The sequence below is a fragment of the Deinococcus aquaedulcis genome, from assembly GCF_019693445.1.
In the GTDB taxonomy this organism is placed as follows: Bacteria; Deinococcota; Deinococci; order Deinococcales; family Deinococcaceae; genus Deinococcus; species Deinococcus aquaedulcis.
On the sequence record NZ_JAHRBL010000013.1, the window covers coordinates 1 to 57,671 of the forward strand.

Below are 57,671 nucleotides of genomic sequence, written 5' to 3' on the forward strand. Positions count from 1 at the left end.
GTGAGCGCTTTCAGAATGCCCTGCGCTGGCAGACCAGTGAGCTGGTCACGTTCTTCAGACTCCTTACACGACCTTTTTCAGCGCCAGGACAGTCAGAAACCTAAGTTGTCGGCTACTGAAGCACCTGCCATTGAAATTCGGGCTTCCAGAAAATGGCTTCCAGCACGCCGCGCGCCGCCGAGGGGGTCATCACGTCGTAGCTGACGCGCTCAACCTTGTTCTCTGGGCGGGTAAAACAGGCGTACTCACTCCAGACTTTCACTTTCAACACATGGCTCCTCCTTGCAGGACGGGGGTTCAGAACACCAACGCGTCCATTCCGCCGGTATCCAGGCCGAAGCGCAGACTGTAGCCCCGATTGGCGGGCCACTCGTACACCTCGGGCGGCTCCGTGCCAAACCGTTCGCCTTTCTCGACGAGTTCAGACACGATGCGCAGGCCGAAGGTTTGAATGTCGCGCCGCAACACCTGCACGGTGTAGGGCTGAAGGCTGCGCCACGCCCCTCTGGCCTGCCATGGCTCTTTCGCGTGAAGGATGGTGTTCAGGTGCCGGTTGACCTCCTTCGGGGCATACCGCCGCACGATGACGGGCACGGTGGTGTCCTCAATCATCTGGAAGGTGCGCGCCACCGTCTCAAACTCCATGTCTTCTTGTAACTCGGCGATGGTGGCGCTGTGCCCGCTGTCCAGGAGGACTTTCGCGTTCGTTTCTACGTGCAGAAACAGTTCGCGGAAGTAGGGTGTGAAGGTTTCCGGTGCATGTAGGTCAGACTCCTCAGCCAGGTAGGTTCCGGCCAGTTCTGTTCGGGCGCCGTAGTCACCGGGCGGCAGTTTGGCGTCTTCCGGACGAAAGACGGTCACAAGGCCGGGCATGGGCTGCCCACCCATGTCCGTCAACTTGCCTTCCCGGTTGCAGCGTCCTGCGGCCTGCACGATGGCTTCCAGCGGTCCCAGCGCGCGGTACACCCTGGGGAAGTCCAGGTCCACCCCCGCCTCAATGAGTTGCGTGGCGATGACCCGGCAAGGCTTCCCCTGCTTCAGGCGGTGGCGGAGGACCCGGAACACGCGGCGGCGGTGGTGCGGGCACATGTGCGTGGACAGATGAAACACGTCCCAGAGCGGCCGGTTGGGGTCGCGGTCTTCTACCACCGCTTGAAAGAGGGTCTGGGCGTGCTTCTTGGTATTCACAATGCAGAGGGACTGCGCGTTCACGTCCTGCCGCAGCTCCTCGGCCAGGGCCGCCCAATCTTGCCCCTGCGAGACGCGGCTGAGGTCGTACTCGACCCGCCTCAAGGCCTGGAAATACTGTGCCGGCTTGTCAATCAGTTCTGTGGACGGCTGCTGGCTGGGGAAATCGTCCAGCGCGGGTTGCGTGGCGGTGCAGAACACCACGCTGACGTGGTAGTGGGCCACCAGTTCCCGCAAGATTTCGAGGATGGGGTGGAGGCGGTGCGTGGGCAGGCTCTGCGCCTCGTCCAGCACGATGACGCTGCCCGCCACATTGTGCAGCTTGCGCAGCTGGGCCGTGCGGTGACCGAACAGGGTTTCCTGAAACAATTGCACTGTGGTCGTCACGATGACCGGCGCGTCCCAGTTTTCAGTCGCCAGTCGAATGGGGTCGGGTTTCTGCGCAGCCTGTCCCCTGGGTGGCTCCTTAAACTCCAGATTGCTGTGATGTTCAAGCACATTCTCTGCGCCCAGCACCCGGCGAAATTCCTGCGCCGTCTGCTCAATGATGGTGGTGAAGGGAACGCCGTAAATGACACGCCGCATTCCGCCTCGTTCTGCCGTAGCGGCGTGGTGCGCGGCGTGTGCCAGGGCAAACCCCAGTGAGGTTAGGGTCTTGCCACCCCCGGTAGGCATGGTCAGCCGGAAGAACCCAGGGGGGAGGCTGGCTTTGCCCAGCGCCTGGGCATACATCTCGCGCCGCAGCACGTTGATGGGCTTGGGGGCCAGGGCGTCCTGCCGCGCCAGTTCGGCCTGGTGGGCATTCAACCTGTCCAAGAGCCCAGCCATCTGGCCCTGATGACGCCGGGCTTCCGCACGCGCCAGCGTGCGCGAGGGGCTGCCGTGCGCTTCTGTGTCCAGGCGGTCGGCGTCCACAAGAGCGCCCAGCAACATGCGGGTGTACAGGGCACGGGCCGCCCCAGTCAAGCCTGTGGGCTGCGGGGGTGTCTCGCACAGGGCGTCCAGAGCGGGAATCTCCTCGCAGGCGGTGGCGAACAGGTCATCCACCTCGTCGGGGCAGGTTTCGCCCAGGCGCTTGTCCAGGGCACCCACACTCCTGAGCGCCCCGTGATGGTTGGCCACCACGAATGGCAGCTCGCTGCCTGTGGCCCGGTAAGTGCGGAGTAAAGCGGTCAGCGCCTTGGCTCCGGCGTCACTGTGCGCCACCGCTTCCTCGACAAACTCAAACGGCTGTCGCGTGTCTGGGTTCCACTTCAGGCGGTGCTTCTGAAACTTCTCGCGGTACTTGCCCAGGTCGTGCAGATACCCTAGCCACTGCGCGTCCAGGTCAGCGTTGGGCAGATTGAAGAAGCGCGCGCGCTCCCTGAGCAGCTTGGTGACCCCTTCCACATGGTCTTTCAGCGTCTGCCATTCCAGATTTTCCTCGCTGGGGCTGTGGCCCATGTACCTGCTCATGCTCTTTCTCCTCCCTGGCCTGCGGCTTCCCGCAGTTCATTCAGCCAGTATTCACGGATGTGTGGTGGCCCCAGGACCTTCACGCGCGGCCCAAAACTAAAAATCCAGGCCAGGGCTTCGCGCGGCAGACCGCTGCTGTCGGGCGGGGCTTGCAAGGTCGCGTTCAGCGAACCGTCTGGGTTGGGGTCGCGGGCGTGCTTCAGGTGCGGGTAACCGCCCTCCTCGATGCGGTAGCGGGCATCGGCGCGAAACCGCAGGTGAATGGTGTCTTTCCGGCCGCCCTGCGCCCCCACGATCCCCCAGGCCGATTCGAGAAACTCGCGCGGTTGAAAATCGGCGGGAATGCGGTACTGCTCGCCCCTCAGCACCTCTGGCTGCTGCATGCGCGCCAGCTTGAAGGTACGAACGGCGTTGTGAAACGTGGTCTCCCGGCCAATTACGTACAGGTCGAGGTTCTGTGGGTGAGGCTCGATCAGATACGGCTCAATGATGTTGGGGCGAAGTTGACCGCTGCCCCCGGGCTTCTTGTACAGAAACCGCAGCGGATGCCCGCCGGTCCAGGCGTCAGCCGCGTGCCGCAGGTTCAGGTCTTCAGGAGTGCGGCGGCGCTTGCCCATATCGCCCAGGCTGCGGGTGGTCACGTCCCGCAGATGCTCGGGCAACCAACCGATGATGCGCTGCATGGCGCGTTTATGGGCCTCGCCTTCACCTGCCGCTCGGTGGTAGGTGAGGCGCAGAGCCGCATGAAAAATCAGCAGTTCGGTGGGCGTGAGCGCCTGGTGCGCGTGCTCAATATGGTAGCGGGGCGGGCGCGTTTTGCTGGGCACAACCTTCTCGCCCAGGTCAACGAGCGCTTTCACATCACGCTGCACCATGCGTTCAGCGCGTCGCCATTCCTTGCTGTCCAGGCAAAGGTCAGGGGCAAAGTGCAGCACCAGCTGCTTGATAGTCATCGGCCTGGCCCGTAGCAAGGCGGCCAGCAGGAACAGCCGCTGAGCCTGTCCAAGCGTTTCGAGGTCCATGCCCGCAGCATGACAGGGGCTCGTGTCAGGAGTGACGGGGAATACTGAAGGCAAATAAGAGACTCAGAAAAGTGAGTGCTGAACGCTCAGATATCCTGCGCGACATCATGAACCTGGCGCCATTCCTCGACCCAGTTGTCGTAGCGCCCTGCACAAAACAAACTGGCCCGGCCCGGGGGCGGCACCACCAGTGGCAGCCAGGTTGGCTCGTCCGAGAGGGCCAACACATGGCCGTCGGAGCGCACGACACCTGGCCACCCAAAGGCCAGGCGCAACTGCCGCACTGCCTCGCCCAGCAGGCGCCGCTGGCGGTTGGGCGAAGCGTCGCCGTACAGCTCCTCTGTGACCCGCTCACGGTTGAGGGTGCCGCCATGGAGCAGCAGCAAGACGAGCAGGGCCGCCGCGTCGCTGTCGGGCCTCAGGGAGAGGCTCTCGCCGTGCATTCGCACCTCAATGGGGCCAGCGGCCTGCACCTGCACGCGCCACTCGGGTCGCCGGATGGCCCTACCCCACCGCGTAAAGAGCTCGGGGAACAGACAGGCAAGCTCCTCGGCCCAGGCGGCGCGGCCAGGCGGGGGCTCGGCGGGCACCGCCTCTCCCCACTGACGCTGGAGATCGGCGGCCACCACTGCCGCCGCCAGGCGGTCGTCGGGTGTGGTGAGCTGCGCCAGACTCAGGGCCTGCGCCGCACCTGCCAGGTCGCCGTTCAGGGCCATCCCCATCGCCAGGTCCAGACGCAGGCGGTGTGGGGCGCCGGCGTCCACCGCCATGTCCACCAGGGCGGTGGACAGGCTATCCAGGGCGGCGTCCACTTCACTACGCAGCAGGTGGCACAGGGCCACCCCCCGGACCGACAGCGGCAATTCGGCCCGCAGGTCCTTGAGCTGCTGCCCCGCATTCTGAAAAGCCACCAGGGCACGCGCATATTCACCGTGTCGCCGCCAGACGGCCCCCAGCCCGCGCCAGACCAGGGCGCGGTGTTCGGCGGCTTCGGGTCTGCGTGTCAGGCGCAGGGCCTCGGTCAGCGCCCGCTCGGCTGTTCGCAGGTCGTCCAGTCGCACGCAGGTCATGCCCCGGTTCGCCAGGGCAGAGGCGCGGCCCCAGGCGTCGGTTCCGTATTCGGCGGCGGCGGTCGCGTATTCGGTGCGGGCCGCCAGGTCGTCGCCTGAGTTTGCCAGCGAGAGGGCAAATTCGGTGCGAATCAGTGCCCGCTCTCGCCCAGCAAATCGGCCCAACACAGCGCTGTAAGCCGCGCGCCAGTCACCCCCCGCCTCATACACCGCCCGGGGCCAGACGCGCGCCGCAATCGCGTCATCTGGTGGACAGGCCGCGCTCAGGCTCAGGGCCTGCTGGACATGGCCGCCCAGCAGCGCGGCGTAGGCTTCTACGGCCGGAAAGGTGGCGGGCGGCCAGCCCGACAGCACTTCCCTCAGGGCGGGCAGGTTCCCAGTGCGGTATGCCAGACGGCCCAGCAGTTCGGCCCATTCCCGTTGCCGAGCGAGATGCGCGGGAACCCCGCGAAGCGCCTCGGCCAGTGCCAGACCATCGGCGCGGGTGCGCAGGTGGCGCAGCGCCCAGTCGGCGTGTGGCCTGACCCGTTCCCAGTCACCTTGCTCAGCCAGACGGCCGAGTTGCTCTGCCACCTCATCGAAGACCGGCACCTCCACAGTGTAGGGGCGAAGGCGGTGTGCCCTCGCCCCTTGCTCCTGGCGTTTAGCCGCCCACTGGATAGGTGCCCTCATCCAGTGGCATCGGCTGAGTCTCGCCCGGCACCGTGGTGGGCGGAACCTTCACCAGATGAGCACCAGCACCCCAGACCAGGACCAGGACCAGCACAATTGCGTTCATAATTGACTCCTGTCGCGGAAACGGCTGCTGACCGTTGTCCGCGTGTACGAACCCGTCTGGGTTCGTGTGCAGGAGCTTGAAATCCTGGCGCGACACGCCATGTCGAATGACTTTCGCAGGGCCACAGTGGCGCCGCGAACCTGCTGTGACGGCCTAACCCCAGGGGGTTCGCGCGGTTCTAGAAAAGCCGCCTGGGCCGACAAGTTTCAGAACAGGGCAATTAGAAAAGCAGAGGCTTTAGACTGCCTCCGCAGACACTTCGCGCAAACCACCCGAAAAGTTGCCTTCTGGACGTGTGCCAGGCAAACTACTGTCACAGCCCGCCTTCGGGTGGGCTGAGGATTGAAACCTTGACGCAGCTGGTGACCCTTGGGCGTATCGCGCGTCACAGCCCGCCTTCGGGTGGGCTGAGGATTGAAACCCCAGCGGGGCCCGGCGCGGGGGCTGGGGCTGGTCACAGCCCGCCTTCGGGTGGGCTGAGGATTGAAACCGGGCAAGCCCAGCGAGGCCCTGCGCGGCGTGCTGAGTCACAGCCCGCCTTCGGGTGGGCTGAGGATTGAAACTGGCCCAGCCCGAAGCGGTCCCGCAGACCACGCGAGTCACAGCCCGCCTTCGGGTGGGCTGAGGATTGAAACGCACGCTGGACCAGCAGACGGCCGCCAGTGCCAGCGGTCACAGCCCGCCTTCGGGTGGGCTGAGGATTGAAACCCGAGGACATTGGGGTGAGCCTCAGCCGCGCCCTGGTCACAGCCCGCCTTCGGGTGGGCTGAGGATTGAAACACGTCGCCCAGAAACACGACACTGCTGCCTTCCGGGTCACAGCCCGCCTTCGGGTGGGCTGAGGATTGAAACGCTGTTCAAGTCGGAGCAGGAAGGCGAAAACGGCGTCACAGCCCGCCTTCGGGTGGGCTGAGGATTGAAACAGCAGTGTCTGCAGGAAATCGAGAAGCTGAGCGGTCACAGCCCGCCTTCGGGTGGGCTGAGGATTGAAACCCATCGGTGACGAAGGCGGGAATATACGCGTCAAGGTCACAGCCCGCCTTCGGGTGGGCTGAGGATTGAAACCCATCGGTGACGAAGGCGGGAATATACGCGTCAAGGTCACAGCCCGCCTTCGGATGGGCTGAGGATTGAAACGTGTTCAGGCCGCTGCCAGTCGCCACGATGCACTGTCACAGCCCGCCTTCGGGTGGGCTGAGGATTGAAACCGGCGCAGCTCGTACATCAGGCAGTGGAACGTGAGGTCACAGCCCGCCTTCGGGTGGGCTGAGGATTGAAACAGCTTGTGGAGGCGCAGTTCTTCGGCGGTCAGGGGTCACAGCCCGCCTTCGGGTGGGCTGAGGATTGAAACTGCCCGTTGAGCCACAGGTCATCGGCGTTGATGGCGTCACAGCCCGCCTTCGGGTGGGCTGAGGATTGAAACTGCTTCCTCTTCGGCCTCTGCTTCAAATTGTGTGGTCACAGCCCGCCTTCGGGTGGGCTGAGGATTGAAACCGAACGTGAATCACGTGCATCTGGCCGGCGGGCGGTCACAGCCCGCCTTCGGGTGGGCTGAGGATTGAAACACCGATACCCTGACGGTGGTGGTGCCGGGGCAGCGTCACAGCCCGCCTTCGGGTGGGCTGAGGATTGAAACAGGGCGCGGACATAGCCCATGTACCCTGGCACGGTCACAGCCCGCCTTCGGGTGGGCTGAGGATTGAAACTCCATGCTGAGGGCGCCCACGTAGGTGTCCCCGTGTCACAGCCCGCCTTCGGGTGGGCTGAGGATTGAAACACCCGTGTCTGCCCGTGGTGGGCGCGGGCTCGCTGCGTCACAGCCCACCTTCGGGTGGGCTGAGGATTGAAACCCGTTGATTAAGAAAGCCCCCACCCCCAGGCCTGGGTCACAGCCCGCCTTCGGGTGGGCTGAGGATTGAAACACCCGTGTCTGCCCGTGGTGGGCGCGGGCTCGCGTGTCACAGCCCGCCTTCGGGTGGGCTGAGGATTGAAACGCACGTCCACCCTGCGCATCCGCACCGAGGCGTCACAGCCCGCCTTCGGGTGGGCTGAGGATTGAAACCAGGTATCCGTGGCGCTCACGGGCTTCGGCAATGAGTCACAGCCCGCCTTCGGGTGGGCTGAGGATTGAAACAACTCACCCGCGCCGGCCTCGCGCTGCACCGCTGGCGTCACAGCCCGCCTTCGGGTGGGCTGAGGATTGAAACCAGGTGACCAGGGCCCACAGTACCTGCTGATCGGGGGGTCACAGCCCGCCTTCGGGTGGGCTGAGGATTGAAACAGCGCAGCCCGTAATTCCCGCCGCCCTGGTGCAGGTCACAGCCCGCCTTCGGGTGGGCTGAGGATTGAAACCTGGGGAACTGAATCAGGATGCGGCCCCCAACCGTCACAGCCCGCCTTCGGGTGGGCTGAGGATTGAAACCGGTGAGCGGCATCAGGTGCCCGTGTTGCCCATCGTGGTCACAGCCCGCCTTCGGGTGGGCTGAGGATTGAAACCGCATGGTGGTGGGCGTGGCGTACAGGGCCAGCAGTCACAGCCCGCCTTCGGGTGGGCTGAGGATTGAAACCTCGAAAAACGCGGGCGTTTCGGCTGGGCGGGTCTTGTCACAGCCCGCCTTCGGGTGGGCTGAGGATTGAAACACTGCGGCGCGCAACTACGCCGCCGCTGGCAACGAGTCACAGCCCGCCTTCGGGTGGGCTGAGGATTGAAACGCCAGCGTCCCACCCAGCGCCAGCAGGATGCCTCGAAGTCACAGCCCGCCTTCGGGTGGGCTGAGGATTGAAACAGGCCTGACCACCACAGCATGACGTGCGCGACCTCGGTCACAGCCCGCCTTCGGGTGGGCTGAGGATTGAAACCGTGCCTCTGCAGGAGGTGAGGGCCTATGCCCCGGAGGTCACAGCCCGCCTTCGGGTGGGCTGAGGATTGAAACTGACGCGCAGGCAGCGGCGAATGCCAAAGCCGACGTCACAGCCCGCCTTCGGGTGGGCTGAGGATTGAAACTGGTGCATGGCGGACAGGTGTTCTATGAATACGTGAGTCACAGCCCGCCTTCGGGTGGGCTGAGGATTGAAACACGCAGTTGCCAGCCCGGACTGCGCGGATGAATTTGTCACAGCCCGCCTTCGGGTGGGCTGAGGATTGAAACAGTAGCTGTACATGCCCCACTCGGTGAGGTTGCCGTGTCACAGCCCGCCTTCGGGTGGGCTGAGGATTGAAACCGGGCAGATCGGACAGCTGCGTGCCCACCTGCAGGTGTCACAGCCCGCCTTCGGGTGGGCTGAGGATTGAAACAGCAGGGCCAGCCCCAGCAGGGCGCCGGCGATCACCGTCACAGCCCGCCTTCGGGTGGGCTGAGGATTGAAACAGGCGGAAGTACCCGATGGGAGGGATGCGGCCCCCGTTGCAGCCGCCTTAAGGTGGACTGTAATTACAGCTTTCCCACTATCATCACGCCCGCCACCCTGCTTTGTCCGCTCACAAGTCCCCATTTCCGCTTGCCGGATGGTGTCCACAGGCCCCCTCGAAATCCTCCCCCCCTTCCCGAACCAAATCTGCTCGTCATGTGACGAGCAAACGGCCCCCACCGCTCTACGCCTCATCACTCGCAAAGGCCAGGTACAGCCGGGCAAGCAGAGCAGGGTGGTTCAAAGGTTGTCCCAGGACCTCCTCAGCCCTCTTCAAGCGGGCGCGGATCGTGTTGACGTGTACACCTTCCGCCTGCGCCAGCTCTGCCAGGCTGCCAGGATGGTAGAGATAGTGCCGCAAGGTGCGCTCAACGCGTCCGCCATCGTTCAGTGCGGCCAATTGGGTCAGCACTTGCACCCTGAGCGTGGTGAGCGCGCCGCTGTCCAGCAGGTCATGAAGAGGGTCGGTCTGCTGAAACAGGACGGCACCCCCTGTCCTGGGAACAGCTCGAAGGGCCTGCCGGCCTTGCCCGAACGCGTGGGTGACCCCTTCGCTGTTCGGCGGCTGGTGGCTGCGGGCGCTGATCCCCAGGCGCACGCCCCGGTTGGTGGAGGCGGCCAGGGCGCGGTGAAGCTCCTGCGCTTCACGCCCCAGGTCCAGGCTGCGCCACAGCCACACCGCTCGCCTGCCCTGCACCGTGGAATGGCCCAGCAGGCGCCGCTGCTGAAAATAACCCTCGCCCGCACCCGCCAGCACGTCCAGGGCCTGCTCGTCGCTGGGTCCTTCATCACCAAAGGTCCCCACCGCCAGGGCAAAGGGACCATCTAGCCCGGGCAGGTGTGTATCCCGGCCAGCCAGCAAGGCGTCCAGTGCCCGCTCGCCCACCCGGCGCCGCGCCGCCCCTGCCGCTGCTGCTTGCAGCCGGGCCAGCAGCGCATACGCCTGCAGCACCGGCACGAAGGCCGCCCACGCCGGGTCAAAAGCCGTCACCAGCAGGCCGACATGTCGCCCCCCATGCTCCAAGCGCACTGACACCTGGGGCCCAGCAGCCCGCCCCGCACTGGCGATCACGTCGGCCCAGCTGGCACGCAGTTCGGCATAGCCGCCGGTGAGGCGCGCGGCTTCCTGCATCAGAGCCTCTTCAGGATGAGGATCGGCCAGAGCCCTCTGCAAGTCACCCAGCACGGCCGTGAGCTGGGAAAGGTTCGCCGCCAGCAGGACGTGGGGGGCTATTTGCCGGGGACCAGAGTTCATTGTTCTAACCTACACGTCGCAGCGCCCAGGTTGTGGCTTTGCACAACACGCCAAGCTCCTGGCCCATCTATGCTGGCCTGAAATCCATGTTCATCGGCTGCCGCGCGCAGCACCCACAGGAGTTTGCCCGTGAAATACGCCCGTTTCATTGCCGGGGGCCGCAGCCTGAACGGCCACCTCCACCAAGGTCAGCTGGTTGACGCCGCTGGCGTGGCCCACGATCCCGCGCAGGTACAGTTTCGCCTGCCGGTGGACCCGCCCAAGGTCATTGCGCTGGCCCTGAACTACAACGACCACGCCGGGGAACTGGGCCTGACCCAGCCCAAGGAACCCGCCCTGTTCTGGAAGCCGAATACTACACTGCTGCCCCACGGCGGCACGGTCATCTACCCGCGCGGCGCGCAGTTCATGCACTACGAGGTGGAACTGGGCGTGATCATGGGCCGCGACGCCCGCCGCGTGAAGGCCAAGGATGCCATGGATTACGTAGGCGGCTACACCATTGGCAACGACCTCGTGGTGCGTGATTACGTGACGAACACCTTCCGCCCGCCCCTGCGAGGCAAGGGCTGGGACACCTTCGGGCCCCTGGGGCCGTACTACGTCACCGCTGACGAGATTGCCGATCCCCACAACCTCCGCCTGACCGCCCATGTGAACGGCGAACTGCGGCAGGAAGGCAGCACGCGCGACATGATCTTCTCGATTCCCGAACTGATCGAGCACATTTCGCGCTTCATGACCCTGCAAAAAGACGACGTCATCCTGACCGGCACGCCCAAGGGGATTTCGCATGTGCGCCCCGGCGACGTGATGACGCTGGAGGTCGAGGGCCTGGGCGTGCTGCAAAACGACATTCAAGAGGAAGACGACCTTGCTGAGCCCATCACCGGGCAGGAAAGCAAGGAAGGTGAGTGGGACGGGCGCTGAGCGCCTGACCACCCCTGCCTCACACTGCCGGAGGAGACTCGCCGCATGACCCGATTGCTGCTCAGTTTGCTGGCTACCCTCACCGTCACCGCTTCGGCCCAGGGGCGCGATTTTGAGATGCGCTCCTTCGTGAACATAGGCGGCGCCATGCGCCCGGCCTTTGCCTGGTGTGACGCGCCGGGAGCGGTGGTGGCTCTGGGCCCCTGGTCAGGCACTGCGGGCGCCGCAGCGCCCCTGGTTTCCTGGACCAAGACGCGTGCTGGCCTGGGCGCCCCCTTCCGCGTTGACGCCGTGGTGGGTGAGGCGGACGCGGGGGCGGGGCAGGTGCACTATCCCCTGCGCTGGCGCAACGGCAACGCCTGGGTGCCCGGCGACCTGCATCTGAGCAATGTGGAAAATGTGCTGGACCCCGCTTACCGCATGACCCGCGTGAACGCCTTCACCCTGAGCGACGTGGCCCACCCCTGCCGTTACGTGCCTCAGGCGGCTTTCCTGGGGGTCACGGGCAAGCGCACGGTGATTGTGTGGGAAAGCGGCGGTCAGGCCACCTATGCCACCCGCAACTTTGATGGTACGCCGGGCGTGCTGGTGAGGGGCGGGGTTTCCCCAGCTGACCTTCGCTTGCGCAGTCCACAGGGATTCACAGGCCTCTACACCTGGCAGGCGCCCGGCGGCGTCACCTATCACCTGGACCTGCGCCGCAATGAACTCACGGCGCGGCAAGGAGACCGTCTCCTGCTGCGCGAGCACTTCCTGGCTTACTCGATCTCAAATCCGGTGCCCCCACACGTGACCCCCACCAAGGAGCAACCATGACCCAGACCCTGAGTCCCAACCACGCCCTCGCCGCGCAGCTGCGCGAAAGCCGACTGAAAGGCGGCCTGAAACACTGGATCGGCGGCCAGTGGGTGGACGCCCAGAGCGGCCAGACCTTCGAGGCGCACTCGCCCGTCGATAACCGTCTGCTCACCACCGTGGCCAGCGGGGACGCCGCCGACATTGACCGGGCCGCCCACGCCGCGCATGACGCTTTCCAGACCTGGAAGGAGGTGAGCGGGGCTGAGCGGCGGAAAATTCTGCACCGCATTGCTGACCTGATCGAAAAGCGGGCGCAGGAGATTGCTGTGCTGGAAAGCATGGACACCGGGCAGGCCATTCGCTTCATGAAGTCGGCGGCCACGCGCGGCGCCGAGAACTTCCGCTTCTACGCCGACCGCGCCCCGGGTGCGCAGGACGGCCAGAGCCTGCCGGCACCCGGATTTATCAACTACACCCTGCGCCAGCCTATCGGCCCCGTCGGCGTGATTACCCCGTGGAACACGCCCTTCATGCTGTCCACCTGGAAAATCGCCCCGGCGCTGGCCGCTGGCTGCACGGTGGTCCACAAGCCTGCCGAGTGGAGCCCGGTGACCGCCACTCTGCTGGCCGAAATTATGGATGAGGCGGGGCTGCCCAGGGGCGTGCACAACCTCGTGCACGGTTACGGCGAGAGCGCTGGCAGGGCCCTGACCGAGCACCCCCTGATTCACGCCATTGCCTTCGTGGGCGAAACCACCACTGGCAGCCACATCATGCGGCAGGGCGCCGAGACTCTTAAGCGCGTGCACTTCGAGCTGGGCGGCAAGAACCCGGTCGTGGTGTTCGACGACGCCGACCTCGACAAGGCCCTGGACGCCGTGGTGTTCATGATCTACAGCCTGAACGGCGAGCGCTGCACCAGTTCCAGCCGCGTGCTCATTCAGGAGGGCATTTACGACGCATTCACCGCCCGCATTGCCGAGCGTGCGCGCAACATTCGCGTGGGCGACCCCCTGGACCCAGAGACCGAGGTGGGCCCGCTGGTGCACCCCCGCCACTTTGACAAGGTGATGTCGTACTTCGGCACGGCGCGCGACGAGGGCGCGACCATTGCGGCGGGCGGCGAGCGCGTGGGCCAGGAAGGCAATTACGTGACGCCCACCCTCTTCACAGGGGCGCGCAACGACATGCGCATTGCCCAGGAGGAAATCTTTGGCCCGGTGCTGACGGCCATTCCCTTCAAAGATGAAGCCGAGGCCCTGAGCCTCGCCAACGACGTGCGCTACGGCCTGGCCGGCTACCTGTGGACCAATGACCTGACGCGGGCCCACCGCTTCGCCCAGGGCCTGGAAGCCGGGATGATCTGGGTGAACAGCGAAAACGTGCGCCACCTGCCCACACCTTTTGGTGGCGTGAAGAACAGCGGCATTGGCCGCGACGGCGGTGACTACTCCTTTGACTTCTATATGGAGACAAAGAACATCGCCATCTCGCTGGGCACACACAAGACGGCGAAACTGGGGGTCTCGGCACCGCCCAAACTCGATCCCAGCGTGGCCGAAGGATGACCACCATCCTCATCACCGGGGCCGCTGGCGAAGTCGGTACCGCCCTGCGCCAGCAGCTGCGCGATTTTCTTCCCGCAGGCGAGTACATCCTGCGCCTCTCTGACCACCGCGATCTGGGCGTGGCGGGCGACGGCGAGGAACTGGCCCCCGCCGACCTCACCGACATGGCCCAGGTGCAGGCCGCCATGCAGGGCGTGGACGCCGTGATTCATCTGGGCGGCATTGCCAACGAGCACACCTACGAGCGCATCCGCGACGTAAACATGGACGGCACCTACCACGTGCTGGAAGCCGCGCGGCAGGCCGGCGTAAAACGCGTGGCCTTCGCTTCCAGCATTCACACGGTGGGCTTCTACCCCCGCGAGCCGATTGGGCCCGACGTGCCGGTGCGCCCCGATACCTACTACGGGGTCAGCAAGGTCTTCGGAGAAGCGCTGGGCCGCATGTACGTGGACCGCTTCGGCCTGGAGTTCGTCAGCGTGCGCATCTGCTCCTTCCAGCCGCAGCCCAGGGACGCCCGGCACCTGTCCACGTGGCTCTCGCCGCGCGACGCCGCGCAGCTGTTCGCCCGGGCCGTCACCGCGCCGGACGTGGGCTTTCTGGTCGTGGCCGGCATCAGCGGCAATACCCGGCGCTGGATGACCCCCGAAGGCTGGGACGTGCTGGGCTACGAGCCCCAGGACGACGCCGAAGACTACGCGCCGCAGGTCGAGCACCTGCACGGTGATCCCAGCGACATCACCGAGCAGCGGCAGGGCGGCATTTTTGTGGATTCCACCTACACCGGCCTCGCCGGAAAGGAAGGGTAAACGTATGGGCGCCATCACTGGCCAGGAGTTTTTAGACCGTCTGCGGCAGAACCCGCCGACCCTTTACATCGACGGGCAGCGGGTCACCGACCCCACGACCCACCTCGCGACCCGCAACATGGCCCACAGCCTCGCCGGGCTGTACGACCTGCAGCACCAACCCGAGCTGCGTGACCTGCTGACTTTCGAGGAGAATGGCCAGCGCTACGCGACCTCGTTCATGGTGCCACGCACGAAAGAGGACCTGGCCAAAATTGGCGAGGCCCACCGTGTGCGCGCCAACTACGCCCTGGGCTTTCTGGGCCGCGCGCCGGATTACATGAACGCGAACGTGATGGCCGCTGGCGTGGGCGCCGACTATTTCGGGGCATGCAGCGCCAGCGTGAAGGGCGACCCCAGGCGCGACTTCGCCGCCAACATGCGCCGCTACTTCGAATTCGTGCGTGAAAACGACCTGTGCCTGACCCACGCGCTCACCAACCCGCAGGTGAACCGCGCCAAGCAGGCCAGCGAGATGCCCGACCCCTACATCGCGCTGGGTGTGGTGGAGGAAACCGAAGAAGGCGTGATTGTGCGCGGCGCGCGCATGATGGCCACGCTGCCCATTGCCGACGAGATTCTGGTGTTTCCCAGCACGGTGCTGAAGGAAAACGCTGACAAGAGCAAGTACGCCATGGGCTTTGCGCTGCCCTGCAACGCGCCGGGCCTGTCGTTCCAGTGCCGCGAGCCCTTTGACATTGGCCGCGACCCCGAAGACCACCCGCTGGGCAGCCGCTTTGACGAGCAGGACGCCTTCGTGATCTTCGACGACGTGCTGGTGCCCTGGGAGCGCGTGTTTCTGCTGTACGACGTGGAACTGGCGAACAAGGCCTACGCCGGCACCGACGCCGTGCTGCACATGGCCTATCAGGTGGTGAACCTGAAGGTGGCCAAGACCGAAGCCTTCCTGGGCACCGCGCAGGCCATCGTGAATGCCATTGGCTCCGGGCAGTTCCAGCATGTGCAGAGCAAGGTTGCGGAAATCATCGTGACGCTGGAAATCATGAAGGCGCTGGAGGTGGCGGCCGTGGCCGGCGCCCAGCCCAACGCGTACGGCGTGATGACCCCCGCCCGTGGCCCACTGGACGCCGCGCGCAACTACTACCCGGCGGTGTACGCCCGCCTGCCCGAACTGCTGCAGTTGCTGGGTGCCAGCGGCATCATCATGATGCCGGGCAAGGCGGACCGCGAGGGCCCGCTGGGTCCACAGATCCAGAAGTACCTGCAGGCCGGGGCCGCCAGCGCCGACGAGCGCCTCAAGCTCTTCCGCCTCGCCTGGGACATGTCCATGAGCAGCTTTGGCGGGCGCCAGAGCCTGTACGAGAAGTTCTTCTTCGGGGACCCGGTGCGCATGCACTCTGCGCTGTACGAGGTCTACAACAAGCAGCCCTACGTGGAGCGCATTCAGGCGTTCCTGAACCGGGCCGGCGCGCCCCAGGCGGTGGCCGCCGATGACTGACCTCTCCCCCCTTCGCCCCAATGTGGTTCGTATTGCCCACGCCGTGCTGACTGTACGGAGCCTGGAAGCCAGCCGCGAATTCTACGTGGACCTGCTGGGCATGAACGTGCTGCACGAGGAACCCGGGGCCCTGTACCTGCGCGGCGTGGAAGACCGCGAGTGGACCCTGAAACTGGTGCAGGAGGACCATGCCCGCGTGCGCCACCTCGCCTACCGCGTGGCCGGCGAGGCCGATCTGGACGCCCTGGTGGCGCTGGCCGAGCGCCAGGGCCTGCCGTACCGCTGGGAAGAGGAACTGGACCGCCCGCGCCTGCTGCGGCTGCAGGACCCCTTCGGCATTCCGGTGGCCTTTTACCACGAGAGCCAGAAGCACCGCTGGCTGCTGCAGGACTACCATCTGCACCGGGGCCCGGGGCTGCAGCGCGTGGACCATGTGAACGTGATGGTGCCAGACGTGGAGCGCACCATGCGCTGGTACATGGACGAACTGGGCTTCCGCTTGTCGGAGTACACGGTGGACGAGCAGGAGCGCTACTGGGCCGCCTGGATTCAGCGCCGGGGCGGTGTGCACGACCTCGCCCTGACGAACGGCGCGGGCCCCCGGCTGCACCACTGGGCCTACTGGATGCCCGACATCACCGCCATTGTGCGCACCTGCGACATTCTGGCCGGCGCGCGCCAGCCCGAGCGCATTGAGCGCGGTCCGGGGCGCCACGGGATTTCCAACGCTTTCTTCCTGTACATCCGCGACCCGGACGGCCACCGCATTGAGCTGTACACCAGCGATTACGTGACCGTGGACCCGGACTTCGAGCCCATCCGCTGGCTGCGTGACGACCCCCGCCGCCAGACCCTGTGGGGCGCCAAGACGCCGCGCAGCTGGTTTGAGGAGGCCTCGGACATGGAAGCCTTCGACGGCGGTGTGGTGGCCGCTGTGGCAGGCGACCTGACGGGCATCCCGGTGCATGTGATCTGAGGATGGACCGAGTGCGCGGCGCGGTGGCGGCTGGAGTGAAAACGGCCTGCCACCGCGCCGCGCCTCTATTCCAGCTGCTGCCCTTATCGGAGACCCAGCCCGTTCGCCCCAGGGCCATTGAGGCTGTCTGCACTCAATGGGCTCTGCCGTCACTTCGGTTTCAGGATCACCGTTCGCACCGCCCTTTGCCCGTTCTGGACCGCCTGGGCCAGTACCCAGCCCTGGTCGTTCAGGGCGTAGGTTCCCTGGATGCGCCAGCCCTCCACCCGAATGGGGCGGTAGGTGCGCGTGGCGTGGGTGTAAATGAACTGATCGTCCAGATACCCCACCAGGGCCTGCCCCTTCTCGTTGAGGTCCTGCGCGAAGACGGCGTCGGTGCCAGCGGGGCGCTGCACCTGGGCGGGCTGCGCCGCATTCGCCGGCCACACATAGAGCGTGGCGCCATCGCCGGCCACGTCCTCGCCCAGAATCAGCCCGGCCTCGTTGATGAACTGGGGCTGCCACACCTTCCTGTCCACACTGTACAAGCCCTCTGGGCGCTGCAGGGCGTTGTCCGCCACCACCTGGCGGGCACGGTTCACGTCGTGGGCACCGGCCACCTGCAGGGTCTGGATGGTCCCTGTCGCCGGACTCCACAGGTAGCTTTCGTCTGTATTCAGGTCATTGGCCACCGCCGTCAGGTCGGGCGCGCAATTCTGAATAAAAATGTTGGGGTCAGGGAAAGGCAGGGGGGTCAACCGGCCTCCGCTGGAGAAGAGGGGGAGCTGCTCGGAAAAGGTATTCAGCACGAAGCGCCCATCGTCCGCCAAGCAGGTTCGGCCCACCGACGAGGCCAGTTCGCCGGTCTTGAAGCCGCTGGGCAGGGGCAGGGCCCGGGGCGTTCCTCCGGTCCACAGGTGCAGCACGTCGTTGTCGTCGGCGCGGGCCTGGGCGCCCGGGTGCGCCACGAACAGCACGTCGCCCTTGTTGTTCAGGGCCAGGGCAAAGGCGTGCTGAAAACCGGGGGGCAGGGGTACCGCCTGCACCGTGAACGTGGCGCCGCTGCCTGGGACAGTGGTCGCTTTCACCGGCTGGGGGCGGGGCGTGGGCATCGCTCCCGGCTGGGCCGCCCCGACTGCAGCGCCCAACAGGGCCGAGCCGAGCATTGCCAGCAGCAGGCGGGCAGGCGGAGTGGAAAGGGGCCGGCGCAGGTAGGGCGACATACCTCTACCCTAGGCAGCGGGCGGGACAGCTGGGGGGACAGTTGCGCCCCCGGCCCGTGAGCGGGGTGGATTCTCGCCGTGACGCCCACCCCTTGACCGAGCCCTTAAGGCCATATCTGAATGCCCACATTGCCACCTTCCCACTTCACTTGAATCGTTCTCGCACCCGATGGACCCAGACCCAAGGAGCACCATGACACCCGATCAGCGCTGTATTCCCGATGACCAGCTGGCCCTTCTGGCGCAGGAACTGGAGGCCGCCGAAACCAGCGGCTCTCCCCTGCCGCCTTTCAGCGAACGCTTTCCCGGCATGACCATTGCCGACGCCTACGCCGTGCAGCGCGCCTGGGTGGCACACAAGGTGGCGAACGGGCGCCGCGTGACTGGCCACAAGATTGGCCTGACCTCGCGCGCCATGCAAATGGCCTCGCAGATCACCGAGCCCGATTACGGAGCCCTGCTGGATGACATGTTTTTCGAGCCCAACGGGGATATTCCCCTGTCGCGCTTTGTGGCGCCCAAGGTCGAGGTGGAACTGGCCTTCCTCCTCAAGAGCGATCTGGAAGGCCCAAACGTCACCGTGTTCGATGTGCTGCGCGCCACCGAGTACGTGACCCCCGCCGCCGAGATCATTGACGCGCGCATTCAGCGGGTCAGCCGCGCCACCGGCAAACCCCGGAAAGTCACCGACACCATCAGCGACAACGCGGCCAATGCGGGCGTGATCGTGGGGGGCCGCGCCATGCGCCCCGACGACATGGACCTGCGCTGGGCCGCTGCCCTGTGCATTCGCAACGGCGTGATTGAAGAAACCGGGGTGGCGGCGGGGGTGCTGGGCCACCCGGCAGCGGGCATTGCGTGGCTGGCCCAGCGGCTGGCCCCCCACGGCGAGGGACTGAAAGCTGGCGAACTGGTGCTGGCCGGTTCCTTTACCCGCCCGGTAGACATTGCCAGCGGCGACGTGTTTACCTTCGATTACGGCCCCCTAGGGGCCTTTTCCTGCCGCTTTGCTGGCGAAGCGCGAGGGCAGGCCCATGCCTGAGAACGCCTTTAAAACCGCCCTTGTGCGCGGCGACCGCCTGATCGGGCTGTGGCTGGCGCTGGCCGATCCCTACAGCGCCGAGCTGTGCGCCGGGGCGGGCTTCGACTGGCTGCTGATTGACGGCGAACATGCCCCCAATGACGTGCGCTCTACCCTGGCGGGCTTGCAGGCGGTGGCGCCCTATCCCACCCACGCCCTGGTGCGCCCGCCTATTGGGAGCGCCGTGCTGATCAAGCAGCTGCTGGACATTGGCGCCCAGACGCTGGTGGTGCCGATGGTGGACACCGCCGAGCAGGCCCGCGATCTGGTGGCCGCCACCCGCTACCCGCCGCGCGGCGTGCGGGGTGTGGGCGCGGCCCTGGCGCGCGCCAGTCGCTTTGGCCGCGACGCCGCTTACCTGAGGGCTGCCGATGAAGGCGTGTGCCTGATCGTGCAGGTGGAATCGGCGGCAGGGCTGGCGGCGCTGGACGAGATTGCGGCGGTGGACGGGGTGGATGGCGTGTTCATTGGCCCGGCTGATCTGGCGGCCAGCCTGGGGCACCTGGGGCAGCCCGGTCACCCAGAGGTGCAGGCGGCAATCCAGCAGGCCGCCACCCGCATTCGCGCGGCCGGGAAGGCGGCGGGCATCCTCTCCACCGACGAAGCCGTGGCGCGCACCTACCTGGAGTGGGGCTACACCTTCGTGGCCGTGGGCACCGACGTGACTCTACTCTCTCGGGCGTCCTCGGCGCTGGCGAGCCGCTTCAAGGACTGAAGTTGGAACTGCTCGTCACGTGACGAGCAAAACGAAGTGCGGGGGTAAGCGCGTTTCTGGCTCCCCTGCACTTCGCTGTTTTCGAGGCTGTTATGAGGCTCTCCAGCCCGTTGAGGGCCGCTGGTGCTTCCCCCTGTTATGGGAATTTTCCACAGCAACAACATTTGCTCTCCCGCTTACTCGTCGCAGCTTTTCTGTTGCTCTTCCAAATGCTCTTTCAGTGCAGGCCAGAGGTCACGCACGCGGGCCTGGGCGTGGCGCTGGGCCTCTGCTTCGCGGCGCAGCAGGGCCTCGCGGTATTGGGGCACCCAGTCTTCTTCCGTCAGGATCGTCTGGGCCACCTGGGCGTCTTGCAGGCGGCCCAGCTGCTCCAGCACGGCCAGTAGGGCTTCGGGGGCGTCGCCTGTCAGCTCGGCGGTGTAGCGGTAGCGTTTCAGGTGTTTGCGCCACTCGTGCCAGGGTTCCGCGCTGGGGCTCTGGAACACCTGCTCGGCCTCGCGCAGCAATTCGTGGGCGTCGCTGCACAGGGTTTCTTTCACCCGCGCCTTCCACGACTTGGGGCGTTTGACTGCTGGGGGCAGGTCGGGCAGCGCGACCTCTGCCTGGGCGCGGGCCCGGTGTTCGGTCCAGGCCTGCTCAAAGTTGCTCAGGGCCTGGGGCGGAACCTCCAGTTCCTTCAACGCCTGCAAGAGATGCTGACCCACGGCGTCCCGGTCCCGCACGGGAGCCACGGCCCGGCGCAGGTCGCGCCACGCCCGCTTGGTTCGTTTGGGGGCGCTGCCAATCCGCAGCTGCGCCTGCACCTTCCGCGTCAGCTTGCGCGCTTCATGAATGGCTTTGGGGTCGCCCTGCTGCAGGTCAGGCCAGAGCTGGTCCAGGGTCTTGACGGTTTTTTCAAAGCGGTTCATGGCCCGAGGATGCGCGCTGCAGATGGGTGGGCGTGCGCGCCGTGCCTAACGCTCCTTTCATGCACGTACAGCAGAGCGGGTCGGAGGAGAGAGCATACAGATTCCGGTTGAGCAGGTTTTGTCACTGTTCAACCTGGGCAGAGCAAGGAAAAAAGAGCGGCTGCCGAGAAAGGCGTGAGCGAATCGGTAGTTCCCCAAACGCAAACCGTATCAGTTCGCCCCCAGCTTCACCCGGAAGGTGACGGTGGCTTGCTGGCCGGCGGGCACATCTACCCGGCGCGCCACCGTCACCTGCTGGCTGGGGGCGGGCTGGCCGTCCACCACCACAAAACGGCCGTAGAGCTGCTCGCGCACCTGGGTCTGCACGGGGCGCGCTTTGGTGCTGGTCAGGGTATAGGTGACCTGAAAAGTGGTGCTGAGTATCCGGCCCTCGGCATTCCTCTCCACGCCCAGCGTCTGAACGCGGCGCACGTACCGCAGCTCGTGGTCGGCGCCCAGGTCCAGGTCAACGGGGCGGCTGGCCTGGGCCGCTGGCAGGGGCACCGTGCCCACCAGGGTGCCGTCTTCCCGAACCGTCAAAGGCCCGGTGGGCAGCGACTGGTCCGGGGTGAATTTGTAGTGCCGGTTGGCCCGGCCTGTGCGCTCCTGGCGGTCAAAGTACATGCTGATCAGCGCGTACCGCGTAAAGCCCGTGAGGCGCGGCTGCACAAACGGCAGTGTCAGGCTCTCGCCGCGCCCCAGCGTCAGGCCACCGGGCAGGGCGTAGCGCTGCAGGCCCCGCACCTCGCCCAGACTGGTGACCCCAGCTGAGCCGGGCAACATGGGGACCGGCATCACGGCAGCGGTGGGGGTGACCCCTCGGCCGGACTGCTGCTCGTTGCCCAGCCCAGCCGGCGTGGTGCGCACGTCACCCGCGAACAGGTCCACCTGCCGGGCCTCGTAGGTCTCGGTGCCCCGGTTGCGAATCTCGGCCAGGGCGGCCAGCCGGGCCCCGCTGCCCGCCGCGTTCAGTTCGTAGCGGGGTTGCCACGCCAGCGCCTGCGTGCGGTAGCTCAGCGCCCCGGTCACCTGGCCTTGGCCGGCCACGTCCACCTGCACCGCCACCCCACCGGCCAGCGCGTCTGGCGGGGGCGGCGCTGCGAAGGCCAGCTCGCCGGGCGCGGCGGTCAGATACTCGCCCGACGACAGCCGCACCAGCAGGTCGGCGGCGCGCACCAGCACGCCGTCCAGTGGCGCTTGCCCGGCGCGCAGCACCCGCACCGGCTGGCCCTGCTGGGTCGTCAGCCAGTCCAGATCGGTGGGGCGCACCTCCAGCCGCCGCAGGGGCGCGCCAGTAAAGGTCAGGCTGCCCGGCTGAATAAAACTCCAGGCTGCGCGGCTGAAGCGCAGCTGGTGGGTGGCCTGCCCGCCGGCCGCCTGCAGGGTGACAGGCGTGCGCACCTCGGCAAACCCGGGATACAGGCGCAGCTCGGTGGCCGAGGCGGGCAAACCCAGCGTCAGCAGCAGGGCCAGGGCAGTCAGGCGGCGCGTCATGGGGTGCATGGTGGCATGAACGGGGCCGCGCCGAGACCGCACCTGCCGCGCCAGATTCGGCCCCGGCCCTTCAGTGGTGAGGAGATAGGGGAGGGGGCAGCGGCTGGCCGCCGCGCCGGGTCAGCAGGGCCTGCAATTGCTCGGTTTCGCCGCGCTGCGTGCTGCCCACATGGCGGGCCAGCCCCCGGATGTCTGGCCGCTGAAGCCACCCCTGAAATGGCCGGGCCATCTGCACCGCGCCCTGGTGGTGCCGGATCATAAGCTGCAGGAAGAGGCGCTCGGCCTCCAGGACTGGCAGGTGGCTGAGCTGCGCCACCGCCTGCACGGAAGCCATGCCTATCTGGGCCGCGTGGTAGGGCGGTAACGTGCCCAGGGTGGGCTGCCCCCAGGCCTGCAGCAGGGCGCGCAGCTGCGTCATCTCCTGGGCCTGGGTGTCACGGATGCGCACGGCCAGGGTCTTTAAGGCAGGGTCCTGGGTGCGCGGCGCGATGCGGCGGGCCATGTTCACCGCCTGGGCGTGGTGGACCAGCATTTCCTGCACGAACCGGCCCTCGGGGCTGCCTGAGGCCGGCGCGGGCAGCAGGGCCGGGGCCAGGGCCAGGGCCAGCAGCACCGAAAGCACCCCCGAAAGCACCACGCCCCCCAGCGCCAGCCAGCCGGGCGCGCGGGCCAGCCGCTGAGGCCAGGGGGCAGGCCCAGGGTGCACGGCACTCATGGCCGCGTGTGAAAGCGGCGCAGCAGGGCCCAACCCAGCACCATCATCAGCGCCCCCCAGGCCAGAAAGCCCAGGTCATAGGCCAGCTGGTGGGGGCCGGGGCGAACGTGGTGAATCTGCAGCAGCTGGTGGTCAATCAGGCCCTCGACCACGTTAAAAAGTCCCCAGCCCAGAAGCAGCCCCCCCAACAGCGCAGAGGTGCGCCGGGGCGCGTGGCCGCTGCGCGTGCCACTCCAGAGCAGCGCCACCCCCAGCACGGTGAAAACCCAGGTGGCCGCGTGAAAGAAACCGTCGGCCAGCGTGTTGAGCTTCAGGTTGTCCAGGGTGGTGGGGGCATACACGCTGCTCAGCAGATGGTGCCACTGCAGCAGCTGATGCAACACGATGCCGTCGAAAAAGCCGCCCAGGCCAATCCCCAGCAGGGTACTGCCCCAGGTCAGGGCGGGCGGTGCGGCGCGGTCGGAAGGAAGGGATGTCGTCATGGCGCCTCCTGGGCGGGTTCATCGTTCCGTGGACTGCGGCCGTGCCGGGTGAGAAGAGGCTGAAGAAGCAGGCACCAAGTTCAAGAGCCACCACAGCGGGAGGGAGCAATGAGGCGGCGGCTGACCCTCCCCACATGCCCCGGCACCCGGCTCCGTTTTGCGGCATGCTGGGGCCTGTCTGCTTGACAACCCACCCGCCCGGCCAGTCCCACTGGCCCCTCCTCCCCACCCCCAGGAGTTGCCCCGGCATGACCATGACCCAGACCCCCTCTTTGCTTGATCCTGGCCTGTGCGCCGACGTGCTGCACCTGGCCGGCAGCGGCGGCGCCGATTTCGCCGAGCTGTTCGTGGAAGACACCCACAACACCGGGTACCGCCTGCACCAGGGCGAGGTGCGTGACGCAGGCGGCGGCAACCTGTTCGGCGCGGGCCTGCGCCTGCTGTACGGCACGCGCGTGGTGTACGCCTACACCAACGATGTCACGCCCACGGGGCTGCGCCAGCTGGCGGGCGATGTGGCCCGCGCCCGCGCCGGGCAGGGCGAGGTGAGCCGCCAGGGCACGGGCGGGCTGGACTTCCGCCGCCATGACGTGCGCCCGCTGTACGTGGCCCGGCAGCATCCCCTGCACGCCCGCGCGCAGGACAAGCTGGCCCTGATGCGCCGCGCCCACCACGCCGCCGCTGGCGTGGGCGACGTGAAAACCGTGGACGTGAATTACCTGGACCGGGTGCAGCGCGTGCTGATCGCCAACACGGAAGGCCTGTGGGCCGAGGATGAGCGGGTGTGGACCCGGCTGATGGTGAGCGCCATTGCCCAGGACGGCACGTGGCGCGAGAGCGGCTTTTATGGCCCTGGGGCCGGGCAGGGCCTGGAGTTCTACGACACCGTGACCCCCGAAGCCACTGGTGCCGAGGCCGCCCGGATGGCCAACGCCATGCTGCGCGCCGGGCACGCGCCCGCCGGCAAGCTGCCGGTGGTGATTGGCAACGCGTTTGGCGGGGTGATCTTCCACGAGGCCTGCGGCCACATTCTGGAAACCACCGCCGTGGAAAAGAACGCCAGCGTGTTTGGCGACAAGCTGGGACAGGCCATCGCCCACCCCTGCGTGAGCGCCACCGACGACGGCACCCTGCCCGGCGCGTGGGGCATGGTGAGCGTGGACGACGAGGGCCTGCCGGGCCAGCGCACGGCGCTGATTGAAAAAGGGGTGCTGACCTCGTTCATGGTGGACCGGGTGGGCGAGCTGAACACCGGCCACCGCCGCACCGGCAGCGGGCGGCGGCAGAACTACACCTTCGCCCCGGCCAGCCGCATGCGTTCCACCTTTATCGAGGCGGGCCCCCAGACCCCAGAAGAGCTGATCGGGCAGGTGGGGTACGGGCTCTATGCGCGGCGCATGGGCGGCGGCAGCGTGACCCCCGGCACCGGGGAATACAACTTCGCCGTGAAAGAGGCGTACCTCATTCGTGACGGCGAGCTGGCCGAGCCGGTCAAGGGGGCGTCTCTGGTGGGGAACGGCGCGCAGGACCTTCGCAATATCGTGGGCGTGGCGAACGATCTGGCGCTGGGCCAGGGGATGTGCGGCAGCGTCTCGGGCAGTATTCCCACCGATGTGGGCCAGCCCCACATCCTGATCAGCGAGATCACCGTGGGGGGCCGCGCATGACCGGGGCCCCGGACACCGCCCAGCTGAGCCTGGACGCCGCCCGCCGCCACCTGCTGGACCGCGCCCACGAACAGGGCGTGGCGCTGGAGGTCTACGCCCAGCGCGAGGCCGCCACCGCCATTGAGGCCCACGGCGGCGAGATCAGCGAATACAAGCTCTCCACCCGGCAGGGCGTGGGCCTGCGCGCGTTGGTGGGCGGCGCGTGGGGCGCGGCCTTTACCGAGAACCTCGCGCGCCCCGCGCTGGACCGGGCCCTGGAACGCGCGGTGGAAAACGCCCGGCTGGTGGCCCCTGAACCCGGCGCGGCCCTGATCGCCTGGGGCGAGCCGCCCAGCCTGGACCTGTACGGCGAGGGCCTGAGCGGCGTGACCCCCGAGCAAAAGGCGCAGGTGGCCCTGACGCTGGAACAGGCCGCGCGGGCGCACGACCCCCGGGTGGTCAGCGTGCCTTACCTGGGCTATGAAGACAGCCAGACCGAACTGCTGGTGGGCAATACCGAGGGCCTCAGCCGCGAGCAGCGCGCCCTGCACGCCATGACCTACGCCGCGCCGCTGGCGCGCGACGGCGAGGAGAACCGCATGGGCAGCGACTGGCAGTTCACGCGCGAATTCACGGCGCTGGACCCCACCCAGACCGCCCTGCGCGCCGCCGAAAAAAGCCTTGCCCTGCTGGGTGCGCGCCCGGCCCCCACCGGCACCTTTCCGGTGGTGATCAGCGGCGAGTGCATGGGGTCGCTGCTGAGGCTGTTTTCGTCCATGTTCAGTGGCCGCGCTGTGGAGGAAGGCAAGAGCCCGCTGGCCGGGCGCCTGGGGGAGCCGGTGGGCAGCGCCCTGGTGACGCTGCTGGATGACCCCACCCTGCCCCAGGGCATGTCCTCGCGCGCCTTTGACGCTGAGGGGTGCCCCAGCGCCCCGCTGACCCTGATGGCCGGGGGAGAACTGCGCGCCTTTTTCCACAACGCCCAGACCGCCGCGCGCGCCGGACAGGCCAGCACCGGCCACGCCGCGCGTCAGGGCTACCAAGGCGTGGTGGGGGTGGGCCACAGCAACCTCTTCCTGCAGCCGGGCCACACCCCCGACGACGAGGTGACGGCGGGCGTAACAGGCATTCTGCTCACGGAAGTCTCGGGCGGGCATGCGGGCGCGCAGCCCCTGACCGGCGATTTCAGCCTGCAGGCCGAGGGCTTCTGGTTACAAGACGGCGTGCGTGCCTATCCGCTGGAGGTCTTTACAGTGGCCGGCAACTTTACCGAGCTGCTGGCGCAGATTGAAGCGGTGGGGGAGACCCTGGAATGGACCTGGGGCGGCACCGGGGCGCCTGCTGTGCGCGTGAAAGGGCTGGCCGTGGCCGGGGGGGCACCCCAGGGCTAGGGCTCCCTTGCTCCGCGCGCCGCGCCCGGTCCCGCGCCAGGGGCCGGGCGTGGCCTAGCATGGCGCCATGCTGAGCGCCTTTCTCAATCCCCTGGGGACCCTGTACGACCCCACGGGCGACACCGACCTCGCGGCCCTCTCAGACGGGCTGTTGCAGCTGCTGGGGGACGCCACCCTGATTCCGGTGACCGGGCTCAGTGAAGAGGAACTGCTCTCGGTGCCCGCCGCCTTTACCTCCTGGCAGGTGCTGGCCCACGGGGCGGTGGTGCTCACGCCAGATGGCGAGGAAGACCCGGCGTGGCGCCGCCTGACCCGCGAAACCCAGGCCGAAACAGAAGGAGCCCTGGCCCTGGCCGCCCAGGCCGCCACCCACCTGAACGCCCTGTCGCAACTGGGCCTGGACGTCACGGTGACCGAGCGGGGCGGGCGGCCCCTGCTGGTGCATCTGCGCCACCCCCACGGCCTGGCGCTGGCGCTGGATCAGGCGCAAGCGGGGCTGCACGACTGGCTGGCCGACGCCCCCTTCCGCCAGGACCTGCGCGTGGCCCGCGATCCCCTGGGCCTGACGGTGCTGCCCAGCGCCATCCGCCCCGAGCGCGCGGTGAACTATGTGCTCTCCGAGTGGCCGGCCGGTGCGGTCACGGTGGGCGTGAGTGCCCTGCCCGACGACCGCGCCTTTCTGGCCCTGTGCGACCTGGCCCTGGTTCCCGGCCAGAGCCCACTGCTCCATGCCCCCGGGGACGCCGACCCCGAAGAGTGACCTGGGTACCGCTCGTGGTGGTCAGTGCAGTCCCCGGAGCCGCCCCAGGGCCAACCCTTTCGGCCCTGGGCTCAGGGCAGCGTCGCCGGGGCGCCGGTCTGAAGGGGTTGGGGGTGCAGAACCGCCAACACGTGCTCGCCCATAGCCAGCCCTAGTTCGTATTCGCCGTACAGCACGTCACTGGCGCCTAAGGCCAGCAGCGCCTGCTGGGTGTGCTCATCGTGGGTGCGGGCCGTGACATGCACGCCGGGGTTCAGGTGGCGCACCTGTTCCAGCATCAGCTGCGATTGCAGGCTGTCAGGCACCGCCAGGATCACCACCCGGGCCGCCTGCACCTGGGCACGCGTCAGCACCTCCAGCCGGGCGGCGTCTCCGTACACCACCGTCATGCCCTGGGCGCGGAGTTCCTCGGTCAGGCGTTCGTCTTCTTCCACCACCACCAGCGGCACCTGCTGGGCTTGAAGCCGCTGCGCGATCAGGCGGCCCACACGGCCATATCCCACCAGTACCACGTGTCCATTCAGATTGAGGGGCGCTCCAGGCGCCTGGGGGGTGTGGGGGGCGCGGCGTTCGTGCCAGGCTTCGAGCACAGGAATGAGGCGGAACAGAAACGGATTGAGCACAATGGACACGATGGCCCCCGCCAGAATCAGGTTCTGGCCCTGAGCGCTCAACAGGTCCAGATCGCGGCCCAGGGTCGCCAGGATAAACGAGAACTCGCCGATCTGGGCCAGGGAAATAGCCACGGTCAGGGCCGTGCTAAAAGAAGCGCGCAACAGACGCAGGGTGAAAAAGGCGATCAGCGTCTTGCCCACCAGAATAATCAGGGCGGTGGCCAGCACCAGCAGCGGGGCCTGCAGCACGATGGCCGGGTTAAACAGCATGCCCACCGCGACGAAAAACAGCACCGCGAAAGCGTCCTGAAAAGGCAGGGCGTCCTGGGCCACCTGATGGCTGAACTTGCTCTCGCTGGCCACCACCCCGGCCAGAAAAGCGCCCAGGGCAAACGAGACATCAAACAGCGCGCCAGCGGCGTAGGCAATGCCCAGCGCCGTGCCCAGCACCGCCAGCGTGAAGAGTTCGCGTGAACCAATGCGGGCCACGCGCGCCAGCATCCACGGAATGAAGCGCCGGCCCGCCAGCAGGGTCACGGCCACGAACAGGCCCATCTTGCCCAGCGTGACCATCAGCGCAAGGCCCAGAGCACCCAGGTCTAGGGTCCCGCCAGCGCCGCTGAGCAGCGGTGCCAAGGCCGGCAGGAGCACCAGCGCCAGCACCATCACGAGGTCTTCCACAACCAGCCAGCCCACCGCGATCTTGCCGTTGGTGGTGTCCAGGGTGCCGCGCTCTTCCAGAGCCCGCAGCAACACCACGGTGCTGGCCACCGAGAGGGCCAATCCCAGCAGAATGCCCTGCCCCAGCGACCAGCCCCACAGGTGGGCCGCAGCGGCGCCCAGCACCGTCACGGCCACGATGCGCAGCAGGGCGCCCGGCACCGCAAAGCGCCGCACCGCCAGCAGGTCACCAATAGAGAAATGCAGGCCCACACCAAACATCAGCAGCATCACGCCAATTTCAGACAGTTGGGCGGCGATGGCGGCATCGGCTACGAAGCCGGGCGTGAACGGCCCGATAGCCAGCCCGGCCAGCAGGTAGCCGATCAGGGGCGGAAGCCGCAGGCGGGTGGCGGCCAGCCCGCCGAAAAAAGCCAGCGTCAAGCCAACGGCCAGGGCAGAGATCAGATCGGTGTGGTGTGGCATAGAGGGGCCTCCTTTCAAGCACCGCCGGGGGGTGAAGTCTCGTGGGGAAATTCCTGACTCAGAAAGGTCTGGAAGGCCGTCTGGAAGGCGTCACCTTCGGTGTCTAGGCCCGCTGCCTGGGCGGCATCGCGGATGGCCGCCGAGAGCAACTGGGACGCGGCGCGCGTGCGGCTGGCGTCCAGCAGGTCGGCCAGTTGCGACAGCCAGAACACGTCCACGGCCTGAAGCCGAAGAGTGACTTTGCCCTCTGGCAACTCGCCCTGATACCCGCGTGCCGCACGCTCCTCCAGGGCATACCGAATCAGGGACTGCACACGGGAATTCGTTTTTGTTGCCATTTTTCCTCCAGAGATATTCTACTACAAATGGCAGTTTGCCATTCTGGAATGGTTAAAGATGGCAAACTGCTTTTCCAAAGGGTCTGTCGAGTTGGCCCCTGCTCTGGGACGCTTGGCCTGCAGAGTCGTGGTTGCCTTGGTGTGCCGGCTGCCTACAGGCCGACCGTCGGCGCGGCGCCCGCTTCTGGCCCGTGCTCCACGGTCTTATAGCCTGTGGCCCCCAGGCCCTTGCCCGTTCACTATGATGCGCACGGCGCCTCTGAGCCCCCAGACCGGGTGTTTTTTGAAGTGCCTGTCGTTTCTTCTTGTCCAGGAGCCTCTTGATGGTCGAACCAACGCCTTCTGTTTATTTGGACTCCGCGCCGGGAGTGTCCGGCCGGATGCTCGCAACTGATGTCGTGGGGATTGGTCTGGGCCGCTGGGCTGATGGGGGAGCGTGACCGCTTTCCCGGCCACGGATCTGGGGCCTCTGCCCGCCCTGCTGGCCCAGAGCGCGGCGCTGCACCGTCACCTGTGCCCCCGGCAGGTGCTGGGCGCCCGCATGGGGCTGCTGGCCGGGGCGCGCCTGGGTCTGCCCTTTCCCCGCACCGACAAGCGCGTGCTGGTTTTCGTGGAAACGGACGGCTGCTTTGCTGACGGCGTGTCGGTGGCCAGCGGATGCTGGCTGGGGCGGCGCACCATGCGGCTGGTGGACCACGGCAAGGTGGCCGCCACCTTCGTGGACACCCGCACCGGGCAGGCCGTGCGCATGGCCCCGCGCCCCGATCTGCGCGAGCGGGTGCGCGCCGGGCGCCCAGAGGGGCAGAAACGCTGGGACGCCTACATGGCCGCCTACCAGAGCTGGCCGGATGACGCGCTGTTCACGGTGCAGCCCGTCACGCTGACCATAGACCTCGCCGCCCTGATCAGCGTGGCGGGCAAGCGCGCCGTGTGCGACACCTGCGGCGAGGAAATCATTAACGAGCGCGAGGTGCGGGGGGAAACGGGCGTGCAGTGCCGCGCCTGTGCTGGCGACACCTACTGGCAGTCGCTGTGATGGTGGGTGGTGCGGGTCAGAGGACGCCTTCGCCCTGTGCGGAAGCCAGCGCGCAACCCGGGAAACCAGGGTAGTCGGCAACAGGGGAGAGGTGACGCCGCTCCAGCGGCCCTGGTTCGGCCAGTCCCCTGACCCGGTGTGAAATCGGTCCGCGCTGTTCTTCGAGGCCAGGAGCAGAACCCCTCATGCGGATTCCAGTTGAACAGTGACCAAAACTGTTCAACCCGAGCAGAGTGAAGAGGGAAAACGGTTGCCGGAAAAGGAGTGACCGAATCGGTGGTGTCCCGGTTCGATCCCGGAGAGAACGGGAACCGTATCACGCCTCCCCTGGCCGCTGGTGCCTGTGCCTACCTGACCGTAACGGCGCCGTAACTGGCCTGCGGGCATCCTTGGCGACGAACGCCAGCGGGGGCTACTCCAGCCGCGCTGGGCCCGACCCTGGAGGATTCATGCCGCAGCCTGCCCCATTTCCGCCCATCCCGCACGCGCCCGAGTGGTGCAGGCGCCCAGTTGCGCAGCCCTGGGCAAACCGGCCAGAGCGTGCAGCGAGACAGAGGCTCGGCCTGTAGGTCTGGCCCTGGCCTGCCAGAGCTTCTGCCCTCTGTCCCCTCCACCTGTTCCGCCCTGTCCCTCACGCCTGCCCAAAAGGAGCCCCATGTATCGGCACATTCTGGTGCCTGTTGACGATCATCCAGCCAGCGCCCACGCGGCGCAGCAAGCCCACCGGCTGACCCGGGCACTGGGCGGACGGGTGACCCTGCTGCGCGTGCTGAGTGGCGACGAGGCGCTGGGGGCAGGCGCGGTGCAGGCCCAGTTGCGGGCGCTGGCGGCAGGGGCCCGCCGTCCCCCGGAGACCGCCACCCTGACCCTGGCCGGTCAGGACGCCGCGCCGGCCATCGCCGCCTACGCCGCCCGCTGCGGCGCCGATCTGATCGTGCTGGGCGTCAGTGGGGAAACGCACGCGCCGGACGAGGCGCGGGCCGCCCTGGCATTGGCCCTGGCCGCGCACAGTGGCCTACCCGTGCAACTGGCCGCTGCCCCTCAGGCGGGGCGCCCCGGCGGCCTGCCCTGGCAGCGGGTGGCCCAGGAAGCCCACCGGGGGCAACGGGTCAGCGGCGCCAAGCGGTTCTGAGAACCAGGCGCGATGCTTGGACAGCTGATGCTATGGCTGGCGTGGAGGCGCCCAAACCTCAGCGGCATTCATTTGCCCCCCAAATCCATTGGCTTACCAGTGGTCCCCCACCCACCCTGCGGTGCGCACAGAGGGGCGGGTGCGGCGGCCTGGGGTGACCCAGCTGTGTCCTCGGCCAACAGGTCGGCCAGACAGCGGCGGTGAAGGGTGGCTTCAAGCTGGGCATAGGTGGCATACAGCTCCCGGTGCAGGGGGCACAGTTGCTGGGCGTGCTCCGGGCGGTCCAGCGGGCAGCGGTGCAGGCGCGGCAGGGGGTCCACGGCGCTCACCACCTCCGGCAGGATGATCTGCGCGGGCGGCCGGTCCAGGCGGTAGCCTTCCCGCTTGCCCCGCAGGGCGCGGACCACGCCAGCGCGTGCCAGCTGTCCCATAACCTTGAGCAGGTGCGGGCTGGGCACCCCAGTCTGGTGGGCCAGTTCGGCAGCGGTGAATGGTCTTTCTGGCTGCTGGGCCAGGGTCACCGCCGCGCGCAGCGCATATTCAGCCGTCTGGGAAAACAGAAAACACCTCGCCGGGCGAAATGTGGAGCTTGCTCTCCACTTTAGCGGCGGCCTAGACTCGGGAGGCCCCAAGGGCTGGCCCTCTCCCCCCGCGCCCACGGCCCCAAATGCCGATTGTTTTTCCAGAGGTGGTCCATGTCCCAACTGAGCCTGCGTTCTCTTGGCCGCGCCGAGGTGGTGCGTGACGGCCAGCCTGTCAAATGGGAAGCGGAAAGTTCGCGTGACCTCGTCTTCTTCCTGCTGGCCCACCCCGAGGGCCGCACCCGCGAGGACATCATTCAGGGCCTGTGGCAGGAGGACCCGAGCGCGCGCAGCAGCAACCGCTTTCGCGTGGCCCTGCACCGGGCGCGCGCGGCCCTGGGCGCCCCGGGCCGGATTGCCGAGGTCTACGGTGTTTACCGCCTGTCCGATGAGGTGCTGCGGGCCAGCGATGTTTTCCGGCTGTACGCGGCCCTGGCCGAAGCTGAACACGCCGGGGGCGACGCCCGGTTGCAGGCGCTGAGTCAGGCCCTGGCCGAATACGGCGGTGATTTCCTGCCCCACCTTCAGGCGGAATGGGTGCAAACCGCCCGCGAGGAGCATCTGTCGGCATACACGCGGGCGTGCCTTGAGCGTTCGGTGCTGCACTGCGAGCACCTGCAGTGCGAACTGGCGGTTCAGGACCTTGTGGCCGCGCTGCGGCGCGATCCCTTTCTGGGCGAGAACCACCACCAGAAACTGATGACCTGCCTGTCGGTAGTGGAAGGCAAGTACGCCGCCACTGAGCACTACCGCCGCTTCCTGCGCTTTCTGCGCGAGGACCTGAACGACGCGCCCATGCCCGAAACCGTGGATCTGGCCGGGCGCATCAAGCGCGGCGAGCGCATCTGTCACCACGGCCAGCCCGAGGTGCGCCTCACCCACAACTGCCCTTTTACCGCCGATGGCCGCTGCCCCGGTCCTTACGCCGAGTTGCTGAAACTGGTGTAGAGAAGGCACAGAAGGAGGCCGCACAGAGCAGGGCGCGGCCTCCTTTTTATATGGTGACGGTTTGGCGGTTCGTTCCACTCTGGGTCAAAAAAGCACCCCTCTATTTGTCCCAGTCCCGGACTATGTTTGCCCCAGCGACACTCTGGACTCCACCTTTAGAGCGGTTGATAAAAGAACCCCCTCACCCCTTGCTGCGCGGGGGCCCGCTCTGCGTCGCAGCTCGTCGAGTCCCACGAGGGGAGAGGGTCGAGAACCAACATCATCTTGATGTCATCTGCTCTAGCCAGGCACGCCGCCGGTCAGTACCTGAGCCGCCGCCTGCAGGTGGGCGCGGCGAAACCCGTGGGTGACCAGGGCGGGCAGAGGCAACTCGGCCGCCGCATCGGGCGACCACAGCGCCAGATGCACCGCCGGGCGCGTGGTCAGGCGCGCGGCCAGCGCCCGGGTGGCGTCGGGCACCGTCCAGCGGCCGGTGGTGGCCAGCAGCACTGGCGCCCCTGCAAAACGCGTCAGCAGGTCGCCCACCGCCGCGCTGTCCTCAACCGGGGCCGCGTGCAGTCCTGGCAGGGCAGGGCGTAGGGCGTCGGCCAGGGCAGCCAGCCCCAGGTAATCGCCGTATGGGCCGCCCAGTTCGCCCGCTTCCGGGGCAAACAGCAGTGCCGGGGCCGACGGGTCCAGGGTGGGCACCGCGCCCCGGCGTTCCAGGGCGCTCAGGGCCCAGCGGGTGGTGGCGGCCTCATCCTGGTCGCGCTGGGCGGGGCTGTACGCGCGCGGGGTCCCCGGGAAACGCCCGGTGATCCGCTCCAGCCGGGTTACCGCTTCGTCCAGCCGCTCAGGGGCCAGGGTGCCGCCTTGCAGGGCCGTCTCCAGCGCCCGCGCGTGAAGGTCGTGCACGCTTTGGTCGCCGTGGCCGCACAGCAGCACGGCGTCAGCCCCGGCCATCAGGGCCAGTGCGGCGCCGCGCCCGCCGGGGTAACGGTCAGCCACGGCTTTCATGTCCATCGCGTCGGTCACGATCACGCCGCCGTAGCCCCATTCACCGCGCAGCACGCCGGAGAGCAGCGTGGGAGATAGCGTGGCGGGCCGATCCGGGTCCAGGGCGGGGTACAGGATGTGCGCGGTCATCACGCTGCCCACCCCGGCCTCGGCCGCCGCGCGGAACGGCACCCACTCGCAGGCTTCCAGTTCGGCGCGGGTCTTGTTCACCACCGGCAGGGCAAGGTGGCTGTCCACGCGGGTGTCGCCGTGCCCGGGGTAGTGCTTGACCGAACTCAGTACGCCCGCCGTCTCGCTGCCCAGGGCCCAGGCCACGCCCAGGCGCGCCACAAGGTGCGGGTTGGCGCCAAAGGACCGCTCGCCAATCACCGGGTTCAGGGGGTCCACATTCACGTCCAGGCTGGGGGCGTAGTTCCAGTTGATGCCCAGTTCCAGCAGCCCCCGCGCGGCCAGAGCGCCGGCTTCGAAGGCGGCCCGTTCGTCGCCCAGCACGCCCAAGCCCTGCGGGGTGGGCGGCTGCGGGCTGTCCAGGCGGCGCAGCACCGCGCCGCCTTCCTGGTCGGTGGCGATGGGCACGTCGCGTTCCAGGGCGTCGCGGATCTCGGCCACCAGGCGCGCGGTGGCTTCGGGCGTGGTGATGTTGCGGGCGAACAGGCACACGCCGCCAGGGTTCAGGGCGCGCAGCCAGCGGGCCAGTTCGGCATTCAGCGTGGGCCCGGGCAGGTCCACGATCAGGGTGCGGGCAGGAGCAAACATGGTCACCTCGTCCGCGTCACTTTCGCCAGTCGGGGCGGGGCATCGGGGTTTTCGCCTCGCCGCAGTGCCGCGTGCGCAATCAGCAGCTGCGCGGCCAGCGCCGAGACCGCCGGGTCGGTCAGGGCATGGCCGGTGGGGGGCGTGGGCAGGTCGGGCGCCTGCCCCGGCACGTCGTCGCCAATCAGGGTGATCTGGGCGCCGTAGCCGCGCAGGGTGCCCAGGCTGTCGGCGGTAAAGGGGGCGGTGGCGTCGCGCGCCTGGAAAAACAGCGCCGGGGTGCCGGGTTCGGCCAGCCGCGCCGGGCCGTGGGCGAACTCGGCGGTGGAAAAGGCCAGCGCGGCCACCCCCGCCGTTTCCTGCAGTTTCAGCGCCGCCTCGGCGGCCACGCCGGCGTGCAGGCCACGGCCCAGCACCAGGGTGGTCTGGTCGCCGGTCAGGCGCTCGGCGGCCTGTTCGGCGCGCGCCTCCTGGTCCAGCACCTGTTCCAGGGCCCCGGGCAGGCGAGCCAGGGCGGCACTCAGGCTCTCGTCCGGGCGCCACGCGCACAGCAGCCGCGCGCCCAGGGTCAGGGCGGCCAGATAGCTCTTGGTGGCCGCCACCGCGCGCTCCTCGCCTGCGTGCAGCGGCAGCACGAGGTCGGCGGCGTGGGCCAGCGGGCTGCCGGGCGTGTTCACCAGAGCGCAGGTGAGCGCCCCGCCCCGGCGGGCCTGAGCCAGTGTCTCGACCAGATCAGGACTGCCCCCCGACTGGCTGATGGCCAGCACCAGCGCGCCCTGGTAGCTCACGTCGGCGTGGTACACCCCGGCCACACTGGGCGCGGCGCTCACCACCGGCAGGCGCAGATGCGTTTCGATGCCGTAGCGCAGCGTGGTCGCCGCATGATCCGAAGACCCCCGGGCCAGCGTGACCACAAAGGACGGCGCAAAGGCGGCAATGGTGTGCGCGGCGCGCTCAATGCTGTGGTCTTCGGCCTGCCGGGCCACCACCTGCGGGGCCTCGCGGGCCTCGCGCAGCATCAGGGATTCGCTGGGGGGGGTCATTTCACCGCTCCTTCCATGCCGCGCAGGAACAGGCGCTGGGCCGCCAGGAACACGATCAGCACCGGCAGCATCATGATGATGGCCCCGGCCGCAATATTGAACGGGTCATAGTTGAATTGCCCCTTGAGTTTCAGAACGGCCACGGCCATCGGCGCTTTGTCTGGCGCGCCAGACAGCACCAGCATGGGCCAGAAATACGCGTTCCAGGTGGTGACGGTGGTGAAGATGCCCAGGGCAGCCAGAGACGGCTTGGTGAGCGGCAACATGATGCGCGTCAGGATGGTCAGTTCGCTGGCGCCGTCCAGCCGCGCGGCTTCCAGCAGCGCCACCGGCACCGACACAAAGGCCTGCCGCATCAGGAAGATGCCAAAGGCGCCGGCAATCGTGGGAATGACCACGCCTCCGTAGGTGCCCAGCAGCCCCAGCTTTTTCAGGGTCAGCGTGTTCACGATAAAGGTGGTTTCCGAGGGCAGCACCAGCGTGGCCAGAATCGCCCCGAAAATCAGCGCGCTCCCCGGAAAGCGGAAGCGGGCCAGCGGGTAGGCCGCCAGCGCCGAGATCAGCAGGGTGCCCAGCACCGTCAGGGCGGTGATCACCACCGAGTTCCACAGCGCCTTGCCCAGCGCAAAGGAGCGGAACACGTCCACGAAGTTGTGCAGGGTCACGCGCTGCGGAAAGAGGCTCTGTGGAAAGGCGTAGATGGACGTGCCGGCCGTCTTGTCGGTCAGGGCAATCGCCAGGGTCCAGATAAAGGGAAACAGGGCGAACAACAGGATCAGGATCAGCACGGCGTAGCGCAGCATCAGCGCCACGGGCTGGCGCCACGCCACGGTGCGTCCGGCCGCGCGGGCCGGGGTGGCGGCGGTCAGGCTCATGTCTGTTCCTCCTCGGGGCGGTTAAACAGCTTGAAGTTCACAAAAGACAGCACCAACGCCACCGCCGCCACCACGAGCCCCGCCGCGCTGGCCAGCCCATAATCGAAGTCGAAGCCCTGGAAGGCCTTGGAAAACACGTACATCAGCGCTGTGTAGGTGGAGTTCAGCGGGCCGCCGTTGGTGAGCACCAGCACTTCTTCCAGCACGCGCAGCGCGGCAATGGTGGACAGCAGCGTGCACAGCAGGATGGTGGGCCGCATGAGGGGGACCGTGATCTTCCAGAAGCGCTGCCACGCGCTGGCGCCGTCCAGCACCGCCGCTTCTTCCAGTTCCTCGGGGATGTTCTGCAGGCCGGCCAGATACAGGACCATGTAATAGCCGAAGCCGCGCCAGAAGGTCACCAGCATGACCGCCCAGAACGCCCAGACCTCCGAGTTCAGCCAGCCGAACTGCGCTTCTGGCGAGGTGAGGCCCAGCGAACGCAGCAGCCAGTTCAGGGTGCCTTCGCGGTTGAACACCCATTCCCACATCACGGCCGCCAGCGAAATCGAGGTCACCACCGGGACGTAGAACCCAGCGCGGAAGATGGCCATGCCGGGCAGCTGCTTGTTCACCAGCACCGCCACCCCCAGGGCCGCCAGCTGCAGGGCCGGCACCACCAGCAGGTATTTCAGGCTGTTTTGCAGCGCGGTCATGAACAGGGGATCGGCAAAGAGTTTCTCGAAGTTGGCGGTGCCCACCCACTTGGGGTCCAGCCCCTGCGCAAACCGCGCGCCGTTGTACTCCGTAAAGCCCAGGTACGAACCGTACAGCAGCGGATAGAAGGTAAACACGCCCAGCAGGATCAGGGCCGGGGCCAGGAAGGTATACGACAGCAGGGTCGTGCGCCAGGGAACTCGCATGCAGTGTCCTTTCGGGGGAGAGGAGGGCTGGAGGCGGCCGGGCCGCCAGACGGCGCGTGGTGCCAGGAAGAAGCAAGCGGGCCCGCCCGGAAGCTCGAGCGGGCCAGTCACTGTGGGGAGCGGGCGTGGGGTGGGGGCCAGAAGATCTGGTGCCCCCGCGCCCTGCACCCTCACTTCTTCATGTTGGCGTTCCAGTAGGCGGCGGCGTCGTTCAGGGCCTGCTGCGCGGATTTACGGCCCAGCAGCGCGGCTTCAATGTTGTCGTTGAAGTTCTTGTACAGGTCATCGCTGTTGCCGGGCGCCTTGTAGCCGGGGTTGATAAAGCGGCCCGAGGCGCCCACCAGACCGGTGGCCTTGGCGATGGGGTCCTGGCTGGTTACCTTGAACTGCGCAGCGCTCTGAGCACCCAGAGTGGTGGGCACTACCGGCACCACCTTGGCAAAGGCCAGCTGGTTGGCGTTGTTGGTGAAGAAGGCGGCCAGCTTGGCAGCGGCTTCTGGGTTCTTGCTGGCCCGGGGAATCACCAGGGCCATGCTGCCGCCGGTCTGCACGTTGGCTGGGCCCACGGGGGCGCCGGTCACCACAGTCTTGGCGTACAGGCCGGGGTTGGTGTCCTTGATGCGGGTCAGGGCCTGGGGGCCGCCCACGATCATGGCCACGCGGTTTTGCGCGTACAGTTCGGTGGCCAGCTGGAAGGCTTCGCGGCGCACCGCGTCTTCGGGAATGTACCCGCCCCGGAACAGGGTCACGTACTGGTTCAGCAGCGCGGCGTGGCGCGGGCTATTGAACACGGCCCTGCCGTCGGCGCCGTAGATGGGCAGGCCCTCGGCGTAGAAGAAGCCCAGGAACGAGGCCGTGTTGGGGTCTTTCAGCGCGGGCACCCAGCCGTAGGCGCCGGTCTTGTCCTTGATGGTCTTGGCGTAGGTCAGCATTTCGCTGCTGGAACGCGGCGCGCGGCTCAGGCCGGCCTTCTGCAGCAGTTCAGGGTTGTAGACCAGCACGCCTTCGTTGATCCAGCCGTACCAGGGGTAGGCGTAGACCTTGCCGCCGGTGGTGAAGTTGCGCAGGCTCTGGGCGTAGAAGGTGCGGTTCAGGGTGGCCGTGGGGGTAAAGTCGCTCACCGCACGTAGGAAGCCGTTCTGGGCGGCCTTCTGGGTTTCGTCAATGTTCAGGTTCACCACGTCCGGGGCGTTGCCCAGGTTCACGCTGGCAATAAAGTCCTGCACCATCGAGTCCTGCTTGTCGAACCACTGCACCTTGATCCCGGGGTTGGCCTTTTCAAAGGCGGCAATCGTGGTCTTGATGTAGTTGTCGAACTTGGGGCTCAGATACCACGTCCAGAAGGTCACGGTGGTCTGGGCGTTTGCGCTGGACAGGGCGGTCATACCAAGGCTCAGGGTCAGGATGCTCAGGGCTCGTTTCATGGCGTTTCTCCTTATTGGGACGTGGGAACCAGCAGAAGTGGGGGGCTAGTACTTCTTTTCCACCACGCTTTCAGCGGTCACGCGCAGCACGGCGGCGGCTTCGGGGCGGCGCGAGAGCAGGCCGGCATACAGCACTTCCAGCACCAGCGTCTGCGAGATCAGGGTGTCCAGTACGGCGTCGGTCAGCGGTTCCTCCTGGCGGGATGTAAACAGGACTTTGCTGGCGTAGCGGGTCACGGGCGAACTGGCCCGGTGGGTAATGGCAACGGTGTAGTGGCCGTGGCTCTGGGCCAGGCGCAGGTGCTGCACGGTGTCGATGGTGCTGCCGGAACTGGTCAGGCCGATCACCACGCCGCCCCGGGGTAGGGTGGAGATACTCACGGCCGCCACGTGCGGGTCGGTGTAGGCCACGGCGGTAATCCCCAGGCGCAGCAGGCGGTGGGCGAACAGTTGCGCCACCAGCCCCGAGTTGCCCTGCCCCGTAATGTCCACCCGGGGCGCGCGGGCCAGCTGGCTCGCCACGGCCTCAATCACGTCGGGGTCCAGCAGACGGCCGGTGTCGTCCAGGGTCAGGGTGCTCTGCTTGACCAGTCGGGCGGTGTGGCCGGTCAGATCGGTGTCGGCGGTCTGGGTGCTGCTGTCGCGCCCGGCCACGTCGGCGGCCAGGGCGATCTTGAAGGCGTGAAAACCGGCGAAGTCCAGCTTGCGGCACAGGCGGGTGATGGTGGCTTCGCCCACGCCAGCCGAGGCGGCGAGTTCGGTGATGGTCTGGTGGATCACGGTTTCGGCGTCGCGCAGCACGTGGTCAGCGACCTGTTTTAGCGACGGGGATAGGCTATGGGCATGCAGCCGAATGCGGCTGATGGCGCCCTGGGTGTGGGCCGGGCGGGAAAGCGTCTGACTCATGGGCCTCCTTGGCCTGGGTCGGCGGTGGGGTTGATGAAGGTATCTTGAAACTGAAAATTATTTTTGTCAAGTTTCCGAAAATAGGGGGATTCATTTTCAATGGGGGTAGAGAGGGAGTAGGGACGGGCCCTTGATCCCGTGCCTACCGTAACGCTCGCCTTTGAATGGGTCAAAAAGCAGCTGTGTTCTGGCTGTACGGGCGCGCGCCCTGGGATGGTTGGCCCTGACCCTCCCTTGACGCTTTTGAAAAAAATTCTTCCCGACACTTGACAGTTTGAAAAAAGATTTGCATGATGCGACTGTTCAAACAACCTGTCTCCAGAGCCGTCATTCCCGCTTGACCCGATGAGGTGAGGTATGTACAAGACTGCCGCTCGTTTGACCGCCCTACTCGCTGTGAGCCTCGCCCTGGGGGCCTGTGGCCGGGAGTCGCCCACCGCTATGAGCAGCGCCGCCACCCTCCGGGCCCAGGCGACGGGGCTAACAGCGACGTTTGACAGCACGGGGGCGTGGGACACGGGCTTCACGGGCCGCATCACCCTGCGCAATCCCGGCCCCACCCCCATCACCGGCTGGACCCTGAAGTTCAAGTTCAATGGCAATGCCAGTGCGGGCAGTTCGGTCTGGGGTGCCGGGGGCAGCATCACCAGGGACAGCACGGGGCTGTACACCATCACCCCCAACAGCTGGGGCGGCGCCACCATTCCCGCCGGCGGCAGTGTCACCATCGGCTACGACGGCACCGGTCAACTGAGCGGCGTCAACACCTGTACCCTCAACGGCGCCAGTTGCAGTGGCGCCACCACCCCACCGCCGACGGGTGATACCACCGCGCCCACGGTGAGCCTGACCGCCAGTCCCAGCACGGTGACGAGTGCCGGCACGGTATCGCTGAGTGCGGCGGCGAGCGATAACGTGGGGGTGACGAAGGTGGAGTTCTATCAGGGCTCGACCTTGCTCAGTACCGATACGACGGCGCCGTATACGGCCACGGAGCCGGTCAGCAGTGCGAACAACGGCACGCGGACGTACACGGCCAAAGCATTTGATGCAGCGGGCAATACCAGGTCGGCTTCGGCCTCGGTCACTGTCAACATCTCCGGCACCACCCCGCCGCCCCCACCTCCCCCTCCCAGCGGGTTCAAGAAGATCGCCTACTTCGCCCAATGGGGCATCTACGGGCGCAACTATCAGGTCAAGAACATTGACACCAGCGGCACCGCCGCCACCCTGACCCACATCAACTACGCTTTCGGCAACATCTACAACGAGAACGGCACCTACCGCTGCAACATCGTGACCCGCGCCGAAACCGGCAACGGCGACGGTGGCGACGCCTTTGCGGACTATGGCAAGGGCTTTGACGCCGCCACCAGTGTGGACGGCGTGGCCGACCGCTGGGACCAGCCGCTGAAGGGCAACTTCAACCAGATCAAGAAGCTCAAGGCCAAGTACCCCAACATCAAGGCCCTGATCTCGCTGGGTGGCTGGACCTGGAGCAAGCACTTCAGCGCCGCTTCCATGACGGACGCCTCGCGCAAGGCGCTGGTGAGCTCGTGCATCGACGTGTACATCAAGGGCAACCTGCCGCTCTCGGACGGTGCGGGCGGCCCCGGCGCAGCGGCGGGCGTGTTCGACGGCATTGATATTGACTGGGAATACCCCGGTGGCGGCGGCCTGCCCACCAACGGCGTCAGCCCGCAGGACAAGCAGAACTTCACGCTGCTGCTGCAGGAATTCCGCCGTCAGCTCGACGCCTACAAGCCGGGGCTGCTGCTGACCATCGCGGCGCCCGGCGGGCCAGACAAGATCGCCAACCAGGACCCCGCCGCCTACAAGAATGCCGTGGACTGGATCAACATCATGACCTATGACTTCCGTGGCGCCTGGGACGCCACCGGGCCCACCAATTTCCACTCCAACCTGTACCCCAGTCCCAACGACCCCGGCACGGGCGTGGTCAAGAACTACTCGGTGGACACCGCTGTGCAGGCGTTCCTGAACGCGGGTGTGCCGGCCAACAAACTGGTGATCGGGGTGCCCTTCTACGGGCGCGGCTGGACCGGCGTGCCGGGGGCCAACAACGGCCTGTACCAGTCGGCCACGGGCCCAGCGCGCGGCACCTACGAGGCGGGCATTGAGGACTACAAGGTGCTGAAGAATGCCCCCGGCACCGTGTACCGCGATCCCGTGACCAAGCAGATGTGGAAGTACGACGGCACCAATTTCTGGAGCTACGACGACCCCGAAGTGATCGCCACCAAGATGGCCTACATCAAGCAGAAAGGCCTGGGCGGCGCGATGGCCTGGGCGCTGGACGGCGACGACGCCCAGGGCACGCTGGCCAAGGCGATTGACAGTGGCCTGAAGTAAAAGCCAGGACTGAGCAGGGCGGCCACGCGGCCCGGAGGAGGGGGAAGTATCCCCCGCTCCGGGTCCCGTTGCATGGGCGTGAAGGGCCAGGGGAAGCTCTTGAGCCTGGCGATGTCAGCCGGGCCATCTGCCGCTGAAGGAGGACCCTGGTGCGGGCGCGGCGATTCTCTGCTCAATCTTCATGGCAGTCAGGCCGAAAAGCAGGTGGAATTCCGGGCATTGGTGTGTGTGGCTGCGCCTGTCTATGCCCGCTGGGGGGCGAGTTTGAGCGGGCTGAACTCTTCAGGCCGAGCTCCCCCCGACCCTCGTCCATCACATGAACACTGTATGAAGGTGTCTGTCGCCTTCTTACTGGGGGAACGGGGCCGCTATCCTGACCCGGACATGGCCCAGTTGCGCCTCTTTTCCGTACCCTTCCACGCTGTTTCTGGCAGGACCTCCCTGTGACCGCCGCCTCTGACCGCCTGGACGCCCAGGCCATCCTGCAGGCCCTCAGCGCGTACCGGCGCGGGGATTTCAGCGCCCGGCTGCCCCTCACCTGGGAGGGCATTGAGGGGCGCATTGCCGAAACCTTTAACGACCTCGTGGAAGAAAGCGCGCGTATCGCCCAGGACGTGGCCCGGGTGGGTGCGACGGTGGGAAAGGAAGGCAACACCAAGCAGCGCATTCCGCTGGGCACCACCACCGGCAGCTGGGCCGCCCTGATCGAGAACGTGAACGATCTGGTGGACGATCTGGTCTGGCCCACCACCGAAATGACCCGCGTGGTCACCGCCGTGGCCCACGGCGACCTGACCCAGACGATGGCCACCGAGGTCAACGGCCGCCCCATGCAGGGCCAGTTCCTGCAGATCGTGACCACCCTGAACACCATGGTGGCGCAGCTCAACGCCTTCGCCGGCGAGGTGACCCGCGTGGCGCGCGAGGTGGGCACCGAAGGCAAACTGGGCGGGCAAGCCAACGTGGAAGGCGTGGGTGGCGTGTGGCGCGACCTCACCGAGAACGTGAACTTCATGGCGAACAATCTCACCGGGCAGGTGCGCAACATTGCCGATGTGACCACGGCCGTGGCGAACGGCGACCTGAGCCGCAAGATCACCGTGGACGCCCGGGGCGAGATTCTGGAGCTGAAAAACACCATCAACACCATGGTGGACCAGCTGAACGCCTTCGCCAGCGAAGTGACGCGCGTGGCCCGCGAGGTGGGTACCGAGGGCCGTCTGGGCGGTCAGGCCGATGTGCGCGGCGTGGGCGGCACCTGGAAAGACCTCACCGACAACGTGAACTTCATGGCGAACAACCTGACCGGGCAGGTGCGCAACATTGCGGACGTGACGACGGCGGTGGCGAATGGTGACCTGAGCAAGAAAATCACCGTGGACGCCCGGGGCGAGATTCTGGACCTGAAGAACACCATCAACACGATGGTGGACCAGCTGAACGCCTTTGCGGGCGAGGTGACCCGCGTGGCCCGCGAGGTGGGCACTGAGGGCAAACTGGGCGGGCAGGCGCAGGTGGTGGGCGTGGGCGGCACCTGGAAGGACCTCACGGAAAACGTGAATTCCATGGCCTCGAACCTCACCGATCAGGTGCGCAACATCGCCTTCGTGACCACAGCGGTGGCGAACGGCGACCTGAGCAAGAAGATCACGGTGGACGTGAAGGGCGAGATTCTGGACCTGAAAAACACCGTGAACACGATGGTGGACCAGCTGAACGCCTTTGCCAGCGAAGTGACCCGCGTGGCCCGCGAGGTGGGCACCGAGGGCAAGCTGGGCGGCCAAGCCGATGTGCGCGGCGTGGCGGGGACCTGGAAAGACCTCACCGACAACGTGAACTTCATGGCGTCGAACCTCACGGATCAGGTGCGCAACATCGCCTTCGTGACCACAGCGGTGGCGAACGGGGACCTGAGTAAAAAGATCACAGTGGACGTGAAGGGCGAGATTCTGGACCTGAAAAACACCGTGAACATCATGGTGGACCAGCTGAATGCCTTTGCCAGCGAAGTCACGCGTGTGGCGCGCGAGGTGGGCACCGAGGGCAAGCTGGGCGGGCAGGCCAACGTGCCCGGCGTGGGCGGCACCTGGAAGGACCTCACGGAGAACGTGAACTCTATGGCGTCCAACCTCACCGGGCAGGTGCGCGGTATTGCCCGCGTGGTGACGGCGGTGGCGAACGGCGACCTGAAAAAGACCCTGACCCTGGAAGCCAAGGGCGAGATTGCCGAGCTGGCCGAAACCATCAACTCCATGATCGAGACGCTGGCGACCTTTGCCCAGCAGGTGACCGGCGTGGCGCGCGAGGTGGGCGTGGAAGGCCGCCTGGGCGGGCAGGCCAGCGTGCCCGGCGCCAGCGGCACCTGGAAGGACCTCACCGACAACGTGAACCAGCTGGCGGCCAACCTGACCACCCAGGTGCGTGCCATTGCCGATGTGGCCACCGCCGTGACGGCCGGCGACCTGACCCGCTCCATCAACCTGGACGCGCGGGGCGAGCTGGACGCGCTGAAAGACAACATCAACGAGATGATCGTCAACCTGCGCGAGACCACCGAGAAGAACACCGAGCAGGACTGGCTGAAAACCAACCTCGCCAAGTTCACCCGGATGCTGCAGGGCCAGCGCGACCTGCTGACCGTCAGCCGCCTGATCCTCTCGGAGCTGGCGCCGCTGGTGAAGGCCCGCCACGGCGTCTTTTACACCATGGACGAGGACACCACCACCCTGCAGCTGCAGGCCAGCTACGCCTACCGCGAGCGCAAGGGGCTGACCAACCGCTTTGCGCTGGGCGAGGGGCTGGTGGGGCAGGCCGCGCTGGAACAGGAAATGATCGTCCTGACCCATGTGCCCGACGACTACGTGCAGATCAACTCCGGGCTGGGGGCCAGCGCGCCGCGCACCATCGTGGTGCTGCCGGTGGTCTTTGAAGGGCAGACCAAGGCGGTCATTGAAATGGCGTCCTTTGAAACCTTCAGCGCCACCCACCTGAGCTTCCTGGAGCAGTTCACGGAATCGGTGGGGATCGTGCTGAACACCATTCAGGCCACCATGCGCACGGAAACGCTGCTGCGCCAGTCGCAGAGCATGGCCCAGGAACTGCAGAGCCAGCAGGAAGAATTGCGCCAGACCAACGAGGAACTGGAAGAAAAAGCCCGCCTGCTGGCCGACCAGAACCGCGAGGTGGAAGACAAGAACCGGCAGGTGGAATCGGCCCGCCACGCCCTGGAAGAAAAGGCGGCCCAGCTGGCCCTGACCAGCAAGTACAAGAGCGAGTTCCTGGCGAACATGAGCCACGAGCTGCGCACGCCGCTGAACAGCCTGCTGCTGCTGGCCGGGCAGCTGCGCGAGGACCCGCAGGGCAACCTGTCGGATCAGCAGAAGGCCTACGCCAAGACCATCTTTGCGGCCGGCAACGACCTGCTGAACCTCATCAACGACATCCTGGACCTCTCGAAGATCGAGTCCGGTACCGTGAACGCCGACCCCACGCAGGTGACCTTTGCGCGCATCCGCGAGGCGGTGGAAACCACCTTCGCGCACCTCGCGGCAGAAAAGGGCGTGGAACTGCGTCTGGACTTCAGCCCACAGCTGCCCGCCAGCCTGTACACCGACGACACCCGCCTGCTGCAGATTCTGAAAAACCTGCTGTCCAACGCCTTCAAGTTCACGGCGGAAGGGCACGTGGCCCTGGACGTCGAGCCGGTGCGGCGCGGTTGGAGCCCCGACCAGACAGCGCTGAACAGTGCGGCCGGCGTGGTGGCCTTCCGCGTGTCGGACACCGGCATTGGCATCGCCGCTGACAAGCAGCGCCTGATCTTCGAGGCCTTCCAGCAGGCCGACGGCTCCACCAGCCGCAAGTACGGCGGCACCGGCCTGGGGCTGGCGATCAGCCGCGAACTGGCGCGCATTCTGGGCGGCGAAATCACCCTAGAGAGCACGCCGGGCCAGGGCAGCCGCTTTACCCTGTACCTGCCGCTGCGCTTCCAGGCCCCGCCGGAATTGCGCGCGCCCCGCGCCCTGCCAGTGGGTGCCCCTGCTGGCCTCCAGGCCGCGCCGGTGCAATTCGGCAGTGGGCAGGCCAGCAATGGGCAGTTCGGCAATGGGCAGTTCGGTAGTGGGCAGGCCAGCGCCGAGCAGGCGGCCCCCGAGGCCACAGTGATTCAGGATGACCGCGCCGCGCTGCAACCCGGCGACCGTATCCTGCTGATCGTGGAGGACGACCCGGCCTATGCGGGCGTGCTGCTGGACTTGGCACACGAACGCGGCTTCATGGGCCTGGTGGCGGCGCGCGGCGATCAGGCGCTGCACCTCGCGCAGACCTACCGCCCGGCAGCCGTCACCCTGGACCTCACGCTGCCCGACACCAACGGCTGGGCGGTGCTAGACGCCCTGAAGCACGACCCCCAGACCCGGCACATTCCGGTGCACATCATCTCCGGGCAGGAACCCAGCATCGTCAGCCGCAAGCTGGGCGCGCTGGACCACACCACCAAGGCAGGCAACCGCCAGCAGCTGACCGAGGTGTTCACCAACCTTGAAGCCTTCCTGGCCCGCCGGGTCAAGCGCGTGCTGATCGTGGAAGACGACGAACTGCAGCGCCAGAGCCTCGAAGAGCTGATTGGCGACACCGATGTGGAAACGGTGTCGGTCACCACGGGCGCGGCGGCGCTGGAGGCCCTGCAGGGCGCGCCCTTCGACTGCATTGTGCTGGACCTGCACCTGCCCGACATGAGCGGCTTTGACCTGATGACCAACCTGAATGAAACGCCCGCCTACCGGGCCATTCCGATCATCGTGTACACCGCCCAGGACCTCACGCGCGCCCAGGAGACGCAGCTGCGCAAGGCGGCCAAGTCCATCATCGTGAAAGACGTGCGCTCGCCCGAGCGGCTGCTGGACGAGGTGACCCTCTTCCTGCACCGCGTGGAAGCCACGCTGCCCGAAGGCAAACGCCAGATCCTGGCCGGCGCCCGGCAGCAGGAACCCGAGCTGCACGGCAAGAAGGTGCTGCTGGTGGACGACGATATCCGCAACATCTTTGCGCTGACGGCGGTGCTGGAGCGCCACCAGATGCAAATCGTGACCGCCGAGAACGGCCGCGAAGCCCTGGCCGCCCTGGACGCCCATGACGACATTGACCTGGTGCTGATGGACGTGATGATGCCGGAACTCGACGGCTACGAAACCACGCGCCTGATCCGCCGCAACCCGGCCTACACCGCCCTGCCCATCATCTCGCTGACCGCCAAGGCCATGCCCGGCGACCGCGAGCAGTCCATTGAATCCGGGGCCAGCGACTACATCAGTAAGCCGGTGAACACCGCGCAACTGCTGTCGCTGCTGCGGGTGTGGCTCTCGAAGTGAGCGGCGAGTTCCCCAGAGAACCCCTGCAGGACATCGAGTTGTCGCTGCTGCTGGAAGCCGTGTACCGCGCCACCGGGCACGATTTCCGGGCCTACACCACCGCCACCATCCGCCGCCGGGTGCTGCACGCGGTGGCCGAAGAGGGTCTGGAGAGCATCAGCGCGCTGCAGGCGCGGGCGCTGCACGACGCGGCGGCCATGCAGCGGCTGCGCGAAACGCTGGCCATCAACGTGACCGAGATGTTCCGCGACCCCACCTTCTTCCGGGCGCTGCGCGAACAGGTGCTGCCGCTGCTGCGCACCCATCCGTTCGTGCGGGTGTGGCACGCGGGCTGCTCCACGGGCGAAGAAGTGTATTCGCTGGCGATTCTGCTGCACGAGGCGGGGCTGCTGGACCGCAGCCGCCTGTACGCCACGGACATGCACGCCCCGGCGTTGCAGCAGGCCCGCCAGGGCATCTACCCGCTGGGCAAGCTGGCGGCCTATGAGGACAATTACCACCTGTCTGGTGGGCAGGCGGAGTTCGGGGACTACTTCACCCAGCAGTACGGGCACGCGCGGGTGAAGGCGTTCCTGCGCCAGCCCATCATCTGGGGCCAGCACAACCTCGCCACCGATTCGTCGTTCAACGAGTTTCACCTGATTCTGTGCCGCAACGTGATGATCTACTTCACCCGGCCACTGCAGGACCACGTGCAGGCCCTGCTTTGGGAAAGCCTGATGCCTTTCGGGGTGCTGGGCCTGGGGCACCACGAAAGCCTGGATTTCAGCCCGCAGGCGGTGCGCTTTGAACCGCTGAATCTGGCCGAGAAGCTGTACCGGCGGGTGGGCTGATGCCCGGCACCTTGCCGCTGGCTGTGCCGCGCGCCCGCATCCTGATCGTGGATGACCAGGACAGCAAGCGCCTGGGACTGGCCGCCGCGCTGGAGCCGCTGGGCCAGGAGGTGGTGATGGTGGCCTCGGGCCGCGAGGCCCTGCGCCATCTGCTCACCGGCGAGTTCGCGGTGATTCTGCTGGACGTGCAGATGCCGGATATGGACGGCTTTGAAACCGCCCGCCTGATCCGCAGCCGCCGCCAGACCGAAACCACCCCGATCATCTTCGTGACCGCCCACGACCGCGCCGAGGCCGACATGCTGGGCGGCTACACTCTGGGGGCGGTGGACTTCATCTATTCCCCGGTGCGCTCCGAGGTGCTGCGCGCCAAGGTGAACGTGTTCGTGGAACTGCACCTTAAAACCCTGACCGTGCAGGCCCACGAGCGGCGGCTGCGCGAATTGGAAAGCCGGCAGGCCCAGCACGAACTCGCCAAACTGTGGGGCGCCATCGCCCAGTCGGCCGACCCCGTCATGATCACCAACCGCGACGGCGTGATCGAGTACGTGAACAGCGCCTTCGAGCGCGTGACTGGCTACGCGGCCGAGGAAGCCCTGGGCCAGACCCCGGCCCTGCTGAACGCCGGGCGGCAGGACGCGGTCTTTTTCGAAGGGCTGTGGCGCACGCTGCTGGGCGGCGAGGTGTTCCGGGGCGAGTTCATCAACCGGCGCAAGGACGGCGGCGAATACCACGAAGAAAAAACCATCACGCCCATCCGTGACGAGGCCGGGCGCATCACGCACTTCGTGGCCACCAGCCAGGACGTGACCTACCGCAAGCAGATGGAAGCCCAGCTGCACGCCCTGAACGCGTCCCTGGAGGCCCGGGTGCGCGAACGCACCGCCGAACTGGAGGACGTGAACAGCGAGCTGGAAGCCTACGCCTATTCCATCTCGCACGACCTGCGCACGCCGCTGCGGCACATTGGCTCGTTTGCCGACCTGCTAGCCCGCTCCAGCGGCGAGCGCCTGGGCGACCCCGGGCAGCGGTATCTGCGCATTATTCAGGACGGCGCCGTAAAGATGGAGGCCCTGATTGACGGCCTGCTGGACTTTGCCCGCACCGGCCGCAGCGAACTGCGCCCACAGACCATCGAATTGCCCCGGCTGGTGCAGGAGATCATCGCTGAACTGCCCGGCGCCGACGCCGCCACCTGGGAGGTGCGCGACCTGGGCACCGTCTGTGGCGACCTGCTGGGTGTACGACAGGTGCTGACCAACCTGCTCACGAACGCCCTGAAGTACGCCCACCCGGCCCGTACGCCCCACATTGAACTCTGGACCGAAGCGGGCGAGCACGAACAGACCGTGCATGTGCGGGACAATGGCCTGGGCTTCGACATGACCTACGGCCACCGCCTGTTCGCCGTGTTCCAGCGCCTGCATACCGAAGCGCCGGGGCACGGGGTGGGGCTGGCCATCGTCAAGCGCATCGTGACGCGCCACGGCGGCCGCATCTGGGCCGAGAGCGTGGAGGGCGAGGGGTCCACCTTCAGCTTCAGCCTGCCCGGTGGCCCGCCTTCCCCCCCGGGCGAATAAAGCGGCCCTACCAACACCAGGGGCGACGGAGGTTCCATTCTCCGTCGCCCCTGGAATCTTTCCGTTTACAACCGCCGCAGTTCATCTCCCAGGCGGTCGCGCAACCGGGCGTAAACCTCGCGCGCCACCTGATCGAGGTCCACCTGCGCTGGGGTGGCGGCCCGGCGACCTACCGCTGGCGAGCCAGATGCGGCCGCTGGGGCAGGGCTGGCCGGCGCCGGGCGGTCGCTGGCCGCTGCGTGGGCCCAGGCCGGGACCGTGGGGTTGGGCGGCGGGGCCGCCGGCAGAGGAGCGGGCGGTGGTGAGGCTGGAGCCGATTGAATAGGCCGGGCCGGCTCGGGGTCGTCCCAGCGCGGCATGGGTTCCCAGGGGGCAGGCAGTCCCGGCAGGCGTGGAGCGTTCTGGGCGGAAGCCGGCGCAGCTCCAGGCACTGGGGCTTGCTCCCGCACGACAGCGTGTTCGGTCCCTAGGGCCACGGCTTCCTCGTCGTGGGCAGTAGGTGCGGCCCCGGTGCGCCGGAGCACCTGCGGCACGAAGCTCGGCTCGCTGTGCCGGATGGCGTGGGTGGCTTCGTGGGCGGCCAGCGCCAGCCCAGCTGGGGTTTCCAGGCGGGTGTCCGGCGACAGGAACACTGTGCGGCCCACGGTCAGGCCGTCGGCGCGGGCCTCCTTCAGGGCGGCCGGCACATGCACGTTCTGCACCACGCGCACGTCGTCCACCGCGCGCCCCAGTGTCTGGGCCAGGGCCGCGCGCGCGCTGGGCGCCAGTGGCTGGCCGTGCCCGTCTCGGCTCAGCGCCGTTTCCAGGGCGGTTTCCAACGCGGTGCTGTCCTGCGGGCGCAGAGGGTCCGGTGTGCGGGGCGTACGCGGTACCCCCAGGCGGTTGGGCAGGGTCGGACGCGGCAGGGTGGGCGCCGGATTCTCCAGCCGCGACACCCCGCGAGGGGCCTGGGTGGGCGGCGCCACCGGGCGCGCGGTGTCTGGACGCCCGTCATCCACCGCGCGCAGCAGTGGCGCAGGTGCTGGTCCCGTCACGGGCGGTAGGGGGGCAAGCCCAGGCTCAGCCGCAGGAGACACCGGCCGCTGCACCTGAGGGCTGGGGGCCAGTTCGGCCGGGGCGCCGTCCGGGCGAACCGCTTGCGGCGCAGCGGTAGGAAGGGGACCCGCTGGCGGGATGGGCTGTACCGCTTCCGCCGGTGCCGGTGTCATGGGCGCCGCGACTGGTGATGAAGGAGCAGCCTGCTCGTCTGCAACGGGTCCGGCTGGGCGCTGCTGGGGCCCCGCCTGTGGCACATCTGCAGCACCAGGGCTGAGGGGAGCAAGTGGGGCAACCTGCGCCACGTCCTGCGGCAGAACAGGCACGGGCACAGCCGGAAGTTCCGGTGTCGCCACGTACGGAGGCACGGGGAGCGGCAGGCTCTGAGGGGCGCCTTCCTCGCCAGCCCATGCGGCAGGCGCAGAAGGAACGACTGGGTCCACCCTTTCCGGCAGGGGGGCGGTGGGACGTTCTGGGGTGAGGCTGGGGTTTGCAGCAGAGGTCGCCCCGGCGCGTTCTGGCGGCAGAGCCACGATTGGAGGCTCAAAGCTCCGGCTATCAGCCCGTGGGGCCGTCCAGGGTGTTCCGGGGATCGGGAGTGACGGCTCCTTAGGCGTGGCCCAAGGGGCGGGGAGGGGGAGCAGCGGCAGCCCTTCATCAGCGCGGGAAGCCAGATCCGGCCGGACTGGGGCCACAGGTGGCGTGGGCGGCAGGGGAGGGGCCAGAAGCCGCTCATGGGCTGCCTCGTTCACAGAGCTGGGCTCAGGAGCAACTTGCGGCACTTGTGGGGCAAGTTGCCGCTGAACCGCAAGGGGAGCGGGGGGCCGAACGACCGGTGCTGGCGCGGCAAGCACTGGGCCAGCGGCGAGACTGGTGGTGTCCACCACAGAAGTCGGCTCGGCTGCAGCCACCGGACGCTCGGCAGGCGCGGGCGGCTGGGCCAGCGTCGGCAGGATCGTTGCAGGAACAACTGGAAGCACTGGGGCCGCCACGGGTGCAGCAAGGCTTTCCGGGCCCAGCACAGGCTGAACCGTGGGTTCGCTGGGCACCACGAAGGCCGGCTCCGTTGCTGGCTCGGCGGCTGGTCGGCCAAGCTGGGCCGGGCTGGGCATAGCGACCGGCAGCGTGGGCCTGGGCAGGGGAGAGGAGGAGCTGGAGTGCAGGCCCGCAGCAGGCTCGCTGGGCGGGCGGGGGCTGACAGGGGATTGCACCGCGCGCTCTGGCGCCGCTTCCGTCAGCGCTGGCGGGGCCACGGGGGCCGGCGGGCTCAGATCTGGGCGCACGGGCATTGGCCCGGTGCTTGTTGGCTCTGGCTGCTTGTCTAGCACAGGCACTGGCCTTGGCTGGGTCAGCAGCGGCTCGGAAGCCGTCGGTGCCTCAGGAGCCGGGCGCGCTGCAGGGGGCGTTACCGTCGGCGCGGTCGGCGCCACCAGGGTCTCAGGGAAAGCGTGCTCGGGCACGGGTCCAGCGGTGGCCGGCTCTGGCTGACGCTGCACAGCTGGGAGAAGGCCGGGCACTTCTGCAGGTGGCGTCGGTGCAGGAAGGGCCGCTGCTGGCTGCAGGTGTGGAGCCACGGGCTGGGGCAGGTTGGCCGGCGCCAGCGTGTCGCTCAGAGGCGCGTTGCTTGAAGGCGCACGCTCTGGCGCACCTGGGGCACGCTGGGCCGTCGCACGGTCCACGGGTCTGGCTACCTCTGGAACGGTGTCAGCCGGGCTTTGAAGGAGGGGATTAGAAAGGATTGGGGCAGGCTGAGCAGCGGCCTCGTCAGCCTGGGGGGCAGCTGGCTCACTCTGGACCGTCGCACGATCCACGGGCGTGGCTACTTCTGGGACAGTGGCGGCCGGGCTCTGGCCGACGGGTGTGGGAAGCACCGGGGCGGGCTCAGAAGGGGCCTTGTCAGCCAGAGCGGGTGCGGCTTGCCTCTGGCGCTGCAGGGCCTCCACAGTGCGCGGCTCGGCCGGGGGAGGCATGACTGGCGCAGGGGCTGCAGGCGGAGTGACCGCTGGCCTGGGTACCGGTGCTGCTGCCGGGAGCTGGGGACTGGACTCAGTGTCTGGCGCCACCTCCTGCGGCAAAGTGGGCCGCAACGACGGCTGAACCGCCTCTGCAGGCAAGGCCGTGGGAAGCGTTGGGGGCACCGCGACTGGAGCGGCAGGGGGCTCGCGTCCCTCCTCGGCAGGAACGCTGGAGCGCTGCACCGCAGGAACCGCCAGCCCCTGAGCAGCCTGTGGCGTTTCCAGGGCAGGGGTCAGGGAAGGCGTTGGCACAGCCACAGGAGCTGGTTCAATCGGAGCCGCCGAACGCGCCTCTGGTCTTGGACCTTGTGGCAGAACGGGTGCGGCATTTGGCCCATCCGGGTTCCGGGGGCGTGCGACCTGTGGGTTCGGCACTGCCTGAGCGGGTTGAGGCGGAGCCTCTGCTGGCGAAGTGCTCGCCTGTTCAGGAACCACCGTGGTTCGGGGCTGCTCGTTACGCGGCTCGGGTAGCCGAACCGCCTGGGCTGTGGGCGTAACAGCCTCTATCTCTGGTGCTGCTGGCGTCAGCAGGGCCGCAGGCGCGTCTGGTGCCAGCGGGCTGGGCGGTGACCCTCCCCGTGGAGGGGCTGTGTCTGGTTCTTCGTCGGCCTCGGTGGCCTCGCCCCGGCGCCGGGTGGGCGCCGACCGGGCTTCCTTGTTATGGCCCGCGCGGCTGGCCCGGGCCTTGATCCGGGTGGGGCCGCCGGGCAGCGCACCCGGCAAAGGAGCGGGGGTGGGTGCCGCTGCGGGCGCTCCCTCAGCGCTGGTGACCGGGGCTTCGGGCTCAGCGCTCGCTTCAGCCGCATTCTGCTCGGGGTTGTGGTCCTTCCAATCCAGCAGCTCATGAATCGGAATCATGGACGGGCTCAGCTCGCCGTTGGCTTCCATCTCCGCATAGCGGTTCAGGCGCGACAGCAGGCTCTGAGACGTCTCGGGCGCGATGATTGGCGCGGCCTTGGTCTCAACTGGGGGCGGGGTCTGGGGGCGAGGCGGCACCGTCGGGCGGGGGCGGCGGGGCAGGCGCACCGGCACATCGCTGTTCTGCGCGCGCAGCAGCGCCTCCAGTTCCCGGCGCTCCTGTTCCTGGGCAGCCCGCAGCTCTTCCGGGCTGGGCTCTGACGCGGCAGCGGGTTCCGCTGGCTCCGTCTCCACTGGCGTGTCGTCAACGGGCTCGGGGGTCACCTCAGCTGTTGCGACCGCTGGCGCTGGGGCCACCGTCTCCGGCGTGGCCGTCACAGGCTCACGTGGGGGCTCTGCTGGTGTCACCGGGGGCGCCGACTCGGCCGACCGCTGGGCGGAAGGCTGAACTGGGGGCACCTGTGGGGCAGCACCTTCGCTGGGCCCCTGCGCGGCAAGGGCTTCACGCTCGCTGGGCACCTCGGGCGCGGGGAGGGTGGGGCGAGCCGCCAGCGGTTCGGGCGCGCTGGCGGGGGCTGGTGCTGGCTCATCGCGGTGTGGGCGGCCCTCATCTGCTGCCCGTTGCGTGGTCACGGGCGCCCGCTCAGGTTCGGGGCGCCCCAGTGGAGCGGGGCTCGGCGCTGGCTCGGCGGCCAACGGGCGATCACCCGTTGCGCCCGCCTCTGCATTCTGGTTCAGGGCCATCGTCTCCCGAAACGACGGCGTGCGCCGGGGCGGAGCGCTGACCGGCGCCGGAGGCTCAAACTCGGGCCGGGGAGCAGGTGGCAGGCCCTGGGGCGGCGGCGCGGTGAGCAGGCCAGCAGCCAGCACCTCATCGGCGTCACCGTAGGGGTCGGGCGCTGGCCACGTTTCGGCCACCGGGGCCGCCACCGGCGCACTGGGCGCGGTGGGTGCAGGCGACGGCATGGCCGGTCTTTCTGGGCCCTGGGGAACGAGCCCCTGGGGCGCTGGTGCAGAGGGCGCCGGGCTTGGGGGCAGGGCAGCGGCTGGCGTAGGGACCGGCGGGCGGCCGTTCCCCAGGGGTAAAGCGGCGGCGAAGGGGTCCGCCGTTGCGGACACCGGCTCCGGGACGGCCAAGACGCGGGCGACCACCCGGCGAGGTTTGGCCTGGGTGGTCGTTGCCAGCGGCTGAGGGGCCCACCCGCCGGAGGGACTGAAGGGGGACGTGGGAGCCGCACGCGTGACAGGGTCCTGCTGCGTGACGGCCATACGGGAAGCGTGTTTCAGGCGGCGGAGCCGCTCGTCAAAGATGCTCACAAAACTCCTCTCGGTCGCCGCGCGGGTGACCCAGCGGGGACCAAGATAGGAGGGAGGTCCCCGCGCTCAGCGGCTGATTTGCAGAAAACCGGCGTGGGCCAGTTCCAGGGTTTCGACAGCCACGGCGTCGCCACTGCCCGCAAACTGGGGGCCGCTCCACTTCACGGGATAGGCCTGCAACAGTTCAAAGCGCACCAGCACGCTGCCGTTGGGGTGGTACACAACGATGGTGACGTTGCGCACGTCCAGGTAACCGTTGACGACACTCAGGTACCATTCGAGCAACTGCTGGCCGGCCACCACGCCGCGTTTCAGGGTGATATTGCCCATTTTGCTGCGCACCGGCAGCCGCAGGACCCGGTCATTGACCCCACCCTCAATGAAATCCATGGTCTCGGTTTCGATCTGCAGGCCGCTGACCTCGTTGAAGGCCGCGTGCTCCAGACCGTCAATCGCCACATGGTAGCGGTGGTTCGACAGAATGTTGTACGCCGCTTTCTGCGGTGTGGTGGGCACCGGAGGCTGCTTGACCTGCGCGCGCACGTACGCGCTCACATTGGCCGAGGCGGAAAAGCCGCCGGCGCCTACCGTGGCCGAGGCGCTCAGAGACGCGCCTGCGCCGGCCCGGCTGTAGTGCGCGCTGGTTGCCATCTTCACAGTCATCTACTGACCTCCGGTGCGGCGGGCGCGCTCCAGGCGCAGGTCTTCCAGAAGCAGAAGGTACACCCGCCGCGTGAGTTCCTCCAGATCCAGGCCCGGAACCTGCTGGGGCGCGCGGTTGCCCACAGGCACAGCCGAACCGCTTGGCCGGGCAGGAGGCGGCGCACTGCTCATGCCGGATTGGCCTCCTGGCCCAGGTCAAGTTCCAGCAGCGCCCCGCAGTGTGGGCACTCGGTTTCGACGGTGCCAGTGACGGCGGCGGGCGCGCTCGGTCCAGCCGGAGCCGCCCAGTTCACGGGCAACGCCGCGTTCATATGGGCATACAGCGCCTGAAGGTGGGCAAAGTCGGCGGCGGGCAGCACGGCCAGTGTCTCCGGGGTCACCGGCGAAAAAGGCCCCAGGCGGGTCACCACCCGGGCCAGCAGCAACAGGCTGTAGTACGCCTCGTTGTGCTGAACCCGCGCGTCGCCCAGCGGTTCAATCTCGTCCAGGGCTGTGGCCAGCCGCATCACGCCGCTGCGGTGAACCTGCCCGTCGGACGTAAACAGTCCGACGGGCAGCATGAAGGGAAGCTCGTTCACGCTTCAGTCCGGAAGGCGGGCTTAGCCGCCGACGGGAACGCGTTTGTAGCCTTCGTGCGTGATGGTCAGCTCTTCAATGGCGACCTCGTTGCTCTTGGCGTCGTAGGTGGGGCCGTTGAGCTTGCTGGGCCACGCGCGCTCGAAGGTCCAGGCGGCGATAGGCTGGCCGGCCTGGTTGTACAGGGTGATGGTGCCGCTGCGGCGGGCTTCGTCCATCTTGCCCTCTTCCACCTGCTGACGCCAGGTCCACATGTCCATGTCGTCGGTGATGCCGCGCTTGAGCACGATGTCGTTGTACTTCATCGTGCCGGCTTCGCGGATCAGCACAGGGCGACCCTTGTCGTCGGTAGCGCGGTATTCCACCACCTGGGACTCGCTGCCCAGGCCGGTGACTTCACGGAACGCGCCCACAACCTTGTTGTCGAACTGCAGGCTGAAGTAGGCGGCCACCAAGGGGTCTTTACGGGTTGTTGCGGTCATGACTGTACCTCCGGGAAAGAGATGTGGAGAGAGGGGCGGATTTCAGACCGTGACGGGAACAGTGTAACGCCTCGCGGCGCTTACTGTCCGCCGCCAGCGTACTGGCTGAAGCGGAACACGATGAACTCGGCGGGTTTGACCGGGGCCAGCCCAATCTCGATCTGCAGGACGCCACGGTCACGCAGTTCGGGCGGATTCAGTTCGCTGTCGCACTTCACGTAGAAGGCTTCGCGGGCGGTGTTGCCGAACAGGGCGCCGTCGCGCCACACGCTGGTCAGGAAGGAGTTGATGTCGCGGCGGATACGGAACCACAGGTTCTCGTCGTTGGGCTCGAACACGGCCCACTGGGTGCCGCGCTCAATGCTCTTTTCCACGTAGTTGAACAGGCGGCGCACCGGCACGTAGCGCCACTGGGCGTTGCTGGACAGCGTCCGGGCGCCCCACACGCGCACGCCCATGCCGGGGAACTCGCGGATGCAGTTCACGCCCACAGGGTTCAGGATGTCTTGCTCGCTCTTGGTGACCTGAATGGCCGGCCCCAGGATGCCGCGCACGGTTTCGTTGGCCGGCGCCTTGTGCACGCCGCGCTCCACGTCGTTGCGGGCGTAGATGCCGGCGACAAAGCCGCTGGGGGGCACCACCATCGGCGCGCCGTCCGGACCTTCAATCTTGACCCAGGGGTAGTACATGG

At 67.4% G+C, this 57,671-nt stretch carries 44 protein-coding genes and 1 CRISPR repeat array (1 of these 45 running past the window's edge); of the genes, 18 read left to right on the plus strand and 26 right to left on the minus strand.

Features of this window, described 5'->3' with window-relative positions; genetic code table 11:
- Positions 1-112 precede the first annotated feature (112 nt).
- The 6 genes from cas5 to KMW22_RS14085 all read right to left on the minus strand — a co-directional run bounded on the left by cas5 (position 113) and on the right by KMW22_RS14085 (position 10,176).
- Positions 113-271 carry a CRISPR-associated protein Cas5 gene (gene cas5 / locus KMW22_RS14065; protein WP_328774710.1) on the minus strand — a complete coding sequence of 53 codons (159 nt, stop codon included), beginning with the start codon at positions 269-271 and terminating at the stop codon, positions 113-115.
- 26 nt (positions 272-297) lie between these two features.
- Positions 298-2,643, minus strand: a complete 2,346-nt coding sequence (gene cas3 / locus KMW22_RS14070; RefSeq protein ID WP_221090686.1) for a CRISPR-associated helicase Cas3' — start codon at positions 2,641-2,643, stop codon at positions 298-300.
- Complete coding sequence (locus tag KMW22_RS14075) at positions 2,640-3,665, minus strand: helix-turn-helix transcriptional regulator (RefSeq protein WP_221090687.1); 1,026 nt, start codon at positions 3,663-3,665, stop codon at positions 2,640-2,642. Before KMW22_RS14075 ends, cas3 begins: the two co-directional genes overlap by 4 nt.
- An 86-nt stretch (positions 3,666-3,751) precedes the next feature.
- The gene (locus KMW22_RS14080; protein ID WP_221090688.1) at positions 3,752-5,326 is read right to left on the minus strand and encodes a tetratricopeptide repeat protein; all 1,575 of its coding nucleotides are present in this window, start codon (positions 5,324-5,326) and stop codon (positions 3,752-3,754) included.
- Between the two features lie 52 nt (positions 5,327-5,378).
- Positions 5,379-5,513 carry a hypothetical protein gene (locus KMW22_RS19575; RefSeq protein ID WP_268906315.1) on the minus strand — a complete coding sequence of 45 codons (135 nt, stop codon included), beginning with the start codon at positions 5,511-5,513 and terminating at the stop codon, positions 5,379-5,381.
- 312 nt (positions 5,514-5,825) lie between these two features.
- A CRISPR array of direct repeats spans positions 5,826-8,881; the repeat unit is 37 nt; unit sequence GTCACAGCCCGCCTTCGGGTGGGCTGAGGATTGAAAC.
- 224 nt (positions 8,882-9,105) lie between these two features.
- A complete protein-coding gene (locus KMW22_RS14085) occupies positions 9,106-10,176 on the minus strand; it encodes a PucR family transcriptional regulator (RefSeq protein ID WP_221090689.1) in 1,071 nt (356 codons plus the stop codon).
- 129 nt (positions 10,177-10,305) lie between these two features.
- Here KMW22_RS14085 and KMW22_RS14090 point away from each other — a divergent pair, with 129 nt between their 5' ends.
- The 6 genes from KMW22_RS14090 to hpaD are packed head-to-tail and all read left to right on the plus strand — an operon-like array spanning position 10,306 to position 16,755.
- A complete protein-coding gene (locus KMW22_RS14090) occupies positions 10,306-11,106 on the plus strand; it encodes a fumarylacetoacetate hydrolase family protein (protein WP_221090690.1) in 801 nt (266 codons plus the stop codon).
- A gap of 45 nt (positions 11,107-11,151) precedes the next feature.
- The gene (locus KMW22_RS14095; RefSeq protein ID WP_221090691.1) at positions 11,152-11,922 is read left to right on the plus strand and encodes a hypothetical protein; all 771 of its coding nucleotides are present in this window, start codon (positions 11,152-11,154) and stop codon (positions 11,920-11,922) included.
- The gene (gene hpaE / locus KMW22_RS14100) at positions 11,919-13,472 is read left to right on the plus strand and encodes a 5-carboxymethyl-2-hydroxymuconate semialdehyde dehydrogenase (RefSeq protein WP_221090692.1); all 1,554 of its coding nucleotides are present in this window, start codon (positions 11,919-11,921) and stop codon (positions 13,470-13,472) included. Before KMW22_RS14095 ends, hpaE begins: the two co-directional genes overlap by 4 nt.
- Complete coding sequence (locus tag KMW22_RS14105; RefSeq protein ID WP_221090693.1) at positions 13,469-14,281, plus strand: NAD-dependent epimerase/dehydratase family protein; 813 nt, start codon at positions 13,469-13,471, stop codon at positions 14,279-14,281. Before hpaE ends, KMW22_RS14105 begins: the two co-directional genes overlap by 4 nt.
- Positions 14,282-14,285: 4 nt before the next feature.
- The gene (gene hpaB / locus KMW22_RS14110) at positions 14,286-15,779 is read left to right on the plus strand and encodes a 4-hydroxyphenylacetate 3-monooxygenase, oxygenase component (RefSeq protein ID WP_221090694.1); all 1,494 of its coding nucleotides are present in this window, start codon (positions 14,286-14,288) and stop codon (positions 15,777-15,779) included.
- Entirely contained in the window at positions 15,772-16,755 is a 984-nt protein-coding gene (gene hpaD, locus KMW22_RS14115) for a 3,4-dihydroxyphenylacetate 2,3-dioxygenase (protein WP_221090695.1), read from the plus strand. The genes hpaB and hpaD overlap by 8 nt, the downstream gene beginning before the upstream one ends.
- A 149-nt stretch (positions 16,756-16,904) precedes the next feature.
- On the opposite strand, the gene KMW22_RS14120 is transcribed toward hpaD, so the two are convergent.
- On the minus strand, positions 16,905-17,846 hold the full coding sequence (locus tag KMW22_RS14120; RefSeq protein WP_221090696.1) for a hypothetical protein: 942 nt from the start codon (positions 17,844-17,846) through the stop codon (positions 16,905-16,907).
- A gap of 304 nt (positions 17,847-18,150) precedes the next feature.
- Here KMW22_RS14120 and hpaH point away from each other — a divergent pair, with 304 nt between their 5' ends.
- Together hpaH and hpaI are read left to right on the plus strand one after the other, a co-directional pair.
- A complete protein-coding gene (hpaH, locus tag KMW22_RS14125) occupies positions 18,151-18,999 on the plus strand; it encodes a 2-oxo-hept-4-ene-1,7-dioate hydratase (protein WP_221090697.1) in 849 nt (282 codons plus the stop codon).
- A complete protein-coding gene (hpaI, locus tag KMW22_RS14130) occupies positions 18,992-19,753 on the plus strand; it encodes a 4-hydroxy-2-oxoheptanedioate aldolase (protein ID WP_221090698.1) in 762 nt (253 codons plus the stop codon). Before hpaH ends, hpaI begins: the two co-directional genes overlap by 8 nt.
- Before the next feature lie 176 nt (positions 19,754-19,929).
- On the opposite strand, the gene KMW22_RS14135 is transcribed toward hpaI, so the two are convergent.
- The 4 genes from KMW22_RS14135 to KMW22_RS14150 all read right to left on the minus strand — a co-directional run bounded on the left by KMW22_RS14135 (position 19,930) and on the right by KMW22_RS14150 (position 23,391).
- Positions 19,930-20,661, minus strand: coding sequence for a CHAD domain-containing protein (locus tag KMW22_RS14135; protein WP_221090699.1), 732 nt, complete (start codon positions 20,659-20,661; stop codon positions 19,930-19,932).
- A 210-nt stretch (positions 20,662-20,871) separates the two neighbouring features.
- Entirely contained in the window at positions 20,872-22,194 is a 1,323-nt protein-coding gene (locus KMW22_RS14140) for a hypothetical protein (protein ID WP_221090700.1), read from the minus strand.
- 70 nt (positions 22,195-22,264) lie between these two features.
- Positions 22,265-22,909 (minus strand): DUF305 domain-containing protein, encoded by a 645-nt coding sequence (locus tag KMW22_RS14145; protein WP_221090701.1) that lies wholly within the window; start codon positions 22,907-22,909, stop codon positions 22,265-22,267.
- Positions 22,906-23,391: a DUF2243 domain-containing protein gene (locus tag KMW22_RS14150; protein WP_221090702.1), complete on the minus strand. Its 486-nt coding sequence runs from the start codon at positions 23,389-23,391 to the stop codon at positions 22,906-22,908. Before KMW22_RS14150 ends, KMW22_RS14145 begins: the two co-directional genes overlap by 4 nt.
- 248 nt (positions 23,392-23,639) lie before the next feature.
- Between KMW22_RS14150 and KMW22_RS14155 the strand changes: the two genes are divergently transcribed.
- The 3 genes from KMW22_RS14155 to KMW22_RS14165 all read left to right on the plus strand — a co-directional run bounded on the left by KMW22_RS14155 (position 23,640) and on the right by KMW22_RS14165 (position 27,188).
- Entirely contained in the window at positions 23,640-25,058 is a 1,419-nt protein-coding gene (locus tag KMW22_RS14155; protein ID WP_235692977.1) for a TldD/PmbA family protein, read from the plus strand.
- Complete coding sequence (locus KMW22_RS14160; protein WP_221090703.1) at positions 25,055-26,428, plus strand: TldD/PmbA family protein; 1,374 nt, start codon at positions 25,055-25,057, stop codon at positions 26,426-26,428. The genes KMW22_RS14155 and KMW22_RS14160 overlap by 4 nt, the downstream gene beginning before the upstream one ends.
- A 67-nt stretch (positions 26,429-26,495) precedes the next feature.
- Entirely contained in the window at positions 26,496-27,188 is a 693-nt protein-coding gene (locus tag KMW22_RS14165; protein ID WP_221090704.1) for an HAD family hydrolase, read from the plus strand.
- 71 nt (positions 27,189-27,259) lie between these two features.
- On the opposite strand, the gene KMW22_RS14170 is transcribed toward KMW22_RS14165, so the two are convergent.
- Positions 27,260-28,948, minus strand: coding sequence for a cation:proton antiporter domain-containing protein (locus KMW22_RS14170; protein WP_221090705.1), 1,689 nt, complete (start codon positions 28,946-28,948; stop codon positions 27,260-27,262).
- A 14-nt stretch (positions 28,949-28,962) separates the two neighbouring features.
- Complete coding sequence (locus KMW22_RS14175) at positions 28,963-29,286, minus strand: hypothetical protein (RefSeq protein WP_235692978.1); 324 nt, start codon at positions 29,284-29,286, stop codon at positions 28,963-28,965.
- 436 nt (positions 29,287-29,722) lie between these two features.
- On the opposite strand from KMW22_RS14175, the gene KMW22_RS14180 reads away from it, so the two are divergent.
- Positions 29,723-30,322, plus strand: coding sequence for an FmdE family protein (locus KMW22_RS14180; RefSeq protein ID WP_328774711.1), 600 nt, complete (start codon positions 29,723-29,725; stop codon positions 30,320-30,322).
- A gap of 655 nt (positions 30,323-30,977) precedes the next feature.
- Positions 30,978-31,454: a universal stress protein gene (locus KMW22_RS14185; RefSeq protein ID WP_221090706.1), complete on the plus strand. Its 477-nt coding sequence runs from the start codon at positions 30,978-30,980 to the stop codon at positions 31,452-31,454.
- A gap of 68 nt (positions 31,455-31,522) precedes the next feature.
- Here KMW22_RS14185 and KMW22_RS14190 read toward each other — a convergent pair whose 3' ends face one another.
- Entirely contained in the window at positions 31,523-32,014 is a 492-nt protein-coding gene (locus KMW22_RS14190; RefSeq protein WP_221090762.1) for an Rrf2 family transcriptional regulator, read from the minus strand.
- Between the two features lie 135 nt (positions 32,015-32,149).
- Between KMW22_RS14190 and KMW22_RS14195 the strand changes: the two genes are divergently transcribed.
- Positions 32,150-32,983: an AfsR/SARP family transcriptional regulator gene (locus tag KMW22_RS14195; protein WP_221090707.1), complete on the plus strand. Its 834-nt coding sequence runs from the start codon at positions 32,150-32,152 to the stop codon at positions 32,981-32,983.
- A gap of 279 nt (positions 32,984-33,262) precedes the next feature.
- On the opposite strand, the gene KMW22_RS14200 is transcribed toward KMW22_RS14195, so the two are convergent.
- From KMW22_RS14200 to KMW22_RS14225, 6 genes are all read right to left on the minus strand, one after another.
- Entirely contained in the window at positions 33,263-34,735 is a 1,473-nt protein-coding gene (locus KMW22_RS14200) for a glycoside hydrolase family 3 N-terminal domain-containing protein (protein WP_221090708.1), read from the minus strand.
- A 2-nt stretch (positions 34,736-34,737) separates the two neighbouring features.
- Entirely contained in the window at positions 34,738-35,775 is a 1,038-nt protein-coding gene (locus KMW22_RS14205; protein ID WP_221090709.1) for an SIS domain-containing protein, read from the minus strand.
- Complete coding sequence (locus KMW22_RS14210; RefSeq protein WP_221090710.1) at positions 35,772-36,650, minus strand: carbohydrate ABC transporter permease; 879 nt, start codon at positions 36,648-36,650, stop codon at positions 35,772-35,774. Before KMW22_RS14210 ends, KMW22_RS14205 begins: the two co-directional genes overlap by 4 nt.
- Complete coding sequence (locus KMW22_RS14215) at positions 36,647-37,552, minus strand: carbohydrate ABC transporter permease (protein WP_221090711.1); 906 nt, start codon at positions 37,550-37,552, stop codon at positions 36,647-36,649. Before KMW22_RS14215 ends, KMW22_RS14210 begins: the two co-directional genes overlap by 4 nt.
- A gap of 170 nt (positions 37,553-37,722) precedes the next feature.
- Positions 37,723-38,976, minus strand: coding sequence for an ABC transporter substrate-binding protein (locus KMW22_RS14220; protein WP_221090712.1), 1,254 nt, complete (start codon positions 38,974-38,976; stop codon positions 37,723-37,725).
- 45 nt (positions 38,977-39,021) lie between these two features.
- Positions 39,022-39,882 (minus strand): MurR/RpiR family transcriptional regulator, encoded by an 861-nt coding sequence (locus KMW22_RS14225; protein ID WP_221090713.1) that lies wholly within the window; start codon positions 39,880-39,882, stop codon positions 39,022-39,024.
- Between the two features lie 357 nt (positions 39,883-40,239).
- Here KMW22_RS14225 and KMW22_RS14230 point away from each other — a divergent pair, with 357 nt between their 5' ends.
- From KMW22_RS14230 to KMW22_RS14245, 4 genes are all read left to right on the plus strand, one after another.
- The gene (locus KMW22_RS14230; RefSeq protein WP_235692979.1) at positions 40,240-42,255 is read left to right on the plus strand and encodes a glycosyl hydrolase family 18 protein; all 2,016 of its coding nucleotides are present in this window, start codon (positions 40,240-40,242) and stop codon (positions 42,253-42,255) included.
- Positions 42,256-42,698: 443 nt separating this feature from the next.
- Complete coding sequence (locus KMW22_RS14235; RefSeq protein WP_221090714.1) at positions 42,699-47,621, plus strand: response regulator; 4,923 nt, start codon at positions 42,699-42,701, stop codon at positions 47,619-47,621.
- Complete coding sequence (locus KMW22_RS14240; RefSeq protein ID WP_328774712.1) at positions 47,606-48,454, plus strand: CheR family methyltransferase; 849 nt, start codon at positions 47,606-47,608, stop codon at positions 48,452-48,454. Before KMW22_RS14235 ends, KMW22_RS14240 begins: the two co-directional genes overlap by 16 nt.
- Entirely contained in the window at positions 48,454-50,034 is a 1,581-nt protein-coding gene (locus KMW22_RS14245) for a sensor histidine kinase (RefSeq protein ID WP_221090715.1), read from the plus strand. The genes KMW22_RS14240 and KMW22_RS14245 overlap by 1 nt, the downstream gene beginning before the upstream one ends.
- Before the next feature lie 65 nt (positions 50,035-50,099).
- On the opposite strand, the gene KMW22_RS14250 is transcribed toward KMW22_RS14245, so the two are convergent.
- The 6 genes from KMW22_RS14250 to KMW22_RS14275 all read right to left on the minus strand — a co-directional run.
- Entirely contained in the window at positions 50,100-51,068 is a 969-nt protein-coding gene (locus KMW22_RS14250; RefSeq protein ID WP_221090716.1) for an eCIS core domain-containing protein, read from the minus strand.
- 4,257 nt (positions 51,069-55,325) lie between these two features.
- Positions 55,326-55,922 (minus strand): phage tail protein, encoded by a 597-nt coding sequence (locus KMW22_RS14255; protein ID WP_235692981.1) that lies wholly within the window; start codon positions 55,920-55,922, stop codon positions 55,326-55,328.
- Entirely contained in the window at positions 55,923-56,093 is a 171-nt protein-coding gene (locus KMW22_RS14260) for a hypothetical protein (protein ID WP_221090717.1), read from the minus strand.
- A complete protein-coding gene (locus KMW22_RS14265; RefSeq protein WP_221090718.1) occupies positions 56,090-56,500 on the minus strand; it encodes a hypothetical protein in 411 nt (136 codons plus the stop codon). The genes KMW22_RS14260 and KMW22_RS14265 overlap by 4 nt, the downstream gene beginning before the upstream one ends.
- Before the next feature lie 21 nt (positions 56,501-56,521).
- A complete protein-coding gene (locus KMW22_RS14270) occupies positions 56,522-56,980 on the minus strand; it encodes a phage tail protein (RefSeq protein ID WP_221090719.1) in 459 nt (152 codons plus the stop codon).
- Between the two features lie 80 nt (positions 56,981-57,060).
- Positions 57,061-57,671: the 3' end of a phage tail sheath family protein gene (locus tag KMW22_RS14275; RefSeq protein ID WP_221090720.1), read on the minus strand. 1,018 nt of this gene lie beyond the right edge of the window; the window shows 611 of its 1,629 coding nt (coding positions 1,019-1,629); its start codon lies beyond the right edge, outside the window — the gene reads right to left on this strand; the stop codon is at positions 57,061-57,063.

What these genes read in the sequence shown, in the direction of transcription:
- cas3 (WP_221090686.1), bottom strand. Translation starts at nt 2,643, where the DNA reads ATGAGCAGGTACATGGGCCACAGCCCCAGCGAGGAAAATCTGGAATGG.
- KMW22_RS14075 (WP_221090687.1), bottom strand. Translation starts at nt 3,665, where the DNA reads ATGGACCTCGAAACGCTTGGACAGGCTCAGCGGCTGTTCCTGCTGGCC.
- KMW22_RS19575 (WP_268906315.1), bottom strand. Translation starts at nt 5,513, where the DNA reads ATGAACGCAATTGTGCTGGTCCTGGTCCTGGTCTGGGGTGCTGGTGCT.
- KMW22_RS14085 (WP_221090689.1), bottom strand. Translation starts at nt 10,176, where the DNA reads ATGAACTCTGGTCCCCGGCAAATAGCCCCCCACGTCCTGCTGGCGGCG.
- KMW22_RS14095 (WP_221090691.1), top strand. Translation starts at nt 11,152, where the DNA reads ATGACCCGATTGCTGCTCAGTTTGCTGGCTACCCTCACCGTCACCGCT.
- hpaE (WP_221090692.1), top strand. Translation starts at nt 11,919, where the DNA reads ATGACCCAGACCCTGAGTCCCAACCACGCCCTCGCCGCGCAGCTGCGC.
- KMW22_RS14105 (WP_221090693.1), top strand. Translation starts at nt 13,469, where the DNA reads ATGACCACCATCCTCATCACCGGGGCCGCTGGCGAAGTCGGTACCGCC.
- hpaB (WP_221090694.1), top strand. Translation starts at nt 14,286, where the DNA reads ATGGGCGCCATCACTGGCCAGGAGTTTTTAGACCGTCTGCGGCAGAAC.
- hpaD (WP_221090695.1), top strand. Translation starts at nt 15,772, where the DNA reads ATGACTGACCTCTCCCCCCTTCGCCCCAATGTGGTTCGTATTGCCCAC.
- KMW22_RS14120 (WP_221090696.1), bottom strand. Translation starts at nt 17,846, where the DNA reads ATGCCCACGCCCCGCCCCCAGCCGGTGAAAGCGACCACTGTCCCAGGC.
- hpaH (WP_221090697.1), top strand. Translation starts at nt 18,151, where the DNA reads ATGACACCCGATCAGCGCTGTATTCCCGATGACCAGCTGGCCCTTCTG.
- hpaI (WP_221090698.1), top strand. Translation starts at nt 18,992, where the DNA reads ATGCCTGAGAACGCCTTTAAAACCGCCCTTGTGCGCGGCGACCGCCTG.
- KMW22_RS14135 (WP_221090699.1), bottom strand. Translation starts at nt 20,661, where the DNA reads ATGAACCGCTTTGAAAAAACCGTCAAGACCCTGGACCAGCTCTGGCCT.
- KMW22_RS14140 (WP_221090700.1), bottom strand. Translation starts at nt 22,194, where the DNA reads ATGACGCGCCGCCTGACTGCCCTGGCCCTGCTGCTGACGCTGGGTTTG.
- KMW22_RS14145 (WP_221090701.1), bottom strand. Translation starts at nt 22,909, where the DNA reads ATGAGTGCCGTGCACCCTGGGCCTGCCCCCTGGCCTCAGCGGCTGGCC.
- KMW22_RS14150 (WP_221090702.1), bottom strand. Translation starts at nt 23,391, where the DNA reads ATGACGACATCCCTTCCTTCCGACCGCGCCGCACCGCCCGCCCTGACC.
- KMW22_RS14155 (WP_235692977.1), top strand. Translation starts at nt 23,640, where the DNA reads ATGACCATGACCCAGACCCCCTCTTTGCTTGATCCTGGCCTGTGCGCC.
- KMW22_RS14160 (WP_221090703.1), top strand. Translation starts at nt 25,055, where the DNA reads ATGACCGGGGCCCCGGACACCGCCCAGCTGAGCCTGGACGCCGCCCGC.
- KMW22_RS14165 (WP_221090704.1), top strand. Translation starts at nt 26,496, where the DNA reads ATGCTGAGCGCCTTTCTCAATCCCCTGGGGACCCTGTACGACCCCACG.
- KMW22_RS14170 (WP_221090705.1), bottom strand. Translation starts at nt 28,948, where the DNA reads ATGCCACACCACACCGATCTGATCTCTGCCCTGGCCGTTGGCTTGACG.
- KMW22_RS14175 (WP_235692978.1), bottom strand. Translation starts at nt 29,286, where the DNA reads ATGGCAACAAAAACGAATTCCCGTGTGCAGTCCCTGATTCGGTATGCC.
- KMW22_RS14185 (WP_221090706.1), top strand. Translation starts at nt 30,978, where the DNA reads ATGTATCGGCACATTCTGGTGCCTGTTGACGATCATCCAGCCAGCGCC.
- KMW22_RS14195 (WP_221090707.1), top strand. Translation starts at nt 32,150, where the DNA reads ATGTCCCAACTGAGCCTGCGTTCTCTTGGCCGCGCCGAGGTGGTGCGT.
- KMW22_RS14200 (WP_221090708.1), bottom strand. Translation starts at nt 34,735, where the DNA reads ATGTTTGCTCCTGCCCGCACCCTGATCGTGGACCTGCCCGGGCCCACG.
- KMW22_RS14205 (WP_221090709.1), bottom strand. Translation starts at nt 35,775, where the DNA reads ATGACCCCCCCCAGCGAATCCCTGATGCTGCGCGAGGCCCGCGAGGCC.
- KMW22_RS14210 (WP_221090710.1), bottom strand. Translation starts at nt 36,650, where the DNA reads ATGAGCCTGACCGCCGCCACCCCGGCCCGCGCGGCCGGACGCACCGTG.
- KMW22_RS14215 (WP_221090711.1), bottom strand. Translation starts at nt 37,552, where the DNA reads ATGCGAGTTCCCTGGCGCACGACCCTGCTGTCGTATACCTTCCTGGCC.
- KMW22_RS14220 (WP_221090712.1), bottom strand. Translation starts at nt 38,976, where the DNA reads ATGAAACGAGCCCTGAGCATCCTGACCCTGAGCCTTGGTATGACCGCC.
- KMW22_RS14225 (WP_221090713.1), bottom strand. Translation starts at nt 39,882, where the DNA reads ATGAGTCAGACGCTTTCCCGCCCGGCCCACACCCAGGGCGCCATCAGC.
- KMW22_RS14230 (WP_235692979.1), top strand. Translation starts at nt 40,240, where the DNA reads ATGTACAAGACTGCCGCTCGTTTGACCGCCCTACTCGCTGTGAGCCTC.
- KMW22_RS14245 (WP_221090715.1), top strand. Translation starts at nt 48,454, where the DNA reads ATGCCCGGCACCTTGCCGCTGGCTGTGCCGCGCGCCCGCATCCTGATC.
- KMW22_RS14255 (WP_235692981.1), bottom strand. Translation starts at nt 55,922, where the DNA reads ATGACTGTGAAGATGGCAACCAGCGCGCACTACAGCCGGGCCGGCGCA.
- KMW22_RS14260 (WP_221090717.1), bottom strand. Translation starts at nt 56,093, where the DNA reads ATGAGCAGTGCGCCGCCTCCTGCCCGGCCAAGCGGTTCGGCTGTGCCT.
- KMW22_RS14270 (WP_221090719.1), bottom strand. Translation starts at nt 56,980, where the DNA reads ATGACCGCAACAACCCGTAAAGACCCCTTGGTGGCCGCCTACTTCAGC.